Genomic DNA, 47,867 nt, shown 5'->3' with positions numbered 1-47,867 from the left:
AAAGCTGGCCAGAATTGCATTCGCCTTGATGAAGACTCAAGGCGAATACATGAGCAAAGGGGGCAAAAAGCATTGCCCACAACCATAGAATCTCCCACAGGGTACGCGGACCGCTTGCGAATTCAGTTCCCTACGCGACAGCGCAGCCCAAACGACTGGGCGATCTCCCACAGGAAGTTGAGCACCCTGTAGAATGCGTGCATTGCGCCAAGCGCTCCCCGCTATCCGAGGCACCGTTTTTCCATGTCCGCCAGTTCTTCTGCCCCATCCGCGCCGGATGCGCGCACCCAGTTTCTCGACCTGCTGAAAGCCGCCCTGCATGGCAATACCCTGGTCAAACTGGTATTGGCGCGCCATGTCGGTGCCGACCAGACGTTGCAACGGATCATTGCCAAGCCGCTGCAGGTCAAGGGCCAGCCGTGCCTGTCGCTGGTCTACCGCCACCAGACCCGCGATATCACCCGCAACCTGGCGCTGGACCAGGCTCAGGCGCTGGTCGCCGAATTGCTGCCGGAAAGCTTCCGCAATGCGCACCTGTTCGACGCAGACGGTGAAGTGCAGCTGACCTTCAGCAAGAAGGGCAAGCCCATGCTCCAGCGCCACGGCGCACAGGCCCCGCGCGAAGCTGCCAGCAGCAGTGGCCATGACCGCGAGAAGAAGCGCTACCTGGAGCTGTCACGGCCGTTCCTGCGTGACCTCGGCGTGACTGACGCACAAGGCGCGCTGATCCCGTCAATGTCGCGCAAGTGGAAGCAGATCAACAAGTTCATCGAAGTTTTCGACCACGCCCTCGCCAACGCCCCGGTGCCGCCGGAGCAGGCGCTGCGGGTGGCCGACTTCGGCTCTGGCAAGGGCTACCTGACCTTTGCCATGCACGACTACCTGCGCAACAGCCTGGGCCGCGAAGCTCAGGTAACCGGCGTAGAGCTGCGCCAGGACATGGTCGACCTGTGCAACGCTGCCGCCTTGCGCCTCGAGCACCCGGGCCTGGAGTTCCAGTGTGGTGACGTGCGTAGCGTGGTGCCTGAGGCCATCGAAGTGATGATTGCCCTGCATGCCTGCGACATCGCCACCGACTACGCCATCCACACCGGCATCCGCTGCAACGCTGCAATCATCATGTGCTCGCCGTGCTGCCACAAGCAGATCCGCCCGCAACTGCACAGCCCGGGGTTGTTGCAACCGATGCTGCAGTACGGCCTGCACCTGGGCCAGCAGGCCGAGATGCTGACCGACAGCCTGCGCGCGCTGTACCTGGAAGCCTGCGGGTACGAGACCAAGGTGTTCGAGTTCATCTCGCTGGAGCACACCAACAAGAACAAGATGATTCTTGCGGTGAAGCGGCGCCAGGCAGGGAACAACGGCGCGTTGCTGGAGAAGATCGGGCAGCTCAAGGCTTTTTACGGAGTGCAGGAGCATTGCCTGGAGACGCTGTTGCGGGCGGATGGGTTGCTGCCTGACGTGTGATTCCTCAGCGGCTCTTGTGAAGCGCCGCACTTGGTAACACGTTATCCATAAGTGGCGCATTCGTACCTTTCAGGGGCTCGGTTTCGCCGGCCATTGCGGCCGTGCAGGTGACAACGGCATCGGCGCCTTGATGGGCCGCAAAGCGGCCCCTAATTGGTTCATTTCACCTGTGGGTGAGCGGCGCTTCAATAGCCAACGCTGCTTGCCCCAACGGATGCGTACTGGCATCAAAGAAATGCAGCACTGTCCCCGGCATATCCACGAAGCGATCGACGAAATGCTGCTTCTGGTTGATAACCGATGCCTCGCTCAACGGCCTGATGGCAATCGACAGATGCGCCGGCCGGGCCAGCCGGATGGCTTCGAGCAGGTGCTGGTCACTGCTGTCCAGGTGCTGCCCGAACAGGCATAACCCCTGGTTTTCCAGCGCCAGTTGCCCCAGGCACCAGCCCAGGTAATCCGAGTTGCGGATGGCGCGCAGTTTCTCGTCGCTACGGTCTTCGTTGACGAACAGCGGCACTTCGCCCGGGATGTTCACGGCAAAACCATCGAGCAGTTCGGCGCTGTCGGCGCTGCGTTGGCGGGTAGTGCCGTCGGGCAGCTTGAGCAGGTGCAGGCCGCCATGCAGGTGCAGCACCCGCGTGCCTTCGCCGTTGGTGCGGCGCACGTCGAAGAAGCCTTGCTCGTCGAACAGTTCGGCGAAGCCGTGCGGCGCGTGTTGCACGGCCCACGGTAGCAGCAGGTCGTAGTTGCTGGTGTAGACGCTGCGGTAGCCGCGCAGGGCCTGGTTGAGGGTTGCCAGGGTCGTGGCCGGCATGAGTGGCCAAGGCAGGTGCACCGTGCGTACGGCGTGGATCAGCGCTTCCTTGATCGAGTAGTAGCGGTTCAGTGGCGCGGTGGAGTTGATGGCCAGCGCGGCGTTGGTGCGCACGGTGGTGTTGAGGGCACTGAGCACCGGCTCGAACAGCTCCGTCCCCAGCGACTTGAACAGTGCCTGGTCGCTGACGGCCAGGCCTTTCTTGCGCCCGGCACGTTGCGCTTCCTCGAACAGCGAGAAGTAGCCGAACGGCTTCCACAGCACACGGCTGGCGCCGTTGCCCAGCAACAGGGCGTCGCAAGGGTGGCGGGCGGCGAGTTCCGGCCAGGGGGTGAGGGTGGCGTCTAGTGCGGGCATGCTGGGGTCCGTTGGGTGGAGCGGGAACGGGGGCGACTTTAGCATGTCATGCAAGATGTGCGAGGGTTGGTGTCCAGGCAACTGCTTTGTGGAGCCTGTACTGGCTCTATCGCCGGCAAGCCAGCTCCCACAGCTTCACCACAGGTCTTCAGAGCAGCGCAGCACCTGTGGGAGCCGGCTTGCCGGCGATAGGGCCAGTAGCTACGACGCAATTCTTCAACCTTGTTCAACTCGTTGCCCACTGCGACTCCTGTTACGCCAAACCCGATAGGCGCGAATGCCCGCCCGAACCGAGCCGAACAGCAGTTTGTCTTCCATTTCCCGGGCCATCCCCGAGCGCACCAGCATGCGCAGGAAGGTGCCGCGGGCGCGGGCAATGGCGAAGAAAATGCCCTGAGCCGCCAGGGTGTCGCGCACTTCGCGCAGGGCGGCGATACCGCTGACGTCGATGCTGGTTACCGCTTCGGCATCGAACAGCACGGCCTTGGGCTGGTCCTGGCTCTGCACGGCCTCGAGCAGGCGCATCTTGAAGTAGTCGGCGTTGAAGAACAGGATCGCGTCGTCGAAGCGGTACACCACCAGGCCTGGCACGGTGCGGGCATCCTTGTGTTTGCGGATGTCCACTTGGCCTTCGGTGCCCGGCAGCCAGCCCAGCACCGCGTCGGTGGGCTGATAGATGCTGTACAGCAGGCGCAGGATCGCCAGGGTCACGGCAAACACGATACCGGGCAGTACGCCCAGGCTCAGCACCCCGACCGTGGTCAGCAGGCACAGCCAGAACTCGAAGCGGCTCAGGCGGCGAATGTGCCCCAGCGACTTGATGTCGATCAGCCCCCAGCCGGCCATCAGCAGCACGGCGCCTAGCGCTGCCTGCGGGATCCACGCCATGGGTGCGGTGAAGAACAGCAGGATCAGGGCGATGACCAGCGCGGCGATGATGCCCACCAGTTGGCTCTTGCCACCGACCATGTCGTTGACCGCAGTGCGGGAGTCTGCGCCGCTGATGGCAAAGCCCTGGGAAACACCGGCAGCCAGGTTGCTTACGCCCAGGGCGACGAATTCGTGGTTGGCGTTGATCGCGTAGCCGTGCCGGGCGGCAAAGCTGCGTGCGGTAAGCATGGCGCTGCAGAAGCTGACGGTGGCGATACCCAAGGCGTCGCGCAGCAGGCTTTTCATTTCCGTCAGGTTGCTGTGCGGCCAGGCCAGCTGCGGGATGCCGGCAGGTACCGGGCCGAGAACGGCAACGCCGAAGCGGTCAAGGCCGAACAGGCCGACCAGCAGCATGAACAGCGCCACTACCGTCAGCGCCGCAGGCAGGCGGGGGTAGCGCCTTGGCAGCCAGATCAGCAGGCCCAGTGCGGCGAGGCCGATGAGCAGCGTCACCCAGTGGATTTCACCCAGGCGCTGGAAGAAGTTGATCAGGCTGAGGATGAAGCCGTCACCCTCGATCTTGAATCCCACCACCTTGGACAACTGCCCGGCGATCAGGCTCAGGCCGATGCCGTTGAGATAGCCGATCAGGATCGGGCGCGAGAAGAAGCTGGCGATGAACCCGGCCCGGGCCACGCCGGCCGCGATCAGCATTACCCCGACCAGTAACGTGACGATCACCGACAGTTCGGCAATCCGGTGCGGTTCACCCATGGCCAACGGCGCCACGGCGCCGGCGATCATCGCGCACGTGGCGGCGTCGGGGCCGACCATCAGCTGGCGCGAACTGCCGATCAGGGCGTAGACCATCATCGGCAGCACACAGGCGTACAGGCCGTACTGCGGCGGCAGGCCGACGATCTGCGCATAGGCGATGGCAATGGGTATCTGGATCGCCGCCACCGAGAGGCCGGCCTGCAAGTCGGCGTGGAACCACTCGCGGCGGTAATGCAGCAGGTTGGCAAGGCCCGGTAGCCAGCGGGAGAGAAACATGCGTCGTCCTTTCGAAATGCTTCACGAATCCATCCACGCATTGAAGCGGATCGGCAGGCAAATGGCCATGGGGCAGGTCAAAGGGGGGGGAGAAACGAAAAAAGGAGCCTGGGCTCCTTTTGACAGCGATGACGTTGTGAAAACGCCATGCGGGTATACGATGTGGAGCGGGTAGAGGGAATCGAACCCTCAACTAAAGCTTGGGAAGCTTTCGTTTTGCCACTAAACTATACCCGCGTTTACGCAGCACTTTTTACCAGAACCCTCAACGAATTAGAAGCCCAAGTTATAAAAAAGCTTGTCGGCACCCCATAGCCTGCGGGTATCAGCTACAGGGCGCCGATGCGCTCAGATTGCCAATGCATGCTGCCCCTGCTGTACGTGCTGGTAGCGGTGACGAGGCTCGCGCACGGTCGGCTTGAGGAAGCCGAGCAAGACACTACGGGTGTCCTCGCAGGCGGTCTTGTTTTCCATGTCGAGGAAGTGGCCCGCGTCACGGATCACGCTGAACTGGCTCTTGCCCACATGCCTGCTGAACTGCCGGGCATCTTCGACCGTGGTGTACTCGTCGCGCTCGCCGTTTATGAACAGCACTGGAATGTCGATATTGCGCGCGCCGTTCAAAGCCCGTTCCAGGTCGTGCTGCAGCACTTCGTTGATATGGAAGTGCATCTGCGCGTACTCGTGGCTGTCCAGGCTGCTGACGTGCCGGTAGTTGAAGCGCTTGAACAGTGACGGCAGGTGCTTGCCGATGGTGTCGTTGACCAGGTTGCCGACCTGATAGCGGTCACAGGCGGCCAGGTACTGGCAACCACGGTCCAGATAGTCGCGCATCGGTTCGTTGATCACCGGCGAGAAAGAACTCACCACAGCCTTCTTCACGCCACGCGGTTGGTGCGCCAGCGCCAGCAGCGTACTTGCGCCACCCCACGAGAACGACATCACGTGGTCTGCCTGGAAGTGCTCGATCAGCTCGAGGAGGATATGCGCTTCGGTCTCCTTGCTGATAAAGCGTTCCTGGCGATTGTGTGGCTTGGATTTGCCCGCATATGGCTGGTCGAACAGTACCACGTTGAACTGCGGGTGCAGGTTACGTACCGTCTGGGCGAACGAGGCCGTGGTGGCCAGCGAGCCATTGATCAGGATGATCGTATTCTCGGCCGCATCAGCGCGATAGAACTCCGTGTAAACCCGATACTGACCTTGGATATCAAGTACAGCGATTTCTGGCCTCATGTCATCGACTCCTGGCGCAAAAAGGGTATTCGCGTCACCTAGGGTGCACGTTCTTTATGACAGGTAGGCATTTGCCTGAAGAGAAACCGGGGGGCCCTGTGTCGATCCTTGGCACGTGCGTCGACGGTATTGTTTTTGGTGGGGCAATTTGCCGTGCCCCAAGGCATCAAGGCCCTGGGTGGCCGGCAAAAGGTGTCTTCGAATGCGGGCGTGACTTTATAGTCACATGCAGACTGACGATTTGGATTCAAGCAGTGCGTCGGGGATCCCGCAAGTGCCGTTCGGGGGGAAATGTGACTTTTGTCGCTGAGCGGTCGTATGACGCACCCCGTGCGGCCGGAACAGTCTGACTAGACCGTGGCTATTTCATCCGCCGTGAGCTCACGAAACGCCCCTGGCGCCAACCCTGGGTCCAGCCGAATCGCCCCCATGCTCTCCCGATGCAACCCCACCACCTTGTTATCGAAATGGCCGAACATGCGCTTCACCTGGTGATAGCGCCCTTCGACGATCGCCAGCCGCGCCTGGCGCGGCCCGAGGATGTCCAGCTGGGCGGGCAGGGTGGTGAGGTTTTCGAAGGCGAAGTAGAAGCCTTCGAGAAACTTGGCCACATAGTGCTCGCCAATCTCGTCCTCGGTTTCCACCAGATAGTGTTTGGGCAGCTTGGTCGCGGGCTGGGTAAGCCGCCGTGACCATTGGCCATCGTTGGTCAGGATCATCAGGCCGGTGGTATTGAAATCCAGGCGCCCCGCGATGTGCAGGTCCTCACGCAATGCGGCGGGCAGCAGGTCGAGCACGGTGCGGTGTTGCGGGTCCTGTGTGGCGCTGACGCAGCCAGTGGGCTTGTGCAGCATCAGGTAGCGCGCCGGGCGGCCAGCCTGCAGCAGTTGGTCGTCCAGCTCCACGCGGCTGAATTCGCGCACTTCGGCCAGCGGGTCGCTGACTACCTGGCCATTCAACCGAACGCGGCGTTGCGCCAGCATCAGGCGGACTTGCTGACGGTTGTGGCTGGGCAGGTTGGCGAGGAAACGGTCGAGGCGCATGGCAAACGGTCAGTCGGAAGCGGGGGAGCGAAGTTGCTCTTCGACGGCGGCGCAGCGCGGGCACAGGCAGGCTTTGTCGCGCAGCTCGGCGGGCAGTGCCTCGAGCACGGCAGGGTCGATGGTCACGCTGTAACACCAGCAGGCCTGGGTGGCCCGGCGCGGGTCGGCCAGGCTGCACTGGTTGAGGGCGCCACAAGCGGGGCAGTGCTGGTTGTCGGGCATGGCTGCCGCTCACCTGTATCAAATTGTTGCAGAAATGGCACTGCACCTTGGCGGCACTGTCTTATTCAATGTCGATGATCGCATTTCGCATCGATGCTCGCCAGCGCCGCTGTTCGGGCACTCCAGCGGTCCAGGAGGCCGCCATGTCCTATCGAATCCTGTTGATCGCCCTGCTGGGGCTGATGACTTCCGCCTGCGTTCCGTACTACGAGAGCGGGGGCTATTACCGATCGGACCATTACTACTCCGACCGTTATGTGTCACCGGATTATTACCGCTATGACCGCTATTACGTAACGCCGCAGCCGCGTTATTACTATCAGCCTGCGCCGCGCTACTACTACCGCTCGGCGCCCGCGCCTCACTACCGGTCTCATCCACAGCCGGGGGTGAAGCAATGGTATGGCAACCCACGCAACGACTACGGCAACCGCCAGCGGTATGACTATGGGCGCGACCGGGACCGCCATGATTATCGCGGTGGCAGCCAGCGCTACCAGCAGAATGACCGTTGGCACTCCAACGGGCGGGGGGATGGTGACCGGCGCGGGGACGGGCGGCGTGGGCATGGGCAAGGAGGGAACTGGCAGCGGTAGGTAAATTGAAAATCGGGGGCGCGGTGCGCCCCTTTCGCGACGCAAGGCCGCTTCCACAGGTACGGCGCAGCAATGGAAATCATCGCTGTAGCTGTAGGAGCGGCCTTGTGTCGCGATGGGCTGCAAGGCAGCCCCAGCTTCTCGAAGCTACCCAAGATCCGCCAGCGGATGCCGCCCCTCCCACGCCTTGGCAAAATGCGCTTCGACCACCGCCGCCGGCACCTGCGCCACATCGGGCCAGTGCCAGTGCGGCTGGTTGTCCTTGTCCAGCAGGCGCGCACGCACGCCTTCGCTGAATTCCGGGTGGCGGCAGCAGTTCAGGCTCATGCTGTATTCCATCTGGAACACCTGCGCCAACGACAGGTGCCGTGCCCGGCGGATCTGTTCCCACACCAGGTGTGCGGTAAGCGGGCAACCTTGATGCAACCGTTGGCCGGCCTCTGCAAGCAGTGGGTCGTCGTGGTGCTTGAGCCCCTCCAGCGCACGCCAGGCGGCGGCTGCGTCGGCCACGTCGAGCAACTGATCGATCATCTGTCGCCGTGGCAGCCACTGGGCCTCGGGCAACTCGGCGCAGGCGCGGTGCTGTTCGGCCTTTAGCAGGCTGTTCAGTTGCAGGGCGGTCTGTTCCTGCCAGTTCAGTTGCAGCAGTTCCTCGATCAGCGCCTCTTGCTGGTACTCACCCAGAAAGCGGTCGGCCAGGCCCAGGTCCAAGGCGTCGTGGGCATTGATCGGCGCGCCTGTCAGGCCGAGGAACAACCCCAGCTTGCCCGGCAGGCGGGCAAGGAACCAGCTGGCGCCCACGTCCGGGTACAGGCCGATGCTGATTTCCGGCATGGCCAGCCGACTGCTGGGGGTGACGATACGTACATTGGCGCCCTGCAGCAGGCCCATGCCGCCGCCCAGCACATGACCGTGCCCCCAGCACAGCAGCGGCTTGGGGTAGGTGTGCAGGGCAAAGTCCAGGCGGTATTCGGCGGCGAAGAAGGTGGCGGCCAGCGGAGGTACGCTGCCGGGGTGGTCGCGGCAGGCCTGCGCCAGCGCACGTACATCGCCGCCGGCACAGAAGGCCTTGGCACCGTTGCCGCGCAGTAGTACGCAGACGATCCCCGGGTCGCGAGCCCAGGCGTGCAACTGTTCGCCCAATATCTCGATCATCGGCAGGTTCAGGGCATTGAGCGCCTTGGGCGCATCCAGGGTGGCGATGCCGATGCGGGCGCCGTCGGCGCCGGTGAGTACCTCGCAATGAATGGCCATGGACTACCTCGCGCAAGTCATCGGACAAGTATGGCTTGCCTGGCCGAACATGCCGGTCGTCGGTCGGATCGTTTGACAAGCGGGAAGGGCTTACCTAGTGTCGCGCCATTGTTTATGGAAGGCCCCATGACTGACGACGATCGCATCAAACTCGAACCCAGCTGGAAGGCCGCCTTGCGCGCCGAATTCGACCAGCCCTACATGCATCAGTTGCGCGAGTTCCTGCGCAGCGAGTACGCCGCCGGCAAAGAGATCTACCCGCCAGGGCCGTTGATCTTCAATGCGCTGAACTCGACACCGCTGGACCAGGTGAAGGTGGTCATCCTCGGCCAGGACCCGTACCACGGGCCGGGCCAGGCGCACGGCCTGTGCTTCTCGGTGCAGCCGGGGGTGGCCACGCCACCGTCGCTGGTCAACATCTACAAGGAACTGCAGCGCGACCTGAACATCCCGATTGCCAACCATGGCTACCTGCAGAGTTGGGCCGAGCAGGGCGTGCTGTTGCTCAACACGACCATGACCGTGGAGCGCGCCAATGCCGCGTCGCATGCCAAGAAAGGCTGGGAGTTCTTTACCGACCGGATCATCCAGGTGGTCAGCGAGCAGTGCCCGAACGTGGTGTTCCTGCTGTGGGGCTCGCATGCGCAGAGCAAGCAGAAGCTGATCGACGGGACCAAGCACCTGGTGCTGAAGTCGGTGCATCCATCGCCGTTGTCGGCTTACCGTGGGTTCCTGGGGTGCGGGCATTTCAGCCGGGCCAACAGTTTCCTCGAGCAGCGTGGGCTGGCGCCGATCAACTGGGCATTGCCGCCGCTGTGATCACCTGAAAGAACGCGTCGCCTGCTTCGCGGGCTTGCCCGCTCCCACAGGGATAGCGCCTGCCTTGAGGGCGATGCAGTACCTGTGGGAGCGGGCAAGCCCGCGAAGCAGGCGACGCGATTATTCCGAGTTGGTGTTCCACACCCGGAACAACGGCTCTGCCAGAAACAGCACGAACAACAAGCGCATCACCTGCAGCGCCGTCACCAGCGGCACCGACAACTGCAGTGTCTCTGCCGTCAGGCTCATCTCGGCAATTCCGCCCGGCATCATCCCCAACGTCAGTGAACGCAGGTCCAGCGCGCTCATCACGCTCAATACCCAAGCGGCGCTGCCGGCAATCGCCATGCACAATGCCGTGGCCACCAGGGTAAGTCCCAGAAAAGACGGTGCACGGCGAAAGAACTCGCGGTTGAAGTGGCAGGCCAGGCCACTGCCGATCAACCACTGGCCGATCTGGCTGGCGCCATTGGGCAGGGTTATCTGCAGGTTGCCCGCCAGGCTCACGGTGGCTGCCACCAGCAATGGCCCGAACAGCCATGGGTTGGGCTGGCGCAAGCGCTGCCAGAGCAGGGCGACGGCAACGCCCAGCGGCGCAATCAGCGCCAGCCAGCCCCAGCTCACAGTGCCAGTGTGATTCAGCGGCACCCCGTCACCGAGCAGGAACTTGAACAGCGCCGGCACGCACAGTACCACCGCCAGTACGCGCAGGCTCTGCGCCGCCGCCACCTGGCTGAGCGCCGCGCCATTGCGCGCGCCAAGGTTGACCATCTCCCCCGAACCGCCCGGCATGCTGGCGAAGAACGCCGTGGCACGGTCTTCACCGCTGCGTCGCAACAGCCATACGCTGATCACGCTGGACAGGGTGGTGAACAGGGCGCCGAAGAAGATCAGTGCGAAATGGCTGGCCACCTGCTCGATCACCGCCGGGGTGAAGTGCAGGCCGATACCGATGCCGATGATCCACTGCCCGCATTTACGGCCATTGGGGATTTCCGGCAACTGCCAGGGTGTCAGGCAGCGTACCAGGATGATCGCCAGCAGCGAGCCGACCATCCACGGCAAAGGCCAGCCGACCTTGCTGGCGGCAAAACCGCCAGCAAGGCCGACCAGCCCGGTCGCGACAAATAACGGCAACGAGCGATCAGGCATCGGCCATCGCCCGGCGCTGCTGGCTGCGTTTGCGCCAGATGCGCAGCAGCGGCAGGGTCAGCATGCAAATGGTCAGTACCCATACCGACATGCTGATCGGGCTCGACCAGAGGATGCCCAGTTCGCCGTTGGAGATCGACAGCGCCCTGCGCAGGTTCTGTTCCATCAGCCCACCGAGGATGAAGCCGAGCAGGATCGGCGACAGCGGGAAGTCCAGCTTGCGCAGGATATAGCCCATGATGCCGATGCCGACCATCAGGAACAGGTCGAAGGTGGTGGCATGCACGGCGTACACCCCGATCCCCGTGATGATGGCGATCACCGGCACCAGCGCCCAGTTCGGCACGGCGAGGATGCGGGTGAAGATGCGGATCATCGGGATGTTCAGGATTACCAGCATGATGTTGGCGATGAACAGCGAGGCGATCAGGCCCCAGACAATGTCTGGCTGCTGTTCGAACAGCATTGGACCCGGGGTGATGTTGTACAAGGTCAGTGCGCCGATCATCACCGCAGTGGTGCCCGAGCCGGGTACACCCAGGGTCAGCATCGGTACCAGGGCGCCACAGCAGGAGGCGCCGATAGCGGTTTCCGGGGCGGCCAGGCCACGGGCGTCGCCCTTGCCGAACTTGCCCTTGTCACCTGCCAGGCGTTTTTCGGTCATGTAGGCCACGGCGCTGGCCAGTGTTGCACCGGCGCCAGGCAGCACACCCATGATGAAGCCCAGCAGGCCGCAGCGGATGTTGACCACGAATACCGAGGCCGCTTCCTTGAAGTTGAACAGCATGCGCCCGGTGGCCTTGACTGCCTGGTGGCCATGGTGGGTCTTTTCCAGCAGCAGGAGGATTTCGCTGATGGAGAACAGGCCCAGCACCAGCACCACGAACTGGATGCCGTCGGCCAGGTGCACGCTGTCGCCGGTGAAGCGGTACACGCCACTGTTGGCATCGATGCCGACCGCCGACAGGAACAGGCCGATCAGTGCGGCAATGAAGGTTTTCAACGGCTTGTCGCCGGCCATGCCGCCGAGGGCGACGATGGCGAACACCATCAGCACGAAGTACTCCGCCGGGCCGAAGGCGATTGCCCATTTCGCCAGCAGCGGGGCGAACAGCACCATGCCGCAGGTGGCGATCAGCGCACCGATGAACGAACTCCAGGCCGACAGCGACAGCGCTACGCCAGCCAGCCCATTGCGGGCCATCGGGTAGCCATCGAGGGTGGTCATCACGGTCGAGGCTTCGCCGGGGATGTTCAGCAGGATCGAACTGATGCGCCCACCGTACTCGCAGCCCAGGTATACCGCCGCCAGCAGGATCAGCGCCGACTCCGGCGGCAGGCCGAGGGCGAAGGCGATGGGAATCAGCAATGCCACGCCGTTGATCGGGCCCAGGCCCGGCAGCAGGCCGACCACGGTACCGATCAGCGTACCGGTGAGGGCGGTGACCAGGTTGTAGGGGGACAGGGCGACGCCGAAGCCCTGGCCCAGGTAGCTCAAGGTATCCATGTGTCAGTTCTCCAGTACGCTCAGCAGGCCAAGGGGCAGAGGCACGTCCATCACTCGGTCGAACAGCCAGTAGAGGAACAGGCTCATGCCCACTACCACGATGGCACTGTGCAGCCAGCGGCCACCATACAGGCGGGCCATGGGCACGCCGACCAGGATGGCGCTGAGGATGAAGCCCAGGGCTTCGAAGGTGCTGGCGAAAACGATCAGCAGGCCGACGCAGGCGGTGATCTTGATCAGGGTTTCGCGGTCCAGTTCCGGCTCGTCGTCCTTGCGCACGATGGGTGTGGGGCGGAACACCAGGTACAGCAGGCCCAGGCCCAGCAGGCCGAGCATCAGCAGCGGGTAGGCGCGCGGGCCCACCGGTTCATAGGAAAACGCCGCCTGGTAAGGCCAGGCCATCACGGCCAGGGCGGCGCACACCGCCAGCAGGGCCAGGGCGAAGATGCGTTGCAGGATCATCAGAGAGTCCTCATTGAGCACGGACCTTGTGGGAGCGGGCATGCCCGCGAACACCGGCAACGCCGGTGCCAGGCACCGCGGTGTCTTCTTCGCGGGCGCGCCCGCTCCCACAGGGTCGGTGAAAGGGCGGTGGCGGCTTACTGGATCAGGCCAAACTCCCTGGCCAGTGCCTTGTAGTCAGCCACTTGCTTCTTCACATAGCCGTCCAGCTCTGCACCGGTCATGGCGAAGGGGAACAGTTCGCGCTGGTCACGCAGCTTGGCGAAGTCTTCCGAGGCCAGCATCTTGTCGAATGACTGTTTCCACCAGGCGTAGTCCTCGTCGCTCACCTTTGGCCCCAGGTAGAAACCGCGTACCACCGGCCAGACGATGTCGTAGCCCTGTTCCTTGGCGGTGGGGATGTCTTTCATCTCGGGCTCGTCCAGGCGGTTTTCCGAGAACACCGCGAGGATGCGCATGTTGCCGCTCTGAATGTGCGGCATCGAGTCGGAGATGTCGGTCGAGCCTACCTGGATATGCCCGCCCAGCAACGCAGTGGCGATTTCGCCGCCGCCTTCCAGGGCCACGTAGCGCAGGTCACGCGGGTTGATGCCGGCGGCCTTGGCGATCAGGGCGGTCTGCATCCAGTCCTGGCTCCCGACGGTACCGCCGGAGCCGATCACTACCTTGCTCGGGTCTTTCTTCAACGCCGCTACCAGGTCGTCGAGGGTCTTGTACGGCGAGTTGCTTTTCACTGCGATGGCGCCGTAGCTGGTGCCGACGGCTGCCAGCCATTTCACCGCGTTCTCGTCGAAGCGGCCGAACTTGCCCTGGGCCAGGTTCAGCAGCGAGCCGCTGGACCAGGCCACCAGGGTGCCGGCATCGGCCGGGCGCTGGGCGACCACGGCGTTGTAGGCCACCGCACCGACACCGCCGGGCATGTAGGTGACGCGCATCGGCTTGGTGAGGATCTTTTCCTGCACCAGGGCGCTTTGCACAAGCTTGCAGGTCAGGTCGAAGCCGCCGCCGGGCGAGGCGGGGGCAATGCATTCGGGGCGTTTCGGTTCGGCAGCGAGGGCGTTGCCGGCCAACAGCAGGCAGCCGGTAGCGAGGACGAGGCGGCGCAGTGAAAAGGTCATCGTCTATCTCCGTGAGCGTTGTTGTTATCAAGTTATCGCTATGGGGTTACCACAGCGCCACGCTGTAGCTAACCAGCAGCCGCACTTCGTCCGCGTCGCGGGCGAAGTTGGAGCGGAAGGTAGCGTTGCGCAGGCGCACGGCGACGTTCTTCAACGGGCCGCTTTGTACCACGTACTTCAGTTCGGTGTTGCGTTCCCACTCCTTGCCCTCGCCACCGGCCGCGCGGCTGACGTTGTCGCCGCTGATGTAGCGGGTCATGAAGGTCAGGCCGGGCAGGCCGAGTGCGGCGAAGTTGTAGTCGTAGCGCGCCTGCCAGGAGCGCTCGTCGGCGCCGGCGAAGTCGTTGATCTGGACGAAGTTGACCAGGTACGGGTCGGCACCATCGACGTACGGGAAGGCACTGTCGCCGGACAGCTGCTGCCAGGCGGCGCTGACCTTGTGCCCGCCCAGGGCGTAGCTGAGCATGCCGTTGACGGTGGTGTTGTCGATGTTGCCGGCCTTGGCGGCGCCGGCGTCGTCACTCACCACCAGGCGCAGGTCGGCGCCGAAGGTGCCCGGGCCCCATGGCTGGGTGGCGACCATGCCGATGAAGTGCTGGCGGTAGATATCGTCGAGCTGGGCAAAGTGGTAGCTGCCGGTGATGCGATCGGTGAACTGGTAGTCGAGGCCGGCCAGGTCCAGGTTGTCGGCGCTGAACGAGCCACCGAAGCGGCCGTTCTTGTTGTTCAGGGCCAGGTCTTCCCAGTTTGTGTCGTTGCGGTCCTTGGCCTTTTCCAGTCGGCCGCCGGTGAAGGTCAGGCCCTTGACCTCCTTCGAGGTGAGCAGGCCACCTTCGAAGGTTTGCGGCAGGATGCGCCCATCGTTGGGTTGCAGGGTCGGCAGTTCGGGGATCAGCGTGCCGATCTTCAGTTCGGTCTGCGACACCTTCACCTTGCCGGTCAGGCCGAGCTTGGAGTACTCGTCGGCGGCCTTGCCGTCATCGTGGGTCGGCAGCAGGCCGGTGTCGGTGCGGTCAGGGCTGGAGTCGAGCTTGATGCCGAGCATGCCCAGCGCATCCAGGCCGAAGCCCACGGTGCCATCGGTGTAACCAGACTCGAAGTTGAGCATGAAGCCCTGGGCCCACTCGTCGCGCTTGGATTGCTGCGCACTGGTGCCGTCGCGGAAATCGCGGTTGAAGTACATGTTGCGGGTTTCGAAGGTGGCCGTGCTGTCTTCGAAGAAGGCGGCCTGGCTCATCGGGGCGACACCGGCAAGCGCAAGGGCGCTGGCGATGGCGGAGGGGCGTGCGGCAAAGGAACGGGTAGGCGCGAAGGCCTGCGGCTGCGATGACAGCATCACTGATGGCTCCGTTTATTGTTCTTATTCGTTGCACCTTGCTGGTGCTTTTTTCGGCGCGAAGGGCGACCGTGGTGCGATGCTAGGTAACCAACCTTTCGCTAACCTTTCAGCGTGAAAGGTTTGTCGACAGGGCTTCACAGGCCTGCCGACAGCGGTACACTCCGCGCCACCGTCCCACCCGAGCAGGGAGAATCCGATGCGTGTGCTGTTGGTCGAAGACCACCTGCAACTGGCCGAAAGCGTGGCCCAGGCCTTGAAAAGCCATGGCCTGACCGTGGATGTGCTGCATGACGGCGTGGCCGCCGACCTGGCCCTGGCCAGCGAGGAATACGCCGTGGCGGTGCTGGATGTCGGCTTGCCGCGCATGGATGGCTTCGAGGTGCTGGCGCGCCTGCGCAGCCGTGGCAAGACCCTGCCGGTACTGATGCTGACCGCGCGCAGCGACGTCAAGGACCGGGTCCACGGCCTGAACCTGGGCGCCGACGACTACCTGGCCAAGCCGTTCGAGCTGACCGAACTGGAAGCACGGGTCAAGGCCCTGCTGCGGCGCAGCGTGCTCGGTGGCGAGCGTCAGCAACGCTGTGGGCCGCTGGTGTACGACCTGGACATCCGGCGCTTCACCCTGGGTGGCGAAAACCTGACCCTGACCTCGCGCGAACAGAGCGTACTGGAAGCGCTGATCGCCCGCCCGGGCCGGGTGATGAGCAAGGAGCAACTGGCCGCCCAGGTGTTCGGCCTGGACGAAGAAGCCAGCCCCGACGCCATCGAAATCTACATCCACCGCCTGCGCAAGAAGCTCGACGGCCACCCGGTGGCCATCGTCACCTTCCGTGGCCTGGGCTACCTGCTTGAGCACCGCGATGCGTGACAACGGCAGCCTGCGCGGGCGCTTGCTCGGCAACCTGGCCTTGCTGCTGGTGGTGTTGATGCTGGCCAGTGGCCTGAGCGCTTATTGGAACGGCCGCGAGGCCGCCGATACCGCCTACGACCGAACCCTGCTTGCCTCCGCAAGGACCATTGCCGCAGGCCTGTCCCAGCGTGACGGTTCGTTGAGCGCGGATGTGCCCTACGTGGCCCTGGACACCTTCGCCTACGACAGTGCCGGGCGCATCTACTACCAGGTGCTGGACATCCAGCAGCGGCTGATTTCCGGCTACGAGAACCTGCCAGCGCCGCCGCCGGGCACGCCGCGTACCGACGATTACCCGGCGCTGGCGCGGTTCTACAACGCCACCTACCTGGGCCAGGACGTGCGCGTGGTCAGCCTGCTGAAGCCAGTGAGCGAGCCGAACATGAACGGCATGGCGGAAATCCGCGTGGCCGAGACCGAGGAAGCGCGGGTGCGCATGGCCCGAGGCTTGATGGCCGATACCCTGCTGCGCCTGGGGATGCTGGCGCTGGGCGCGCTGGTGATGGTGTGGTTTGCCGTGAGTGCCGCGTTGCGGCCGCTGGAGCGCCTGCGCACGGCGGTGGAAGAGCGCCAACCGGACGACCTGCGGGCCTTGCCGGTGGTCCAGGTGCAGCGTGAGCTGGGCCCGCTGGTGCGGGCTCTGAACCATTTCACCGAGCGTTTGCGCGGCCAGTTCGAGCGCCAGGCGCAGTTCATCGCCGACGCCGCCCACGAGTTGCGCACGCCACTGGCAGCGCTGAAGGCGCGGGTCGAGCTGGGCCTGCGTTCGGCCGAGCCGCAGGAGTGGCGGCAGACGCTGGAGTCGGCGGCCCAGGGCACCGATCGGCTGACCCACCTGGCCAACCAGCTGCTGTCGCTGGCGCGGGTCGAGAACGGTGCGCGGGCGATTGCCGAAGGCGGTGCGCAGCGCCTGGATCTGAGCCAGTTGGCTCGTGAACTGGGCATGGCCATGGCACCGCTGGCGCACAAGCGCGGGGTGGCGCTGGCCCTGGAGGCCGAGGCGCCGGTGTGGCTGAAGGGCGAGCCGACGCTGCTCAACGAGCTGTTGAGCAACCTGGTGGACAATGCCTTGGCGCATACGCCGGCTGGCGGCAACGTGATCTTGCGAGTGTTGGCGCCGGCGGTGCTTGAGGTGGAGGACGACGGGCCGGGGATTCCCGAGGCCGAGCGTGAGCGGGTGTTCGAGCGCTTCTACCGGCGAAGTGCGCAGGGCAGTGGGCTTGGCTTGGCGATTGTCGGCGAGATCTGCCGGGCGCACCTGGCACAGGTGAGTCTGCATGACGGTGCGAAGGGCGGGTTGCGGGTGAGGGTGAGTTTTATCGCGGATTGATGTGTTGCCTGTACCGGCCCTTTCGCGGGTGAACCCGCTCCCACAGGGACCGCGCCGCTGCAGAAGGCTACGCTATACCTGTGGGAGCGGGTTTACCCGCGAAGAGGCCGGCACAGGCTGACACCGGTCAGCGCAACATGCTCCGCGCCTCGATCAGTTCACCCACTTCAAGCTCGGTACCGTACGGCAGGCCCAGATGGCGGTATGCCGGCAAAGCCGCCAGCGGCCGGTGGCGCCCGCGCTGGCTGATGCAGCGGGCGATCTGCACGATGTCGATGTAGTCGATCTTGTCTGTCTGCCGGTCCAGGTCCTGCACCTGGCTCGGCAGGTTGACCAGTTGCTCCGGAAACTCCCAGGCCTTGAGGATCTTGTCACCCAGCACCGGCTGGATCTGCTCGATCACATAGTGCAGGCACACCGGGTCGGACAACAGTTCGTTGTGCTCTTCGGCATAGATCAGCACCGGTAGTGCACCAATCTGGTTGACCAGCCCACCGAGGGTAGCCTGGTCGGGCTTGAGCTGCGTAAAGCGCCGGCAGATTTCGTAGCTGATGCCCGCCACATCCAGGCTGTTGGCCCAGATATCCCGTAATTTCTGTTCCACCGCCGGTGCACGAGCGTGGAAAATCTGCTCGATTACCAGGCCAATGGCCAAGTTGCAGCTGTAGTTGATGCCCAGCCGCGTGATGGCGGTGTGCAAATCGGTGACCTCGACCGCCGCGCGCAGCAGCGGGCTGTTGACGACCTTGATCAGGCGCGCTGAAAGGGCCGCATCGCGACCGATCACCTTGCTCAGGGCCGCCACGCTGATCTCACTGTCTTCCGCCGCCTCGCGGATGCTCAAGGCAACCTCGGGCAGGGTCGGCAGGACCAGGTCATCCTTTTCGATGGCATCGAGCAACTGTGCTTGAACCATCTCGGCCAGCTTGTTCATGGGCGTGTCTACCGCAGTGGTGGTGCGGCCCCGCCATGTGGGCGGGGCAGGCTGGTCAGCGCTGGATTTCCCGGTCGCGGTCCAGTTCGTAGGGCAGGGTCAGCACCTGCAGGCGCGGGCCTTCGAGGCTGCCCAGGTGCAGGTTGCCGTCTTCCACCGCTTCGGCGCTGAGCACGGCCAGCAGTTCGCAGCCTGTGCCGTTGCTGGCAGCAATGACCACTTCACCGACCGACGAAGCATGGGTGGGCGAGAAAATCTCGGCACCCGGGGCCGGAATGGCCTGCTGGTCCAGTGCCAGGCGGTACTGGCGGCGCTTGAGCTTGCCCAGGTACTGCATGCGGGCAACGATTTCCTGACCGGTGTAGCAGCCCTTCTTGAAGCTGACGCCGTCGACGGCCTGCAGGTTGATCATCTGCGGGATGAACAGCTCGCGGGTCGGCCCCATGACCTGGCCGATCCCGGCGCGAATCTGCCCCAGCAGCCAGTCGTCGAGGCTGCCTTCTGGCAGCGCGGCGGCCAGCGCCAGGCGAACGCTGTCGGCGTTGTCCGCAGGTACCCACAGTTCGACGCGGCCGGTGGACACGGCGATGGCAATCAACCCGTCGTGACGCACGGTGCTGCCGGCTGCCGCGGGCACATCAAGGCCCAGGGCCTGCAGCGCCGAGTCGCCGCCTTGCAGGCCGAAGCGTGCCCAGGCAGCGCTTTCATCGGTCAGCGTCGCCTTGGAGAACACGGCGTACTTCTTGAGGTCAGCCAGCTGGGCGTCGAGCAGCTCGCTGGCCATGGCCAGCAGGTAGCCGTTGCCTTCGGGCAGGATGCGGAAACTCGATTGCATGCGCCCCTTGACCATGCAGCGGGCGCCGAGGCTGGCGTGCTCCAGGCTGAGGTAGTTGATATTGCAGGTCAGCTGGCCTTGCAGGAACTTGCCTGCATCGGAGCCGCGGACAGCGAGGATGCCCTCGTGGGACAGGGGGCAGAAGAAAGCGGAATCGGCCATGGGTCATCGCGGTGGCTAAAGACTGGCGGCCATCATAGAACGCTGGTAACAAAATAGGTAGGTGACTAGACCAACGCCCGGTGTCGCTTCGCTCGCCTGGCTGTATACTGGCGGGCCATTCGAGGAGGGCCCCATGGTCGAACAAACTGAACTCAACCGGCTTTTCTGGCACAGCCGCCGCGGCATGCTGGAACTGGACGTACTGCTGGTGCCTTTCACCCAGGAAGTCTACCCCACGCTCAACGAGACCGACCGCGAACTCTACGTGCGTCTGTTGAGCTGCGAGGATCAGGACATGTTCGGCTGGTTCATGGAGCGCACCGAGTCCGAAGACCCGGAGCTGCAGCGCATGGTCCGCATCATCCTGGACCGTGTCCAGCCCAAGTGAATGCTTCGAGTGCCGCTGGCAAGGCTCGCGCCTGCTGCTGGCGGTCTACCTGGTGTGCCAGGTACTGGCGTGGTTCGCCGCATGGGCGAGCCCGCTCCCCTGGTGGTCAGCCTTTGCTGTTGTTGCCGCCTGTATTGCCCACGCTGGCTGGGCCATTCCCCGACGTATTCTGCTGACGCATGAGCATGCCGTTGTCGGCCTGCGCCGTGATGTGCGTGGTTGGCAGGTGTTCAGCCGTGCCCGTGGCTGGCAGCCGGTGCGCTTGTGCCGGGATAGCTTGGCGTTGCCTGGGCTGGTGGTGTTGCGCTTTGTGCGGGCGGGGCGCTGGTTGGGGGAGAGCCAATGCGTGCCACTGGATGCGCTGGGGGCTGATGAGCACCGGCGCTTGCGGGTGCGGTTGAAGTTCAGCCGGCGCAGGTGGGCAGGGGTGAGCCGGGCATAAAACCATACCGAGTTGGCTTCTTCGCGGGCCTGCCCGCTCCCACAGGTACTGCGCAAGCCTGCAAGGCAGTGGGATTCCTGTGGGAGCGGGCGCGCCCGCGAAGGCCGCGACACCGATTTCAGATCGGGCTGAGAATGGTGTCCTTGGCCTCGTCCAGCATCCCCGGGTAATCCAGGGTGTAATGCAGCCCGCGGCTTTCCTTGCGCTGCATGGCCGACAGGATCATCAGCTCGGCCACCTGCGCCAGGTTGCGCAATTCGATCAGGTCGCGGCTGACCTTGTAGTTGCTGTAGAACTCGTCGATTTCATCCAGCAGCAGGCGAATGCGGTGCTGCGCTCGCTGCAGGCGCTTGCTGGTGCGCACGATGCCGACGTAGTCCCACATGAAGCGCCGCAGTTCGTCCCAGTTGTGCGCAATGATCACGTCCTCGTCCGAGTCGGTGACCTGGCTGGCGTCCCAGCCGGGCAGGGTCTTGGGCATGACCACTTCATCCAGGTGCGCCTGGATGTCGGCCGCGGCGGCACGGCCATAGACGAAGCATTCCAGCAGCGAGTTGCTGGCCATGCGGTTGGCGCCATGCAGGCCGGTGAAACTGGTTTCGCCTATGGCGTACAGGCCCGGTACGTCGGTGTGGCCGCGGTCGTCGACCATCACCCCGCCGCAGGTGTAGTGCGCGGCCGGTACCACCGGGATCGGCTGACGGGTGATGTCGATACCGAAGGCCAGGCAGCGCTCGTACACGGTCGGGAAGTGGCTCTTGATGAAGTCGACCGGCTTGTGGGTGATGTCCAGGTACACGCAGTCCACGCCCAGGCGCTTCATCTCGTGGTCGATGGCGCGGGCCACGATGTCGCGCGGGGCCAGTTCTTCGCGGGGGTCGAAGCGTGGCATGAAACGCTCGCCATTGGGCAGGCGCAGCAGGGCACCTTCGCCGCGCAGGGCTTCGGTGATCAGGAAACTCTTGGCCTGCGGGTGGTACAGGCAAGTCGGGTGAAACTGGTTGAACTCCAGGTTCGCCACCCGGCAGCCGGCCCGCCAGGCCATGGCGATGCCGTCGCCGCAGGCACCATCGGGGTTGCTGGTATACAGGTAGACCTTGGCCGCACCGCCAGTGGCCAGCACGGTGAAACGCGCACCGAAGGTGTCAACCTCGCCGGTGTTGCGGTCGAGCACATAGGCACCCAGGCAGCGCTCGCCGGGCAGGCCGAGGCGACGTTCGGTAATCAGGTCGACTGCCACGCGCTGCTCCAGCAACTGGATGTTCGGGCGCAGGCGGGCCTGCTCCAGCAGCGTGGTGAAGATGGCTGCGCCGGTGGCATCGGCAGCATGGATGATACGCCGGTGACTATGGCCGCCTTCGCGGGTCAGGTGGAACTCGAAGCCACCGTCGTCGACGCTGTAGTGCTCGTCACGGGTAAAGGGAACGCCTTGCTCGATAAGCCACTCGATGGCTTCGCGGCTGTGCTCGACGGTGAAGCGCACGGCGTCTTCATGGCACAGGCCGCCGCCGGCATTGAGGGTGTCCTCGACATGCGACTGCACGGTGTCGGTATTGTCCAGTACTGCCGCGACACCGCCCTGGGCCCAGAAGGTCGAGCCGTTGGCCAGGTCGCCCTTGCTGAGCACGGCGACTCGCAGGTGGCTGGGGAGGTTCAGTGCCAGGCTGAGACCGGCGGCACCGCTGCCGATCACCAGGACATCATGTTGGAATTGTTGGCTCATGTCGGGACACTAGTATTCTTTGGAAGGGGCGCGGCACAATAGTCACGCGCCGATGGCATTGTGAAACTATCGTTGAAACCGGCCGGGTTGCCTTTATAGCAGCCCCGGGTGGCCAATTTCCATGCCACTTACCTGGTCGCTGCAACCTTTGTGGGAACTTTCCGACATGGCGGGAAATCCTATGAAGGCTGCCCACGCGCCACAACTGCCGCGGCGACGCAGGGCGGCAGGCCTGTCCGGGCTGTCCCTGCGTACTCGAAACCTGATTATCGACGTAGCCGGCCGTGTCCGTGCCGCGTCTTCCGTGCAAGCCGACCAAGGGCTGCAGGAAACTTGCTTGGAGGGGAGAACTTTTGCGCAAAGCCCGAGTCTATGGTTGCAAGCCTGAACGATGGCTGATGCAACGCTCCTTCGAGTTCACTGAGGAGTGTTCATGCTAACCCAGGAAGAGGATCAGCAGCTTGTCGAGCGCGTTCAGCGCGGTGACAGGCGAGCGTTCGATCTGTTGGTGCTGAAGTATCAGCACAAGATTCTCGGGTTGATCGTGCGGTTCGTTCACGACACCCACGAGGCCCAGGATGTAGCACAGGAAGCCTTCATCAAGGCCTACCGTGCGCTTGGCAATTTCCGCGGAGACAGTGCGTTCTATACGTGGCTGTACCGCATCGCCATCAACACGGCGAAGAACTACCTGGTGTCCCGTGGAAGACGGCCGCCAGACAGTGATGTGAGCTCCGAGGATGCGGAGTTTTACGACGGCGATCATGGTCTCAAGGATCTCGAGTCCCCAGAGCGCTCGTTGTTGCGGGATGAAATCGAAGGCACTGTCCATCGCACCATCCAGCAACTGCCCGAAGACCTGCGCACGGCACTGACCCTGCGCGAGTTCGATGGGCTGAGTTACGAAGACATTGCCAGTGTCATGCAGTGTCCGGTGGGTACCGTGCGCTCTCGAATCTTCCGCGCTCGGGAGGCAATAGACAAAGCCCTGCAACCTTTGTTGCAGGAAACCTGAGACAGCGGCGACAGCCAAGAGAGGAACCGCCATGAGTCGTGAAGCTTTGCAGGAATCGCTGTCCGCGGTGATGGATAACGAAGCGGACGAGCTTGAACTGCGTCGTGTTTTGAACGCCGTAGACGATGCTGAAACCCGTGCCACCTGGTCGCGTTACCAGGTTGCCCGCGCAGCGATGCACAAGGAGCTGCTGCTGCCCAACCTGGATATCGCCTCGGCGGTGTCTGCAGCGCTGGCTGACGAAGCCGTGCCGGCCAAGGCCAAGAAAGGGCCATGGCGCAGCATTGGCCGCCTGGCGGTAGCTGCTTCGGTCACCGTGGCAGTGCTGGCTGGTGTACGCATGTACAACCAGGACGAGATCACTGGCGCCGAGCTTGCTGCCCAGCAACCTGCCCAGCAGGGTCTGAGTGTGCCACAAGCACAAGGCCCGGCCGTTTTGGCAGGCTATAGTGAGAGCAGTGAGCAACCGACCGGGCCGATGGCCAACGGCGTACTGCAGAACCAGGCCGGCTGGGACCAGCGTCTGCCAGGTTACCTGCGCCAGCATGCCCAGGAATCTGCGCTCAAGGGCACTGAAACCGCATTGCCGTATGCCCGCGCCGCCAGCCTGGAAAACCGTTAAGTAAGGAGGATCATGCGCGCGCTACCTCTCCTGTCGCTGCTGATTGGCAGCTGCATGACGGTGCCAGCGTTGGCGGCCAATTCCTCGCCCGAGGCGAGCGAGTGGCTGAGCAAGCTGGCACAGGCCGAGCAAAAGCAGAGCTACCAAGGCTCTTTTGTCTACGAACGCAACGGCAGTTTCTCTTCCCACGAGATCTGGCACAGGGTCGACGACGGCAAAGTCAGCGAGCGGCTGTTGCAACTCGATGGCGCCGCCCAGGAGATCGTGCGCGTGGACGGCAAGGTAGAGTGCGTCAGCGGGGCCTTGGCCAGTGGTGTTGCGACGCCCCCGGACACCGCGCAGCGTGTGCTGGATCCGCTGAAACTCATGGGCTGGTATGACTTGAGCGTTGCGGGCAAGTCGCGGGTCGCCGGGCGCGATGCCGTGATAGTGACGCTCAGCCCGCGCGATCAGCACCGCTATGCCTTCGAATTGCACCTGGACCGTACTACCGGGCTGCCGCTGCGCTCGTTGATGATCAATGACAAGGGGCAGTTGCTGGAGCGCTTCCAGATGACCCGTCTCGATACTGACGCACCCAGCGACGACGACCTGCGCGCCAGCGCTGCGTGCAAGCCGGTGCCGCATGTGGTCGCTGCCGCCAATGACACGGTCGCCGGCTGGCGTTCGGACTGGCTGCCGCCTGGTTTCGAACTGGTCAACAGCTCGGTCCGCCGCGACCCCAAGAACGACAGCACGGTCAGCAGCCTGATGTACGACGATGGCCTGGCGCGCTTCTCGGTGTTTCTCGAGTCGGTAAAGGATGAGGGCGGGACCGACATGCGCACCCAGCTTGGCCCGACTTCGGCTGTTTCGCGTCGGTTGAACACGCCCAAGGGCAAGGTGATGGTCACTGTGGTCGGCGAGATTCCGCTGGGTACCGCAGAGCGTGTGGCGCTGTCGATGCGCCCCCAGGATGGCCAGGCGCGCCAGTGATGGCGCGCATTTGCGGGCCTGGCGTGTGGGTTATGCCAAGGCGTGCGGACATGCCTCTGAAATGAAATTAAAGCATTGTCATTTGCAATCCATCGGCAAATTTTCTATAGGTCAGGCTTCTTGGAGCCTGGCCTTTCCTGCTTTGTGCAGGGGCCTTTCTAAACTACCGCTCGTTGTGACGGGAGCCGTATGTCAATACCACGCTTGAAATCCTACCTATCGATGTTCGCCGCCGTGCTGATGCTCGGCCAGGTGCTCAGCGCACAGGCCGAGGAAGCCCTGCCGGACTTCACTACCCTGGTCGAGCAGGCCTCACCCGCAGTGGTCAACATCAGTACCAAGCAGAAACTGCCTGACCGCCGCATGGCTGCCGGGCAGATGCCCGACCTGGAAGGCCTGCCGCCGATGTTCCGCGAGTTCTTCGAGCGCAACATGCCGCAGCAGCCTCGCTCGCCGCGTGGCGACCGCCAACGCGAGGCCCAGTCGTTGGGTTCGGGCTTCATCATTTCCAGCGATGGCTACGTGCTGACCAACAACCACGTGGTAGCGGATGCCGACGAGATCATCGTCCGCCTGTCGGACCGCAGCGAGCTGCAGGCCAAGCTGGTCGGCACCGACCCGCGCACCGATGTGGCCCTGCTCAAGGTCGAGGGCAAGAACTTGCCGACCGTCAAACTGGGTGATTCCGAGAAGCTCAAGGTGGGCGAGTGGGTGCTGGCTATCGGTTCGCCGTTCGGCTTCGACCATTCGGTGACCAAAGGTATCGTCAGCGCCAAGGGCCGTACCTTGCCCAACGATACCTACGTACCGTTCATCCAGACGGACGTGGCCATCAACCCGGGCAACTCGGGCGGCCCGCTGTTCAACATGAACGGCGAAGTGGTGGGTATCAACTCGCAGATCTTCACCCGTTCCGGCGGTTTCATGGGCCTGTCGTTCGCCATCCCGATCGATGTGGCGATCGATGTCTCCAATCAATTGAAAAAAGACGGCAAGGTCAGCCGCGGCTGGCTGGGCGTGGTGATCCAGGAAGTCAACAAGGACCTGGCTGAATCGTTCGGCCTGGACAAGCCGGCCGGTGCCCTGGTGGCCCAGGTGCTGGAAAACGGCCCGGCAGCCAAGGGCGGCCTGCAGGTGGGTGACGTGATCCTGAGCATGAACGGCCAGCCGATCGTCATGTCGGCCGACCTGCCGCATCTGGTCGGCAGCCTCAAGGACGGCGAAAAGGCCAAGCTGGAGATCATCCGCAACGGCAAGCGCCAGAACCTCGATATCAGTGTTGGTGCACTGCCGGACGACGATGCCGACATCGGTACCGCCGCCGAAGGCAGCGCCGAGCGCAGCAGCAACCGCCTGGGCGTTTCGGTGGCCGACCTGACCGCCGAGCAGAAAAAAGCCCTGGAGCTCAAGGGCGGCGTGGTCATCAAGGAAGTCCAGGATGGCCCGGCCGCGATGATCGGCCTGCGCCCGGGTGACGTGATCAGCCACCTGAACAACCAGGCCATCGGTTCGGCGAAGGAATTCACCGAAATCGCCAAGGAACTGCCGAAGAACCGTTCGGTGTCGATGCGCGTGCTGCGTCAGGGCCGTGCCAGCTTCATTACCTTCAAGCTGGCTGAATAAGCGGTCTGGCAAGGAGAAAAGGGCAGCTTCGGCTGCCCTTTTTCATGAAAGTTCACAATTGCGGGGGTGAATGCTGTGTACAGCCCGATAGAGGAATCTCCCATATCCCGGCAGCTTAAGGTACAATTCCCGGCTATTTTTCGGCGGGCGTCCGGCTCGCAGCCTTTTCGAGTGTTGACCCGTGAGTGATTTGAGTCATATCCGCAATTTCTCCATCATCGCCCACATCGACCATGGCAAGTCGACGCTGGCCGACCGTTTCATCCAGATGTGCGGTGGCCTGTCGGCACGCGAGATGGAAGCCCAGGTGCTCGATTCCATGGACCTGGAGCGTGAGCGCGGTATCACCATCAAGGCCCACAGCGTCACGCTCAATTACAAGGCGCAGGACGGCAAGGTCTACCAGCTGAACTTCATCGATACCCCCGGCCATGTCGACTTCACCTACGAAGTTTCGCGTTCGCTGGCGGCTTGTGAAGGTGCGCTGCTGGTGGTGGATGCCGGCCAGGGCGTCGAGGCCCAGTCCGTTGCCAACTGCTACACCGCCATCGAGCAGGGCCTTGAGGTCATGCCGGTACTGAACAAGATGGACCTGCCCCAGGCCGATCCGGATCGCGTCAAGGACGAGATCGAGAAGATCATCGGCATCGACGCCACCGACGCCGTGGCCTGCAGTGCCAAGAGCGGCATGGGCGTCGACGAGGTTCTCGAGCGCCTGGTACAGACCATCCCCGCGCCGGAAGGCGATATCGAGGCGCCGCTGCAGGCGCTGATCATCGACTCCTGGTTCGACAACTACCTGGGCGTGGTCTCGCTGGTGCGCGTGCGCCACGGCCGCGTCAAGAAAGGCGACAAGATCCTGGTCAAGTCCACCGGCAAGGTGCACCTGGTCGACAGCGTGGGCGTGTTCACCCCAAAACACACCCAGACCGCCGACCTGAAGGCCGGCGAAGTGGGCTTCATCATCGCCAGCATCAAGGACATCCACGGTGCCCCGGTCGGTGACACCCTGACCCTGTCCTCGACCCCTGAGGTCGAAGTGCTGCCAGGCTTCAAGAAAATCCAGCCGCAGGTCTACGCCGGACTGTTCCCGGTCAGCTCCGACGACTTCGAGGACTTCCGCGATGCGCTGCAGAAGCTGACCCTGAACGACTCGTCGCTGCAATACATGCCGGAAAGCTCCGACGCCCTGGGCTTCGGCTTCCGTTGCGGCTTCCTCGGCATGCTGCACATGGAGATCATCCAGGAGCGCCTGGAGCGCGAATACGACCTGGATCTGATCACTACGGCGCCAAGCGTGATCTACGAGCTGGAACTGAAAACCGGCGAGACCATCACCGTCGACAACCCGTCGAAGCTGCCAGATGTCTCGGCGGTCGCCGACTTCCGCGAGCCGATCGTCACCGCCACCATCCTGGTGCCGCAGGAACACCTGGGCAACGTCATCACCCTGTGCATCGAGAAGCGTGGCGTGCAGCGCGACATGCAGTTCCTCGGCAGCCAGGTGCAGGTGCGCTACGACCTGCCGATGAACGAAGTGGTGCTGGACTTCTTCGACCGCCTCAAGTCCACCAGCCGCGGCTATGCTTCGCTGGACTATCATTTCGATCGCTACCAGTCGGCCAACCTGGTCAAGCTGGATGTACTGATCAACGGCGACAAGGTCGATGCCTTGGCATTGATCGTGCACCGCGACAACGCGGCCTACAAAGGCCGTGCGTTGACCGAGAAGATGAAGGAACTGATCCCTCGGCAGATGTTCGACGTGGCGATCCAGGCAGCTATCGGCGGCCAGATCATCGCGCGGACAACCGTCAAGGCGCTCAGAAAGAACGTACTGGCCAAGTGCTACGGTGGTGACGTCAGCCGTAAGAAGAAACTGCTGGAGAAGCAGAAGGCCGGTAAGAAACGCATGAAACAGGTGGGCAACGTGGAGATTCCACAGGAAGCCTTCCTCGCCGTGCTCAGGTTGGATAGCTAGGTCCTATGTCGCTAAATTTCCCGCTGTTGCTAGTCATCGCCGTCTTCGTCTGCGGCCTGCTGGGCTTGATCGACCTGCTGTTCCTGGCCCCGCGCCGGCGTGCGGCAATCGCCAACTACCAGGGCAGCGTCAGCCAGCCCGAGATGGCGGTGGTCGAGCGCCTGGGCAAGGAACCGTTGCTGGTCGAGTATGGCAAGTCGTTCTTCCCGGTGCTGTTCATCGTGCTGGTGCTGCGTTCGTTTCTGGTCGAGCCGTTCCAGATCCCTTCGGGGTCGATGAAGCCGACCCTGGAAGTGGGCGACTTCATCCTTGTGAACAAGTTCTCGTACGGTATTCGCCTGCCGGTGATCGACAAGAAGGTCATCGAGGTGGGTGACCCGCAACGCGGTGATGTGATGGTGTTCCGCTACCCGAGCGACCCGAACGTCAACTACATCAAGCGTGTGGTCGGCCTGCCAGGCGATGTGGTGCGCTACACCAGCGACAAGCGGTTGTTCGTCAACGGCCAGCCGATTGCAGAACAATTGGTGGGCACCGAGCCGGGCACTCTGGGCAGCGCCCAGCTGTACAAGGAAAAGCTCGGCGAAGCCGAACACCTGATCCGCAAGGAAATGAGCCGTTACCGCATGCCGCCGGACCAGCAGTGGACCGTGCCGGCGGGCCATTACTTCATGATGGGCGACAACCGCGACAACTCCAACGACAGCCGTTACTGGGATGACCCTAACATCCCGAAGGAACTGCACGGCATGGTTCCGGACCGGAACATCGTCGGCAAGGCCTTCGCGGTGTGGATGAGCTGGCCTGAGCCCAAGCTCAGCCACCTGCCCAACCTGTCGCGGGTCGGTCTGATCCATTGATACCCATCGGCGCTGGCCAGCAGGCAGCGCCGAATGCATTTCTGACATAGGCTGTGTTCTCAGGGATCGGGAGATTCGCCGCACATCGCGGCGGGCCACAGCCAAACAGTCTTTCAGGATGTTGATTTGAACAACGCGTTGAACAACGAACGGGTGGCTGCATGAGTGCTCCCCTTGCCCGTCTGGAGCGAAAGCTCGGTTATACCTTCAAGAACCAGGACCAGATGCTCCTGGCACTGACCCATCGCAGTTACGCCGGGCGCAACAATGAGCGCCTGGAGTTTCTCGGTGATGCCATTCTCAACTTCGTCGCCGGCGAAGCGCTGTTCGAGCGCTTCCCGCAGGCCCGCGAAGGCCAGCTGTCGCGCTTGCGCGCGCGCCTGGTCAAGGGTGAGACCCTGGCCCGCCTGGCCCGTGGTTTCGATCTGGGCGATCACCTGCGCCTGGGTTCGGGTGAGCTCAAGAGCGGTGGCTTCCGCCGCGAGTCGATCCTGGCCGACGCCCTGGAGGCGCTGATTGGCGCCATCTACCTGGACGCCGACATGGAAACGGCCCGGGAGCGCGTGCTGGCCTGGCTGGCCGATGAGTTCGAAGGCCTGACCCTGGTCGATACCAACAAGGACCCGAAAACCCGCCTGCAGGAGTTCCTGCAGTCGCGCAGCTGTGAGCTGCCGCGTTACGAAGTGGTAGATATCCAGGGCGAACCGCACTGCCGGACCTTCTTCGTCGAATGCGAAGTAGTGCTGCTGAACAACAAGAGCCGTGGCCAGGGCGTTAGCCGGCGTATTGCCGAGCAAGTCGCCGCCGCGTCTGCACTGATCGCCTTGGGCGTGGAGAATGGCAATGACTGATAGCAACCCGACCCGCTGCGGCTACGTGGCCATTGTCGGCCGCCCGAACGTGGGCAAGTCGACCCTGCTCAACCACATCCTCGGCCAGAAGCTGGCGATCACCTCTCGCAAGCCGCAGACCACCCGCCACAACATGCTCGGCATCAAGACCGAGGGTGACGTGCAGGCGATCTACGTTGATACCCCCGGTATGCACAAGGCCAACGACAAGGCCTTGAACCGCTACATGAACCGCAATGCTTCGGCGGCCCTGAAGGACGTCGACGTGGTGATCTTCGTGGTCGACCGCACCAAATGGACCGACGAGGACCAACTGGTGCTGGAGCGCGTGCAGTACGTGACAGGCCCGCTGATCATCGCGGTCAACAAGACCGACCGCATGGAAGAGAAGGCCGAACTGATCCCGCACCTGCAATGGCTGCAGGAACAGTTGCCGAACGCCGAAGTGATGCCTATTTCCGCGCAGCAGGGGCACAACCTGCAGGCGCTGGAAGCACAGATCGCCAAGCACCTGCCCGAGAACGAACACTTCTTTCCCGAAGACCAGATCACCGACCGCAGCAGCCGCTTCCTGGCTGCCGAACTGGTGCGCGAGAAGATCATGCGCCAGCTGGGTGCGGAATTGCCGTACCAGATCACCGTGGAAATCGAAGAATTCAAGCAGCAGGGCCATGTGCTGCACATCCATGCGCTGATCCTGGTCGAGCGCGACGGCCAGAAAAAGATCATCATTGGCGACAAGGGCGAGCGCATCAAGCGCATCGGCTCCGAGGCGCGCAAGGACATGGAGGTGCTGTTCGACTCCAAGGTCATGCTCAATCTGTGGGTCAAGGTGAAAGGCGGCTGGTCCGATGACGAGCGCGCCCTGCGTTCGCTGGGCTACGGCGACCTCTAAGCCTCGCACGGCCGGTCTCTGCAGGAGCGGCCTTGTGTCGCGACAGGGCCGCAAAGCGGCCCCGGATTTTCAGCTTCGCAGCATAAATTGCTGGGGCTGCTGCGCAGCCCTATCGCGACACAAGGCCGCTCCTACAAGGGCCAGTGCAACCCCTGGGGCACGTATTTTCCATGGAACAACCTGTCGGCCAGCCAGCCTACGTGCTGCACAGCCGTGCCTACAAAGAAACCAGTGCGCTGGTGGACTTCTTCACCCCGCAAGGGCGCATGCGCGCCGTGCTGCGCCGTGCGCGTGGCAAGGGTGGCAGCCTGGTGCGGCCGTTCGTGCCGCTGGAGCTGGAACTGCGTGGGCGTGGCGAGCTGAAGAATGTCGGTCGCATGGACAGTGCCGGCATCGCCGGCTGGCTGCATGGCGATGCCCTGTTCAGCGGGTTGTACCTCAACGAACTGCTCATGCGCCTGCTGCCAGCCGAAGCGCCTTTTCCGGCGCTGTTCGAACACTACACCCTGACCTTGCAAGCCTTGGCCGCCGGTCGCCCGCTGGAGCCGCTGCTGCGCTCCTTCGAATGGCGGCTGTTGGACGAGCTCGGTTATGCGTTTTCGTTGCACCACGACGTCAATGACCAGCCGATCGCGGCCGATGGCCTGTACCGCTTGCGAGTGGACGCCGGCCTGGAGCGGGTCGAGCTGGTGCAACCAGGGCTGTTCCGCGGCAGTGAACTGGCGGCCCTGGCCGAAGCCGACTGGGATGCCCCAGGTGCCTTGCTCGCTGCCAAGCGCCTGATGCGCCAGGCACTGGCGGTTCATCTGGGGGCAAAACCGCTGGTCAGCCGGGAACTGTTTCGCAAGCGCTGATCACGACGTATGCTGTGGGGCTCAATCTTCAGGAGAGCCTTTCGTGACTCACAGCAACCGCATGCTTCTCGGCGTAAACATCGACCACGTGGCGACCCTGCGCCAGGCCCGGGGCACGCGTTACCCTGATCCGGTCAAGGCTGCCCTGGATGCCGAGGAAGCAGGCGCCGATGGTATTACCGTGCACCTGCGTGAAGACCGCCGGCACATCCAGGAGCGTGACGTGGTTCTGCTCAAGGATGTACTGCAGACCCGCATGAACTTCGAGATGGGCGTCACCGAAGAGATGATGGCCTTTGCCGAGAAGATCCGCCCGGCGCATATCTGCCTGGTACCCGAAACACGTCAGGAACTGACCACCGAAGGCGGCCTGGACGTGGCGGGCCAGGAAGCACGGATCAAGGCTGCGGTTGAGCGCCTTTCGCGTACCGGTGCTGAAGTGTCGCTGTTCATCGATGCCGACGAGCGGCAGATCGAGGCATCGCGTCGCGTTGGCGCGCCTGCCATCGAGCTGCACACCGGGCGTTACGCCGATGCCGAAACCCCGACCGAAGTGGCCGAGGAACTCAAGCGTATCGTCGATGGCGTGGCGTTTGGCGTGGGGCAGGGGCTGATCGTCAATGCCGGTCACGGGCTGCATTACCACAACGTCGAGGCGGTAGCGGCAATCAAAGGCATCAATGAGCTGAACATCGGCCATGCGCTGGTGGCGCATGCGCTGTTCGTCGGCTTCAAGGCCGCAGTGGCCGAGATGAAGGCGCTGATCGTGGCGGCTTCGCGCTAACCGCTGGTCGCCTGTACCGGCCTCTTCGCGGGTAAACCCGCTCCCACAGGTACCCTACGGGCCTGAGGCGTGTGCGATCCCCTGTGGGAGCGGGTTTACCCGCGAAGAGGCCGGCACAGGCAGCCGATCAATCGGCAGGAAACACCAGGGTAAACCGAGTAGGTCCCAAGGGGCTGCTGCTGACCTCGACCCGCCCACCATGCAACTGCATGATCGATTTCACGATCGCCAGCCCCAACCCGGTCCCTCCCTCGAGCCGCGAGCGCCCCGAGCCCACCCGGTAAAAACGTTCGAACAAGCGCGACTGGTGTTCTTCAGCAATACCAGGCCCCTGGTTTTCCACCGAAAGCCGAACTTCGCTGCCCATGCGCTCGATACGCAGTTCCACAGGATTGTCATCGGGGCAGTGCCGAATAGCATTGCTCAACAGGTTCGACAGTGCCCGCTGAAACATCAGCCGATCTCCCTGCGCCGTCCCCCAGCCATGCACACGTAACTCAACCCCTTTCAGCTCGGCACTGAGCGCAAACAACTCGACAACCCGCGCCGTCTCGTCGGCTAATGCCATGGGCTTGAGCGCGACCTGGGCCTGGGGTTGGCCGACCTGGGCGAGGAACAGCATGTCATTGATGATGCGGTTGAGCCGGGTCAGTTCTTCGACGCTGTCTTCCAGCACTTCCCGGTAATTCGCGTTGTCCCGTTCGCGGGCCAGCGTCACTTGCGCCTTGCCCATCAGATTGCTCAACGGTGTGCGCAGTTCATGGGCCAGATCATCGGAGAACTGCGACAGCTGGCTGACGCCCTGATCGAGGCGGTCGAGCATCACGTTGATGCTGCTGGCCAGCTCTGCCAGTTCCAGCGGCAGGCCGCTAGCGGGCAGGCGATGTTGCAGGTCCTGGGCCGACACTCGCCCGGCAATGCGCCGGAAGTGCCGCAGTGGCTTCAGGCCGCGCTGCATCAGCCACCAGGCTCCGGCCCCGATCAGTAACAGCAGCAGCGGCAGCGCGAGCAAGGTGGAGTGCAGGTAGGCCTGCAGCAGGGCGTTGTCGTCGGCGCGGTTGAGCGACATCATTACCTTGACCGGGGTGTCGTCGCGCAGGCGCATCAGCCGGGTCACGGTGAGTATCTGGTTGCCATTGCTGTCGCGCCACGCATGAAAGGCCAGGCGGGCACCAGTGCGCAGCTCGCCTACCTGCGATTCCAGCGCTGGCCCCAGGCTGAGCAGGTGCGGGTGGCGGCCTTCGAGGGCCAGCACGCTGAGGCTGAGGTTATCGTGCCCCATCACCAGGTCGAGCAAGGGATGGGCGCGGCTGCCCAGATCTTCGCTACGCAGGTCGACGCGCAGGTTGTGCTCGACCTGCAGCATCTTGCGCGCCAGGTCCTTGCGTGCTCGGCTGTCCAGTTCGTGATCGAGGGCGAACACGGCAAGGCAGGCCAGCAGCAGCACCAGTGCGGCGCCCATCAGCGTCACGCTCAAACCCAGGCGCAGTGACAGGCTCGCGTTTTTCAAAAGCGTGCCTCGAGCACGTAGCCGACGCCACGTAGGGTATGGATCAGCTTGTTGTCGAACGGGTCGTCGATCTTTGCCCGCAGGCGCCGGATCGAAACCTCGACCACATTGGTGTCGCAGTCGAAGTTCATGTCCCACACCAGCGAGATGATCTGAGTGCGCGACAGCACCTCGCCGGTCTGGCGCATCAACAGGTGCAGCAGGGCGAATTCCTTGGCGGTGAGGTCGATACGCTGGCCGGCGCGGTAGGCGCGGTGGCGGCCGGGGTCCAGCTCCAGATCGGCGACGCGCAGAGTGCTGGGCTGCAATTGCTGGTCGTTACGGCGCAGCAGGCTGCGGATGCGGGCCAGCAGTTCCGGGAACTCGAAAGGTTTGAGCAGGTAATCGTCGGCACCCAGGTCCAGGCCCTTGACCCGGTCTGCCAGACGGCCGTGGGCGGTAAGCATCATGATGCGCGTGGCCGATTCAGCGCGTAGCCGCTGCAGTACGGTCCAGCCATCGAGTTCGGGCAGGTTGACGTCGAGGATGACCAGGTCGTACGGCTGCTGGCGTGCCAGGTGCAGGCCATCTGTGCCGGTGTGGGAGCAGTCGACCACGTAGCCGTTCTCGCGCAGGCCCTGTTGCAGGTAGTCGGCTGTACGCAGTTCGTCCTCGATGATCAGTAGGCGCATGGGTGGGCTCGGTGTGATGAAAGGGGGCGATTCTCGACCCTGTAGTGGCATCAGGGTCAAGGCGCAGGATGTTACGGCATGAGTAAGGGCGTGCGGCGCAGATAACGGATTTGTAATGCTGCTGTTATCTGGTTGTCTGTTCGCCGGCAAGCCAGCTCCCACAGGTACTGCACAGTTTTCAAGACCTGTGGTGATCCTGTGGGAGCTGGCTTGCCGGCGATAGGGCCCGAACAGGTAAAACAAGGCCACATTGCAAGACTGTAATCCCCGCCTCACCTTGCCGTTAGCCAGCCCTCGCTAGGATGGCGCTGTCTGATCGGTTATCACGAGGCAACCACGATGAACCTGACCAAATACCTGCTGTTGGCCACCATTGCCCTGGGCAGCGCCAGTGTTTACGCCGAGGGTGGCGTGGAACGTTCGAAACGATTCTGGCAAGCGTTCCGCGAAGACCAGCAGCGCCTGCATGGCGACAAGCAACAGGCCGTTGCCGAGCGTGAGCGCAAAGGGCAGGAAAAGGCCCGCGAGTTGGCCAAGGATTGAGTGACAGCACCTGCGCCGTGACAGCTCCTCGGCGCAGGTGTATTCAGGCGCCCATCCGGGCGCCTTTTTTATTTGCGCGCCAGCAGGGTGGCGCGGCGAGGGGCCGGCAGGCCTTCGATGGTCTTGCTGTGGTCGTTCGGGTCAAGGAAGTCGCCCAGTGACTGGTAGCGCATCCACTCGGTGCTGCGCTGTTCCTCGACGCTGGTCACGCTTACGTCGACGCAACGCACCTCACTGAAACCGGCACGGCGCAACCAGCGTTCCAGTGCCGGCACCGACGGCAGGTACCAGACGTTGCGCATCTGTGCATAGCGGTCCTCAGGTACCAGCACCTGGTTTTCGTCACCCTCGATCACCAGGGTTTCCAGCACCAGTTCCCCGCCCTTGACCAGGCAGTCCTTGAGCGCCAGCAGGTGTTCGATGGGCGAGCGACGGTGATAGAACACCCCCATGGAAAACACCGTGTCGAAACCTTCGAGATTGGCCGGCAGGTCTTCCAGGGCGAAGGGCAGGTGCCAGGCGGGCAGCTCTGGCAGGTATTGCTGGACGGCCTGGAACTGGCAAAAGAACAACCAGTTGGGATCGACGCCAATCACCATGTCGGCACCGGCACCGAGCATGCGCCACTGGTAGTAACCGTTGCCGCAGCCCACGTCGAGCACGCGCTTGCCCTTGAGATCCAGGTGCGGGCCGACCCGGGACCATTTCCAGTCCGAACGCCATTCGGTGTCCACATGCACGCCGAACAGGTCGAATGGCCCTTTGCGCCAAGGCGACAGGCCCATCAGTGCCTGGCGCATCTGCGCACGGGTGGCATCGTCGCAATCGCAGTCCAGGCGCAGCCCATTGACCAGGTCGATTTCGCTCGGTTGCAGGGCGGGCAGGGCTTCCAGCGCACCGCGCCAACGGTCGAGGTCACCGTGGCCCTTTTCCAGCTTGGCTTCCAGTTGCGCTTGCAGGCCTTGCGACCAGGAAGCCAGAGGCGTACCCGCCAGGCGGCGGACGAGGGGGGACAGATCGATCATGGGAGGGCAATCAAAGAGGCGAAGTTAAGACATTGGAACCAGGGCACCACCTTCGAGAAGCCGGCTGAGCGCAGGCGCGCCTGGTGGGCTTCGAGGGTGTCGGGCCTCATAACGTTCTCGATGGCGCTGCGCTTCTGGGCAATTTCCAGTTCGCTGTAGCCATTGGCACGTTTGAAGTCCAGGTGCAGCTCATTGAGCAGGTCCTGCTGTTCATGATCGGCGAAGCGCAGTTTTTCCGAGAGGATCAGCGCACCACCGGACAACAGTGCCTGGCGAATACGGCTGAGCAGCTCCAGGCGCTGGTCGGGGGCGATGAATTGCAGGGTGAAGTTCATCGCCACCACCGAGGCGGGCTCAAAGGGCAGGGCCAGGATGTCGGCTTCCAGCACCTGCACCGGCAGCAGTTCCTGGAACATCGAGTCCTGGGCGGTGAGGTACTGGCGGCAACGCTCGACCATCGCCGTGGAGTTGTCCACGGCGATCACCCGGCAGCCGTCACTGCGCACATGGCGGCGCAGAGACTGGGTAACGGCACCCAGCGACGCACCCAGGTCGTACAGCGCGGTGTGCGGCTGGGCAAAGCGCGCGGCCAGCACGCCGAGGTTCTCGACGATGGTCGGGTAGCCCGGTACCGAGCGCTTGATCATGTCCGGGAACACACGCACCACATCCTCGTTGAAGACGAAGTCGGGCACTTGCTCCAGGGGCTGGGCGAAAAGGCGGTCGGGTTGTTTGCTCACGGCGGGCTCGATACAGGGTGAAACGGAGGCGCATTTTAGCCAAAGGCCACGCGTCTTGCCATGGCAATGCTTCAGGAGCGCCGGACGGTTACCCCAGACTAAAGCGAAGTTTCCCACATCGTTACTTTATCAAAGCGACAGTATCGAGACTGGAGAACAAACAAAATTCAAGTGCATGAATTTGCATGCTGTTGTCAATATCTTGAGGTGAGTAATGGCTGTCGCAACTGACCAGGAAAAGTACACCGTAGATGAAATGGATCCACTTAGCAAAGTTAAAGTGCTGCCGAAGCGCTATTTCGAGTTCCTTGGAAGCCGATTGAGCAATGGTCAGCAAGCAGGCAGCTTGTTGACTGCGGAGAATCTGAAAGCAATAAAGAGGTATGCCAATGTGGTGAACCATTTGCCGCGTACCTTGGGTCAGGTCGAAAAGGAAGTTGATTATGCAGCCTTGAGGCTGGACGCTTCACTTGTGTATGAGCTTTATCGTGCGTTACATAGGCATATCGATGTATGGGACGAGCTCGAACGAAGCATCAAGCAGCTGGGCCCGGAAATTGAACTGTTTGCCGAAAGCCTGGTACTGCGTGGCAGCACGCTATTGAACAATCTGGAAAACAGTGATGTGTTTCTAGCGATCAAGAGCTCCAGGGCCGAACAGGGTGACGACGTATATACCACGGCGTTGAGTGAAGATGAGCAGGCACAGCTAAGCAGAGTACTGGCACCTGGTATTACCGAATTGGTAAGGGAGATCGAAGGCACTCGGCGCCGGATCGAAGAAGTCGATACCCGCGCCAATTGGTTCAATGGTGAAATCAAACGCGAGATCAAGCCTCGCCTGGGGCGTTTGATCACGCATTTCGACGAAAAGGCCTCCAGTGAAGTCGTCATGCAAAAGCGGCAGCAACTCGATGAATGGGATGAAAAGATCGATCAGCTGGCGTCCGATTATTCTGCCAACGTGGGCTATGCATTCACCGGGCTTTTGTTCGGACCGATTGGTGTAGCCGTGACCGGAGGCGTTTTCGGTTCCAAAGCCGAAAGCATTCGGGCAGAAAAGAATGCGCTGATCGAGAAGCGTGATGAGCTGGCGAAAGAAATGGCCAAACTCTTGCCGGCCCTTCAGGACTTCGAGCGTATCTCAACCTTGGTCAGGGATCTGCAGTTCAGGTGCAAGGACCTGTCATCCGCAACCCGGCGTCTGGCGGACCTCTGGTTGTTCATGGCCTCATACGCCAATAACTCGGTAAACGAAGCAAAAGAGTTGAAGGACATAATGCAGCTGGAGGCGTTCGTTCATGATTTTTCGGAAGTCATCAGACCTTGGGGGAAAATAGGGAGCATCTGCCACACCTTGTCTGAACTGTTTGATGAACTCGTTGAAGAGTATGAGGATGCCTGACATGGACGTAGTAGATATCAAAGCCGCTGTGCCCGACTTCGTACGCATGCAGCAAGTGCAAGATCAGATATTCAGTCTTGAAGACGCATGGGGCATGAAAGTGCTCCCGCGGGCGCGTGAGCAACTTGGTGAGTTACGAGTGCTGTTGCTGGCAGTCGAGCGTTCTTTCAAGGAGAGCCTGATAGGCGCTATCGTGTTGTTGGAGGATCGGCAGTTTGTTTCAAGCCAACCAGGTGCTGAGACCCACCACAGGTTGGCAACCGTTCTGAACCGTCTGAGTCAGCTTCACTCGGTATTGGTCAGGCAAAATCAGCGTCTGGAACTCTTCTCGTTAGCCGCCTTGATCGAGGCATTGCCAGAACTGGAAAGCCGTGTCGACCTGCATAGGCAGCAAGTAGTGGCGTTCGATGAGCGTTTGGCTCAATTGCGGCAAAAACAGGCAGATATTGTTGCGGCTCTAGAGGTATTGGAAAAGCCTTCTGTTGCCAGTGCCTTGAAGGGGTTGATACCGAACGATGATGAGATTGACCAGATAATCGGCCTGATTACGGATCCGAAAATCGATACGAGTGTGCTCAAGGCGGCAACGAAAAAGCTGCACAAGCATGCTGATGTGCTGGAAGGTGTCAAGACATTCAGTGACTTGAGTAACGCCCGCAGCCGGCTTGATGCAAGAATCGAGGGGGCACTGAATGACCGGCGGCATGTTCAGCATACCTTGGAAAGCGCCCTGGATGAGCGCGATGCTGTCAAGGCATTGGCCGGGGTCGAGCCACTGAAGAATGAGTGGCTGCAAGAGCTTCGCAAGTTGGAGCTGCAGTGGCAGGCTCAAGCTGCAAAGCTCGACCCGACGATGGCTTTGCCGGATGGCACGGCCGCGTTGCAAGATCTCTGCGAGTACCTGAAAGTGGTTCAGATGGCATATGACCGCAGCTGACTGCACTTAACGGACGATAACTTTGCATTCAAAGGTCTGCACCGGGGCGACGTCTTTGGCCCAGGGTTGCTGGTAAATCAGCAGCAACTGGGATGTGCCGACACTGCTGGCCTTGTAGCGCCAGGTAGAGACACCAGCGCTGCCGACCATGTCTTCCTCGGGGGCGTTGTACACCTCCGGGCCGAGGCTTTTCAGCACGTTCGAGGCGGGGTTCTCGACGCGCCAGCGGTAGCCGGTGGATGGATTGCTGGGCAAGCTCAGGGTCAGTACCTGGCCAACCTGCAGGCGTGTCGGGCATTCGCTTTCGGCGTCCAGTTCGACGGGTTGCGTAGGCTGCTGGGCGCAGGCGGAAATCAGGGCGAAGCTCAGGGGAACGAGCAGACGAGGGGCGGTCATGTTGGCTCCGGAGGCTGACGATGGCCTGAGGATAACCGATGATCGAGGAGATTTGTGTTGCCTGTGCCGGCCTCTTCGCGGGCTTGCCCGCTCCCACAGGTATTGCACAGTATTTGAAAACTGTGATTTCCCTGTGGGAGCGGGCAAGCCCGCGAAGGGGCCGGAGCAGCTCAGAACAGGACTTTGGCCACGTCGGCGAAGCGCTTGGCGAAATGCACGGTCAGGCCTTCGCGCAGGTAGTCCGGCAGTTCTTCATAGTCCCCACGGTTGGGCTCCGGCAGGATCAACTCGAAGATCTTCTGCCGCCGCGCCGCAATCACCTTCTCACGCACACCGCCAATCGGCAGTACCTGCCCGGTCAGGGTCAGCTCGCCGGTCATGGCCACGCCCTTCTTCGGCGCCTGGTCTCGGGCCAGCGACAGCAGGGCGCTGGCCATGGTGATGCCGGCACTCGGGCCGTCCTTGGGCGTGGCGCCTTCGGGCACGTGCAGATGAATGAACGCTTCGTTGAAGAAACCTGGGTCACCACCAAACTGCTTGAGGTTGGAACTGACGTAGCTATAAGCGATTTCGGCCGACTCTTTCATCACATCACCCAGCTTGCCGGTCAGCTTGAAGCCGCGGTTGAGGGTGTGGATGCGGGTGGCTTCGATCGGCAGCGTGGCGCCGCCCATGCTGGTCCAGGCCAGGCCGGTGATCACGCCTTTGCCGGTCAGCACCTGCTCGCTGCGGAACACGGGCATGCCTAGCGCGGTTTCAAGGTCCTTGGCGCCTATCTTCAATTTGGCTTCGGGGGTCTCCAGCAGCTTGACCACGGCCTTGCGCACCAGCTTGCCCAGTTGTTTCTCCAGCTGGCGCACTCCGGCTTCGCGCGCGTAGCCTTCGATTACCGCGCGCAGGGCACTGTCGCTGATGCCGAGGCTGGTCTTGGCCACGCCGGCCTTTTCCAGCTGCTTGGGCCACAGGTGGCGCTTGGCGATGGCCAATTTCTCTTCGGTGATGTAGCCGGACAGACGAATCACTTCCATGCGGTCGAGCAATGGCCCGGGGATAGAGTCCAGGGTGTTGGCGGTGCACACGAACAATACCTTGGACAAGTCCAGGCGCAGGTCGAGGTAGTGGTCGAGGAAGTCGACGTTCTGCTCCGGGTCCAGGGTTTCCAGCAGCGCTGAAGCCGGGTCGCCCTGGTAGCTCTGGCCCATCTTGTCGATCTCGTCGAGCATGATCACCGGGTTCATCACTTCGACGTCCTTCAGGGCCTGCACCAGCTTGCCGGGTTGGGCGCCGATGTACGTGCGGCGGTGGCCCTTGATTTCGGCCTCGTCACGCATGCCGCCGACACTGAAGCGGTAGAACGGCCGGCCGAGCGATTCGGCGATGGATTTGCCGATGCTGGTCTTGCCTACCCCGGGCGGGCCCACCAACAGCACGATCGAGCCGCTGATCTCGCCTTTCCAGGCGCCCACGGCGAGAAATTCGAGTATGCGTTCCTTGATGTCGTCGAGGCCGGCGTGGTGCTGGTCGAGGACCTTGCGCGCGTGCTTGAGGTCGAGCTTGTCCTTGCCGTAAACACCCCAGGGCAGGGCGGTGGCCCAGTCCAGGTAGTTGCGGGTGACGGCGTATTCGGGCGAGCCGGTTTCGAGAATGGCCAGCTTGCCCATTTCTTCGTCGATGCGCTTGCGCGCCTGGTCCGGCAGGGTCTTGCCTTCGAGGCGCTGCTCGAACTGCTCGAGGTCGGCGCTGCGGTCGTCCTTGGTCAGGCCCAGCTCCTGCTGGATGACCTTGAGCTGTTCCTTGAGGAAGAACTCGCGCTGGTGCTCGCCGATCTGCCGGTTGACCTCGGCCGAGATCTCGTTCTGCAGGCGCGCGACCTCGACTTCCTTGCGCAGCATCGGCAGGACCTTTTCCATGCGCTTTAGCATGGGGACGCAGTCGAGCACTTCCTGCAACTGGTTGCCGGTGGCCGAGGTGAGTGCGGCGGCGAAGTCGGTGAGTGGCGACGGGTCGTTGGGGCTGAAGCGGTTGAGATAGTTCTTCAGCTCTTCGCTGTACAGCGGGTTGAGTGGCAGCAGTTCCTTGATCGCGTTGATCAGTGCCATGCCGTATGCCTTGACCTCGTCGGTCGGCTCGGCGGGCTGGCGCGGGTACTCGACCTCGACGAGGTACGGCGGGCGGTGGTGCTTGAGCCAGGTACGGATGCGTACCCGGGTAAGACCCTGGGCGACGAACTGCAGTTTGCCGTTTTCGCGGCTGGCGTGGTGCACCTTCACCAGCGTGCCGTACTGCGGCAGCGCAGAGGTATCGAAGTGGCGGTGGTCCTCTGGCGGGGTATCCATGAAGAACAGGGCCAGGCTGTGGTCTGGCGACTTGGCCACCAGGTCGAGGGTTTCTGCCCAAGGTTCTTCATTGACGATGACCGGCAGCACCTGGGCCGGGAAGAATGGACGGTTGTGGATCGGGATCACGTAGACCTTGTCCGGCAGTTGCTGGCCGGGCAGGGCGAGGGCGTGGCCGGTTTCGGCCTGGGGAGTGGTGTGTTCGACTTCGCTGTGTTCGTCGGGATGTTCCGGGAAATCCTGCTGGTCGCTCATGGGGCACCTGCGTGAATGACTATGGTGCTTAGATGGGGCGCGGGGGGATGGGTTTCAATGGTAGATGATGGCAGGAGGGAAGGGGATCTTTGGTGGCCTGTTCCGGCCCTATCGCCGGCAAGCCAGCTCCCACTGGTGACCCACTGCTTTCAAGGCTAGTGAAGTACCTGGGGGAGCTGGCTTGCCGGCGATGAGGCAAGTACAGCGGGTGAGCCCCGCTGGCGGGGCTCGGCAGCTTTACTCAGCCAGTTTGTAGGCGATGATGTAGTCGCCCATCCTGGTGCCCAGCGAGCCATGCCCGCCGGCAGTCACCAGCACGTACTGCTTGCCATCCTTGCCGGTGTAGGTCATCGGCGTGGCCTGGCCACCCGCGGGCAGGCGGGCTTTCCAGAGTTCCTTGCCGTTGTTCACATCATAGGCGCGCAGGTACTGGTCCAGGGTGCCGCTGAGGAAGCCGACGCCACCAGCGGTGACGATCGAACCGCCCATGCTCGGTACGCCAACCGGCAGGCCGATCGGCACTGGGGTGCTGTCGCGGGTGGTGCCATTCTTGTGCTTCCACACCACTTTGTTGGTGAACAGGTCGATGGCGGCGACATAGCCCCAGGCCGGGGCCTGGCACGGGACGCCCAGTGGCGACATGAACGGGTGCATGGTCACCGCGTACGGCGCGCCGGTATTCGGCTGCACGCCGCTGGTCTCGCTTTCGCGCTTGCTGCCCTCGGCCACCTGCTCACGCGGGATCATCTTCGACACGAAGGCCATGTAGTTTGGCGAGGTGAACAGCAATTGGCGCACCGGGTCGACCGACACGCTACCCCAGTTGAACACACCTACGTTGCCGGGGTAGACCAGCGACCCTTGCTCGGACGGCGGAGTGTATTGGCCTTCGTAACGCAGTTCGCGGAACTGGATGCGGCACAGCATCTGGTCGAACGGCGTTGCGCCCCACATGGCCTGTTCGGTCAGCTCGGGGCCGAGCAGGTTCAGGTCGGAGCGGGCCTGGGTCGGCGAGGTGTGGTCGCCCTTCACCGCACCTTGAGGGGTGGGGATCTCACGGATCGGCACGATCGGCGTGCCGTCGCGGCGGTCGAGTACGTACAGGCTGCCTTGCTTGGTCGGCACGATGATAGCCGGCTTCACGCCATCGTCGGTCTTCAGGTGGACCAGGGTCGGCTGGCTGCCGACATCCATGTCCCACAGGTCGTGGTGGGTGAACTGGTAGTTCCAGCGAGCCTTGCCGGTGGCAAGGTCGAGGGCGACCACGCCGGCGCTGTACTTTTCGGCACCCGGTGTGCGGTTTGCGCCCCACTGGTCCGGGGTCTGGTTGCCCAGTGGCAGGTAGATCATGCCGAGGTCTTCATCGACGCTGGCGATCGACCACATGTTGGCCGAGTTGCGGCTGTACATCTTGCCGGGAGCCAGTGGCTTGGTGTCGTCCGGGTTGTTGCTGTCCCAGTTCCACACCAGGTGGCCATCGTGCACATCGTACGCACGGATCACGCCGGATGGCTCGTTGGTCGACTCGTTATCGGTGACATGGCCACCGATGATCACCAGGTCACGGGTGATCGCGGCTGGCGAGGTGGAGTAGTAGCCACCAGCGGTGAACGGGCCGATGCCGGTAGTAAGGTCGATCACGCCCTGGTTGGCGAAGCCTTCGCAGACCTTGCCGTTATCGGCATTGATGGCGATCAGGCGGGCGTCTGCAGTCGGCAGGTAGAGACGACGAGGGCAGGCCTGGGCCACGGCCTGGCCGGCGTCGGTGATTTTCGGAGCCGGGCTGCCGTCGCGGCTGACGTAGCGGTTTTCGTCGTAGTACGAAACGCCGCGGCAAGTCATGTGGGCAAAGCCTTTGAAGGTGCCGACCGGGCTCTTGACCTGCGGGTCGTAGCGCCAGATTTCCGCGCCGGTGTCCGGGTCCAGGGCCAGCAAGCGGCTGTGCGCGGTGCAGGCATAGAGCATGCCGTTGACCTTAAGCGGGGTGTTCTGGTTGGTCAGCTCCACCGGGTCGTTTTCGGTCGGCAGGTCACCGGTACGGATGCGCCATGCCTCTTCCAGGCGGTAGGCGTTCTGCGGGGTGATCTGGCGCAATGGCGAATAGCGGTCGCCGTGCTCGGTGCGGCCGTAGGCTTGCCATTCACCGTCGGGCATGGCCGGGGCAGCGCTGGCCATTTCGCTGCTGTCGCGGCCCAGTTCGCCGAACACTTCACCGGGGTGGGTGAACTGGCTGCCCAGGGCGCAGGCGCCCGAAGCGACCACTGCAACGCCGAGCAGCGCAGTGTTGGCCTTGCTGGCCGGGCCGATCAGTGGACGACGCGCCCAGGGCAGCAGCAGGACCACGCCGATGGCAAACCAGATGGCCAGGCGTGGCACCAGTTGCCACCAATCCAGGCCCACTTCGAGCAGGGCCCACACGGTGCTGCCCAGCAGTACCAGGCCGTACAGGCCCAGGGCGAGGCGGCGCTGAGCCAGCAGCAGGATGCCCGACAGGGCAAAGCCGATACCGGCGATCAGGTAGTACAGCGATCCGCCCAGCTGGCTCAGCTTGATGCCGCCGGCCAGCAGGGCCAGGCCCATCAGCAACAGCAGCGCGCCGATCAGGCGCGGTAGCCAGCGGCTTCCATTGTTGGCACCTTCAGTGCTCATCGTAGGTTCTCCGTCAGGTCAAAAAGGGGTTAGAAACTGCTCTGGATCTTCAAGCCGCCGATCAGGGCGCCATCGACCTGCGACACCCCGCCCGGGTGGCGGATGTACTGCAGGTTGGGGCGGACCGTGAGCCAGTCGGCCAGGTGAATGCCGTAGTACAGCTCGGCGCTGTATTCGGTGTCCTGCACCGGCAGGAAGCCTGGATTGTCATAGTCGTCGGTGCCAATGGCCTGGTTGGCCAGGCGCGCATTCTTGCGATAGGCAGGGTTGACGTGCACACGGGCCAGGGCGAAACCGATGTCGTCCTTGGCGCGGGCGTCGAAGGGCCCTTTGTATACCACTCCTGCCTGCACATAGTTGTCGATGGCATTGGTCTTCTTGTCGTGCATCGTGGCGTTGGCGAACAGGCTCAGGCCACGCGACTGGTCGGACGCCAGCGAAGTCACCTGCTGCTGGGCGCCGAGCCACAAGCCGTGCTTGCTCGAACTGCTGCGGTAGGCGGCGCCGCTGAGCGCTGCGGGCTGGCCGTTGCTGTCCTTGAGAACATCCTGTGCCTTGGCATTACTGTAGTAGTAGCCGGCGCGATATTCCCCTTTCAGACCATTGACCTGTGGGCTCCATACCAGTTCTATCGGCATTACCGCGCCTTGGGTGCCGCTGCCGCTGAGCTTGAAGCCGTTGCCTGACTCCAGGTTGGAGGGGTTCTGCTCGAACACGCCGACCTGGGCGTACAGCGCATTGCTGAGGTTGTAGCGCACGCGCAGGGCCCACTGGCTGACCGGCCAGTTGTACCAGATGCCGCCTACCCAATTGCCTACCTGCGAACCGCAGAAGGCCAGGTTCTGGAAGTCGCAGGGGAAGCTGTTGAAGTCCTCGCCTTCGCCGAAACGGCCGAATTTCACATCCAGTGCGCCATCGAAGTACTTCTGCTTGATCCACATCTGCGTCAGCCGCCAGGTTTCGCCACGGCCCCATACCTCCTGGGCCGAAGTGAAGCCGCCGACACGCGGGTCGTTGATGCGGTCGTTGCTGATGTTGTCGCCGTGACGCTCGGTGATGGTCAGCTGGAATTCGGTGTCGTGCCAGCCAAGGATCTTCTCCAGGTCCAGGTGGCTGCCGAAGGTGAACTGGTCGCTGTAGCGCGCTGTGCGGTCGTGGTCGAAGCCACCATGCAGGTTGCTGCCCATCTCGCCGGTGTAGCCGAGGGTGAAGTCGTAGCCTTTTTCCAGCAGTTCGCTGCGGGTGCCACCCCAGTCGCCGAGCATCCACGGGGATCCTTTGGCGAACATTTCGCTGGCGTCAGTGGGGGCCGCCAGGGCGCTGAGTGCAAGGCCGATGTAACAGGTTTTGGGCAGTTGGAACATGAGATAGCGCTATCTTTTGATTATTGAATAAACGGCAAGCGCATCGAAGGGCGAGCCCTTCAATGGATATGGCAACAAGATGGTTTCGATGAAGCGATTCAGCTTGCGGCGGGGAGGATATAGGGGAAGTTGTAAGAAAAAAAGACAAATTGTCGCAGTGGATTGTTGTTCGACAGGTAACAATTGGCTGCAGAGGGGGCTGCTTTGCAGCCCAATCGTCGGCAAGCCAGCTCCCACAGGATCGCGTTGCAGGTGAGGCAGAAGCAATACCGGTGGGAGCTGGCTTGCCGGCGAAAGGGGCGCGAAGCGCCCCCGCAATTTCAGAAAGTGGTACGCAGCCCCACTTCCACACTGCGTCCCGGCGCTGGGGCGATATCGCGCAGGATCGAACTGGCATAGCGCACGGTTTGGTCAGTCAGGTTCTCGCCGCGCACAAACGCCAGCCATTGGCTCTGGCCAACTTCGAAGCGGTAGCCAACGCTGGCCCCCAGCGTGGTGTAGCCATCGGTACTGGTTTCGTTGGCCGGTTTGCGATGCTGCGACGCAGCATGCTGCACATCGACCCGCGCCTGCCAGCGGTCCAGTTCCCAGACCAGGCCGCTGTTCAGGCGCAGCGGGGCGATGCGTGGCAGCGGCTCGCCACTGTCGAGGTTCTTCGCCCGGGTGTAGTCACCGGAGAGCTCGAGGGCAAAGCTGCCATAACGGTTCTCGGCCAGTTGCCAGCGGTCCTGGGCCTCGATGCCATAGAAGCGCGCACGCACGCCCTGGTACTGGTATTCCGGGAAACCGTCATGGTCGTGATCGTGGTCATGGTCGTCTTCGCCATGGTCGTGGTCATGCCCCTCGCGAATGTTGCCGGTGCCGATCAGGCCGATGTAGTTGCGGAAGTGACTGTAGAACACCCCGACACTGCCCTTGTGGGTGCCGTTGTCGAAACGCAGGGCCAGGTCGGCGGAAATGGCTTTTTCCTTGTTCAGGCTGGCATCGCCAACCTCGAAGGCTCCAGTGGCCACGTGGGCACCATTTGCATACAGCTCGTAGAAGGTCGGGGCGCGCTCGGTGTAGCCGAGGTTGGCGGCCAGCGACCAGATCGGGTCGAGCTGGTACACCGCCCCGGAAGACAGGCTGAAGGCATTGAAGCTGCTGGCGCTGTCAGCGTCGGCGAAGTTTTCGTTGCCTTTGGCATCCGGGTCGACCCGGGTGTGCTCCATGCGTGCGCCCAGGCTCAGGTTCAGGCGCTCGGTGGCTTGCCACTGCTCCAGCATGAACAGCGCCAGGCTGTCGGTGTCGGTGTGCGGGACGAAGGCTTCCTCGCCCAAGGCGGAGAACTCGTTGCGGCTGACCTGAGCGCCGATCACGCCTTCTACCGGTCCGAGCGGTTGGTGGCGGGCTTCGATACGTGCCTCATAGCCCTTGTTCCTGAAGGTGGTGTGGACCTCGCCTTCTTCGATTTCACGGTGCTCGTAGTCGGTGTAACCGGCATCGACCTTGACCGAAGTGAACGGGCCGTCCAGGTCACGCAGCTCAGAGGCGAAGGCGT

General features: G+C 62.8%; 43 protein-coding genes and 1 tRNA gene (1 of these 44 only partly in view). 20 read left to right on the top strand and 24 right to left on the bottom strand.

The genetic code is table 11. From position 1 onward, the window contains the following. Window positions 1-243: 243 nt before the first annotated feature. Window positions 244-1,467: an SAM-dependent methyltransferase gene (locus CAF92_RS18655; protein WP_085601596.1), complete on the top strand. Its 1,224-nt coding sequence runs from the start codon at window positions 244-246 to the stop codon at window positions 1,465-1,467. A gap of 163 nt (window positions 1,468-1,630) precedes the next feature. Here CAF92_RS18655 and CAF92_RS18650 read toward each other — a convergent pair whose 3' ends face one another. The 6 genes from CAF92_RS18650 to CAF92_RS18625 all read right to left on the bottom strand — a co-directional run bounded on the left by CAF92_RS18650 (window position 1,631) and on the right by CAF92_RS18625 (window position 7,065). After that, a complete protein-coding gene (locus CAF92_RS18650; protein WP_085601595.1) occupies window positions 1,631-2,641 on the bottom strand; it encodes a DUF4917 family protein in 1,011 nt (336 codons plus the stop codon). A 216-nt stretch (window positions 2,642-2,857) separates the two neighbouring features. After that, window positions 2,858-4,564 (bottom strand): SulP family inorganic anion transporter, encoded by a 1,707-nt coding sequence (locus CAF92_RS18645; protein WP_085601594.1) that lies wholly within the window; start codon window positions 4,562-4,564, stop codon window positions 2,858-2,860. A gap of 163 nt (window positions 4,565-4,727) precedes the next feature. Continuing rightward, window positions 4,728-4,801, bottom strand: a tRNA-Gly gene (locus CAF92_RS18640). A gap of 111 nt (window positions 4,802-4,912) precedes the next feature. Next, window positions 4,913-5,800, bottom strand: coding sequence for a (R)-3-hydroxydecanoyl-ACP:CoA transacylase (gene phaG / locus CAF92_RS18635; RefSeq protein WP_046614802.1), 888 nt, complete (start codon window positions 5,798-5,800; stop codon window positions 4,913-4,915). A 350-nt stretch (window positions 5,801-6,150) separates the two neighbouring features. After that, window positions 6,151-6,843 carry a pseudouridine synthase gene (locus CAF92_RS18630; protein ID WP_085601593.1) on the bottom strand — a complete coding sequence of 231 codons (693 nt, stop codon included), beginning with the start codon at window positions 6,841-6,843 and terminating at the stop codon, window positions 6,151-6,153. Between the two features lie 9 nt (window positions 6,844-6,852). After that, the gene (locus CAF92_RS18625; protein ID WP_015271611.1) at window positions 6,853-7,065 is read right to left on the bottom strand and encodes a cysteine-rich CWC family protein; all 213 of its coding nucleotides are present in this window, start codon (window positions 7,063-7,065) and stop codon (window positions 6,853-6,855) included. A gap of 143 nt (window positions 7,066-7,208) precedes the next feature. Between CAF92_RS18625 and CAF92_RS18620 the strand changes: the two genes are divergently transcribed. After that, window positions 7,209-7,661: a hypothetical protein gene (locus CAF92_RS18620; RefSeq protein WP_085601592.1), complete on the top strand. Its 453-nt coding sequence runs from the start codon at window positions 7,209-7,211 to the stop codon at window positions 7,659-7,661. Between the two features lie 147 nt (window positions 7,662-7,808). Here the strand turns inward: CAF92_RS18620 and CAF92_RS18615 are convergent, their stop codons facing one another. Further along, the gene (locus tag CAF92_RS18615) at window positions 7,809-8,915 is read right to left on the bottom strand and encodes an enoyl-CoA hydratase/isomerase family protein (protein ID WP_085601591.1); all 1,107 of its coding nucleotides are present in this window, start codon (window positions 8,913-8,915) and stop codon (window positions 7,809-7,811) included. A gap of 126 nt (window positions 8,916-9,041) precedes the next feature. Between CAF92_RS18615 and ung the strand changes: the two genes are divergently transcribed. Then, window positions 9,042-9,734 carry a uracil-DNA glycosylase gene (ung, locus tag CAF92_RS18610; RefSeq protein ID WP_046614798.1) on the top strand — a complete coding sequence of 231 codons (693 nt, stop codon included), beginning with the start codon at window positions 9,042-9,044 and terminating at the stop codon, window positions 9,732-9,734. Window positions 9,735-9,854: 120 nt separating this feature from the next. On the opposite strand, the gene CAF92_RS18605 is transcribed toward ung, so the two are convergent. The 5 genes from CAF92_RS18605 to CAF92_RS18585 form a co-directional block, all read right to left on the bottom strand. Continuing rightward, window positions 9,855-10,886 carry an AbrB family transcriptional regulator gene (locus CAF92_RS18605; protein ID WP_085601590.1) on the bottom strand — a complete coding sequence of 344 codons (1,032 nt, stop codon included), beginning with the start codon at window positions 10,884-10,886 and terminating at the stop codon, window positions 9,855-9,857. Next, window positions 10,879-12,393 (bottom strand): tripartite tricarboxylate transporter permease, encoded by a 1,515-nt coding sequence (locus CAF92_RS18600; RefSeq protein WP_085601589.1) that lies wholly within the window; start codon window positions 12,391-12,393, stop codon window positions 10,879-10,881. The genes CAF92_RS18605 and CAF92_RS18600 overlap by 8 nt, the downstream gene beginning before the upstream one ends. Before the next feature lie 3 nt (window positions 12,394-12,396). Then, window positions 12,397-12,855, bottom strand: coding sequence for a tripartite tricarboxylate transporter TctB family protein (locus CAF92_RS18595; protein WP_046614795.1), 459 nt, complete (start codon window positions 12,853-12,855; stop codon window positions 12,397-12,399). A 137-nt stretch (window positions 12,856-12,992) separates the two neighbouring features. Then, window positions 12,993-13,973 (bottom strand): tripartite tricarboxylate transporter substrate binding protein, encoded by a 981-nt coding sequence (locus CAF92_RS18590; RefSeq protein WP_085601588.1) that lies wholly within the window; start codon window positions 13,971-13,973, stop codon window positions 12,993-12,995. 46 nt (window positions 13,974-14,019) lie between these two features. Then, window positions 14,020-15,309: an OprD family porin gene (locus CAF92_RS18585; RefSeq protein ID WP_085601587.1), complete on the bottom strand. Its 1,290-nt coding sequence runs from the start codon at window positions 15,307-15,309 to the stop codon at window positions 14,020-14,022. A gap of 199 nt (window positions 15,310-15,508) precedes the next feature. Here CAF92_RS18585 and CAF92_RS18580 point away from each other — a divergent pair, with 199 nt between their 5' ends. Continuing rightward, window positions 15,509-16,180: a response regulator gene (locus tag CAF92_RS18580; protein ID WP_046614793.1), complete on the top strand. Its 672-nt coding sequence runs from the start codon at window positions 15,509-15,511 to the stop codon at window positions 16,178-16,180. Continuing rightward, window positions 16,173-17,552 (top strand): sensor histidine kinase, encoded by a 1,380-nt coding sequence (locus tag CAF92_RS18575; RefSeq protein ID WP_025340432.1) that lies wholly within the window; start codon window positions 16,173-16,175, stop codon window positions 17,550-17,552. The genes CAF92_RS18580 and CAF92_RS18575 overlap by 8 nt, the downstream gene beginning before the upstream one ends. A gap of 127 nt (window positions 17,553-17,679) precedes the next feature. Here CAF92_RS18575 and CAF92_RS18570 read toward each other — a convergent pair whose 3' ends face one another. Beyond that, complete coding sequence (locus CAF92_RS18570) at window positions 17,680-18,486, bottom strand: HDOD domain-containing protein (RefSeq protein WP_015271603.1); 807 nt, start codon at window positions 18,484-18,486, stop codon at window positions 17,680-17,682. 55 nt (window positions 18,487-18,541) lie between these two features. Further along, on the bottom strand, window positions 18,542-19,483 hold the full coding sequence (locus CAF92_RS18565) for a folate-binding protein YgfZ (protein ID WP_085601586.1): 942 nt from the start codon (window positions 19,481-19,483) through the stop codon (window positions 18,542-18,544). Window positions 19,484-19,616: 133 nt separating this feature from the next. Here CAF92_RS18565 and CAF92_RS18560 point away from each other — a divergent pair, with 133 nt between their 5' ends. Continuing rightward, window positions 19,617-19,871: a succinate dehydrogenase assembly factor 2 gene (locus tag CAF92_RS18560; RefSeq protein WP_003252043.1), complete on the top strand. Its 255-nt coding sequence runs from the start codon at window positions 19,617-19,619 to the stop codon at window positions 19,869-19,871. Further along, entirely contained in the window at window positions 19,855-20,313 is a 459-nt protein-coding gene (locus tag CAF92_RS18555; protein WP_085601585.1) for a protein YgfX, read from the top strand. The genes CAF92_RS18560 and CAF92_RS18555 overlap by 17 nt, the downstream gene beginning before the upstream one ends. A 118-nt stretch (window positions 20,314-20,431) precedes the next feature. Here the strand turns inward: CAF92_RS18555 and nadB are convergent, their stop codons facing one another. Continuing rightward, a complete protein-coding gene (gene nadB / locus CAF92_RS18550; RefSeq protein WP_085601584.1) occupies window positions 20,432-22,036 on the bottom strand; it encodes an L-aspartate oxidase in 1,605 nt (534 codons plus the stop codon). A gap of 433 nt (window positions 22,037-22,469) precedes the next feature. Between nadB and rpoE the strand changes: the two genes are divergently transcribed. From rpoE to pdxJ, 10 genes are all read left to right on the top strand, one after another. Then, a complete protein-coding gene (rpoE, locus tag CAF92_RS18545; protein WP_003252049.1) occupies window positions 22,470-23,051 on the top strand; it encodes an RNA polymerase sigma factor RpoE in 582 nt (193 codons plus the stop codon). A gap of 31 nt (window positions 23,052-23,082) precedes the next feature. Beyond that, entirely contained in the window at window positions 23,083-23,673 is a 591-nt protein-coding gene (locus CAF92_RS18540) for a sigma-E factor negative regulatory protein (protein ID WP_013973999.1), read from the top strand. Between the two features lie 12 nt (window positions 23,674-23,685). Beyond that, on the top strand, window positions 23,686-24,648 hold the full coding sequence (locus CAF92_RS18535) for a MucB/RseB C-terminal domain-containing protein (protein ID WP_046614789.1): 963 nt from the start codon (window positions 23,686-23,688) through the stop codon (window positions 24,646-24,648). Window positions 24,649-24,870: 222 nt separating this feature from the next. Continuing rightward, the gene (locus tag CAF92_RS18530) at window positions 24,871-26,271 is read left to right on the top strand and encodes a DegQ family serine endoprotease (RefSeq protein WP_371916247.1); all 1,401 of its coding nucleotides are present in this window, start codon (window positions 24,871-24,873) and stop codon (window positions 26,269-26,271) included. A 181-nt stretch (window positions 26,272-26,452) separates the two neighbouring features. Beyond that, window positions 26,453-28,252 (top strand): translation elongation factor 4, encoded by a 1,800-nt coding sequence (gene lepA / locus CAF92_RS18525; RefSeq protein ID WP_025340425.1) that lies wholly within the window; start codon window positions 26,453-26,455, stop codon window positions 28,250-28,252. 5 nt (window positions 28,253-28,257) lie between these two features. After that, entirely contained in the window at window positions 28,258-29,112 is an 855-nt protein-coding gene (gene lepB, locus CAF92_RS18520; protein WP_046614787.1) for a signal peptidase I, read from the top strand. 161 nt (window positions 29,113-29,273) lie between these two features. After that, window positions 29,274-29,963 (top strand): ribonuclease III, encoded by a 690-nt coding sequence (gene rnc / locus CAF92_RS18515; protein WP_003258487.1) that lies wholly within the window; start codon window positions 29,274-29,276, stop codon window positions 29,961-29,963. Then, entirely contained in the window at window positions 29,956-30,858 is a 903-nt protein-coding gene (gene era, locus CAF92_RS18510; protein WP_015271595.1) for a GTPase Era, read from the top strand. Before rnc ends, era begins: the two co-directional genes overlap by 8 nt. Before the next feature lie 170 nt (window positions 30,859-31,028). Beyond that, complete coding sequence (recO, locus tag CAF92_RS18500; protein ID WP_085601583.1) at window positions 31,029-31,712, top strand: DNA repair protein RecO; 684 nt, start codon at window positions 31,029-31,031, stop codon at window positions 31,710-31,712. 61 nt (window positions 31,713-31,773) lie between these two features. Next, window positions 31,774-32,496, top strand: coding sequence for a pyridoxine 5'-phosphate synthase (gene pdxJ, locus CAF92_RS18495; protein ID WP_153670549.1), 723 nt, complete (start codon window positions 31,774-31,776; stop codon window positions 32,494-32,496). A 127-nt stretch (window positions 32,497-32,623) separates the two neighbouring features. On the opposite strand, the gene CAF92_RS18490 is transcribed toward pdxJ, so the two are convergent. Beyond that, window positions 32,624-34,006 (bottom strand): heavy metal sensor histidine kinase, encoded by a 1,383-nt coding sequence (locus CAF92_RS18490; RefSeq protein ID WP_085601582.1) that lies wholly within the window; start codon window positions 34,004-34,006, stop codon window positions 32,624-32,626. Then, the gene (locus tag CAF92_RS18485) at window positions 34,003-34,677 is read right to left on the bottom strand and encodes a heavy metal response regulator transcription factor (RefSeq protein WP_046614840.1); all 675 of its coding nucleotides are present in this window, start codon (window positions 34,675-34,677) and stop codon (window positions 34,003-34,005) included. The genes CAF92_RS18490 and CAF92_RS18485 overlap by 4 nt, the downstream gene beginning before the upstream one ends. 339 nt (window positions 34,678-35,016) lie before the next feature. On the opposite strand from CAF92_RS18485, the gene CAF92_RS18480 reads away from it, so the two are divergent. Further along, window positions 35,017-35,220 carry a hypothetical protein gene (locus CAF92_RS18480; RefSeq protein ID WP_085601581.1) on the top strand — a complete coding sequence of 68 codons (204 nt, stop codon included), beginning with the start codon at window positions 35,017-35,019 and terminating at the stop codon, window positions 35,218-35,220. A 68-nt stretch (window positions 35,221-35,288) separates the two neighbouring features. On the opposite strand, the gene cmoB is transcribed toward CAF92_RS18480, so the two are convergent. Both cmoB and cmoA read right to left on the bottom strand, forming a co-directional pair. Continuing rightward, window positions 35,289-36,245, bottom strand: coding sequence for a tRNA 5-methoxyuridine(34)/uridine 5-oxyacetic acid(34) synthase CmoB (gene cmoB, locus CAF92_RS18475; protein WP_085601580.1), 957 nt, complete (start codon window positions 36,243-36,245; stop codon window positions 35,289-35,291). Beyond that, window positions 36,242-36,985 (bottom strand): carboxy-S-adenosyl-L-methionine synthase CmoA, encoded by a 744-nt coding sequence (cmoA, locus tag CAF92_RS18470; RefSeq protein WP_085601579.1) that lies wholly within the window; start codon window positions 36,983-36,985, stop codon window positions 36,242-36,244. The genes cmoB and cmoA overlap by 4 nt, the downstream gene beginning before the upstream one ends. A 214-nt stretch (window positions 36,986-37,199) precedes the next feature. Between cmoA and CAF92_RS18465 the strand changes: the two genes are divergently transcribed. Both CAF92_RS18465 and CAF92_RS18460 read left to right on the top strand, forming a co-directional pair. After that, a complete protein-coding gene (locus tag CAF92_RS18465; protein WP_085601578.1) occupies window positions 37,200-38,390 on the top strand; it encodes an alpha-xenorhabdolysin family binary toxin subunit A in 1,191 nt (396 codons plus the stop codon). 1 nt (window position 38,391) lies between these two features. Continuing rightward, window positions 38,392-39,327, top strand: coding sequence for an alpha-xenorhabdolysin family binary toxin subunit B (locus CAF92_RS18460; protein WP_085601577.1), 936 nt, complete (start codon window positions 38,392-38,394; stop codon window positions 39,325-39,327). 6 nt (window positions 39,328-39,333) lie between these two features. On the opposite strand, the gene CAF92_RS18455 is transcribed toward CAF92_RS18460, so the two are convergent. The 5 genes from CAF92_RS18455 to CAF92_RS18435 all read right to left on the bottom strand — a co-directional run. Further along, window positions 39,334-39,723, bottom strand: a complete 390-nt coding sequence (locus CAF92_RS18455) for a protease inhibitor I42 family protein (RefSeq protein ID WP_085601576.1) — start codon at window positions 39,721-39,723, stop codon at window positions 39,334-39,336. Window positions 39,724-39,893: 170 nt separating this feature from the next. After that, window positions 39,894-42,314 carry an endopeptidase La gene (gene lon / locus CAF92_RS18450; protein WP_085601575.1) on the bottom strand — a complete coding sequence of 807 codons (2,421 nt, stop codon included), beginning with the start codon at window positions 42,312-42,314 and terminating at the stop codon, window positions 39,894-39,896. Between the two features lie 237 nt (window positions 42,315-42,551). After that, window positions 42,552-44,963 (bottom strand): glucose/quinate/shikimate family membrane-bound PQQ-dependent dehydrogenase, encoded by a 2,412-nt coding sequence (locus tag CAF92_RS18445; RefSeq protein ID WP_085601574.1) that lies wholly within the window; start codon window positions 44,961-44,963, stop codon window positions 42,552-42,554. A gap of 29 nt (window positions 44,964-44,992) precedes the next feature. Next, the gene (locus CAF92_RS18440; RefSeq protein ID WP_085601573.1) at window positions 44,993-46,327 is read right to left on the bottom strand and encodes a carbohydrate porin; all 1,335 of its coding nucleotides are present in this window, start codon (window positions 46,325-46,327) and stop codon (window positions 44,993-44,995) included. 320 nt (window positions 46,328-46,647) lie between these two features. Then, a protein-coding gene (locus CAF92_RS18435; protein ID WP_085601572.1) for a TonB-dependent receptor crosses the window boundary here: on the bottom strand, window positions 46,648-47,867 show its 3' portion. The gene runs 826 nt beyond the window's last position; only the last 1,220 of its 2,046 coding nucleotides appear in the window; its start codon lies beyond the right edge, outside the window; its stop codon occupies window positions 46,648-46,650.

Origin of the sequence: Pseudomonas sp. B10(2017) (assembly GCF_002113295.1) — a bacterium.
In the GTDB taxonomy this organism is placed as follows: Bacteria; Pseudomonadota; Gammaproteobacteria; order Pseudomonadales; family Pseudomonadaceae; genus Aquipseudomonas; species Aquipseudomonas pudica.
The sequence above is the reverse complement of the archived record's forward strand: the minus strand, read 5'-3'. Positions and strand labels throughout refer to the sequence as shown.

Coding starts and splice junctions, on each gene's coding strand:
- CAF92_RS18535 (WP_046614789.1), top strand. CDS start 23,686: ATGCGCGCGCTACCTCTCCTGTCGCTGCTGATTGGCAGCTGCATGACG.
- CAF92_RS18625 (WP_015271611.1), bottom strand. CDS start 7,065: ATGCCCGACAACCAGCACTGCCCCGCTTGTGGCGCCCTCAACCAGTGC.
- recO (WP_085601583.1), top strand. CDS start 31,029: ATGGAACAACCTGTCGGCCAGCCAGCCTACGTGCTGCACAGCCGTGCC.
- lon (WP_085601575.1), bottom strand. CDS start 42,314: ATGAGCGACCAGCAGGATTTCCCGGAACATCCCGACGAACACAGCGAA.
- CAF92_RS18565 (WP_085601586.1), bottom strand. CDS start 19,483: ATGGCCGATTCCGCTTTCTTCTGCCCCCTGTCCCACGAGGGCATCCTC.
- CAF92_RS18590 (WP_085601588.1), bottom strand. CDS start 13,973: ATGACCTTTTCACTGCGCCGCCTCGTCCTCGCTACCGGCTGCCTGCTG.
- CAF92_RS18530 (WP_371916247.1), top strand. CDS start 24,871: ATGTTCGCCGCCGTGCTGATGCTCGGCCAGGTGCTCAGCGCACAGGCC.
- CAF92_RS18650 (WP_085601595.1), bottom strand. CDS start 2,641: ATGCCCGCACTAGACGCCACCCTCACCCCCTGGCCGGAACTCGCCGCC.
- CAF92_RS18480 (WP_085601581.1), top strand. CDS start 35,017: ATGAACCTGACCAAATACCTGCTGTTGGCCACCATTGCCCTGGGCAGC.
- CAF92_RS18570 (WP_015271603.1), bottom strand. CDS start 18,486: ATGAACAAGCTGGCCGAGATGGTTCAAGCACAGTTGCTCGATGCCATC.
- rpoE (WP_003252049.1), top strand. CDS start 22,470: ATGCTAACCCAGGAAGAGGATCAGCAGCTTGTCGAGCGCGTTCAGCGC.
- phaG (WP_046614802.1), bottom strand. CDS start 5,800: ATGAGGCCAGAAATCGCTGTACTTGATATCCAAGGTCAGTATCGGGTT.
- CAF92_RS18600 (WP_085601589.1), bottom strand. CDS start 12,393: ATGGATACCTTGAGCTACCTGGGCCAGGGCTTCGGCGTCGCCCTGTCC.
- CAF92_RS18455 (WP_085601576.1), bottom strand. CDS start 39,723: ATGACCGCCCCTCGTCTGCTCGTTCCCCTGAGCTTCGCCCTGATTTCC.
- CAF92_RS18575 (WP_025340432.1), top strand. CDS start 16,173: ATGCGTGACAACGGCAGCCTGCGCGGGCGCTTGCTCGGCAACCTGGCC.
- CAF92_RS18615 (WP_085601591.1), bottom strand. CDS start 8,915: ATGGCCATTCATTGCGAGGTACTCACCGGCGCCGACGGCGCCCGCATC.
- CAF92_RS18620 (WP_085601592.1), top strand. CDS start 7,209: ATGTCCTATCGAATCCTGTTGATCGCCCTGCTGGGGCTGATGACTTCC.
- era (WP_015271595.1), top strand. CDS start 29,956: ATGACTGATAGCAACCCGACCCGCTGCGGCTACGTGGCCATTGTCGGC.
- lepB (WP_046614787.1), top strand. CDS start 28,258: ATGTCGCTAAATTTCCCGCTGTTGCTAGTCATCGCCGTCTTCGTCTGC.
- cmoB (WP_085601580.1), bottom strand. CDS start 36,245: ATGATCGATCTGTCCCCCCTCGTCCGCCGCCTGGCGGGTACGCCTCTG.
- CAF92_RS18445 (WP_085601574.1), bottom strand. CDS start 44,963: ATGAGCACTGAAGGTGCCAACAATGGAAGCCGCTGGCTACCGCGCCTG.
- pdxJ (WP_153670549.1), top strand. CDS start 31,774: ATGCTTCTCGGCGTAAACATCGACCACGTGGCGACCCTGCGCCAGGCC.
- CAF92_RS18580 (WP_046614793.1), top strand. CDS start 15,509: ATGCGTGTGCTGTTGGTCGAAGACCACCTGCAACTGGCCGAAAGCGTG.
- nadB (WP_085601584.1), bottom strand. CDS start 22,036: ATGAGCCAACAATTCCAACATGATGTCCTGGTGATCGGCAGCGGTGCC.
- CAF92_RS18465 (WP_085601578.1), top strand. CDS start 37,200: ATGGCTGTCGCAACTGACCAGGAAAAGTACACCGTAGATGAAATGGAT.
- CAF92_RS18460 (WP_085601577.1), top strand. CDS start 38,392: ATGGACGTAGTAGATATCAAAGCCGCTGTGCCCGACTTCGTACGCATG.
- CAF92_RS18485 (WP_046614840.1), bottom strand. CDS start 34,677: ATGCGCCTACTGATCATCGAGGACGAACTGCGTACAGCCGACTACCTG.
- CAF92_RS18585 (WP_085601587.1), bottom strand. CDS start 15,309: ATGCTGTCATCGCAGCCGCAGGCCTTCGCGCCTACCCGTTCCTTTGCC.
- CAF92_RS18605 (WP_085601590.1), bottom strand. CDS start 10,886: ATGCCTGATCGCTCGTTGCCGTTATTTGTCGCGACCGGGCTGGTCGGC.
- ung (WP_046614798.1), top strand. CDS start 9,042: ATGACTGACGACGATCGCATCAAACTCGAACCCAGCTGGAAGGCCGCC.
- CAF92_RS18630 (WP_085601593.1), bottom strand. CDS start 6,843: ATGCGCCTCGACCGTTTCCTCGCCAACCTGCCCAGCCACAACCGTCAG.
- CAF92_RS18540 (WP_013973999.1), top strand. CDS start 23,083: ATGAGTCGTGAAGCTTTGCAGGAATCGCTGTCCGCGGTGATGGATAAC.
- CAF92_RS18560 (WP_003252043.1), top strand. CDS start 19,617: ATGGTCGAACAAACTGAACTCAACCGGCTTTTCTGGCACAGCCGCCGC.
- CAF92_RS18440 (WP_085601573.1), bottom strand. CDS start 46,327: ATGTTCCAACTGCCCAAAACCTGTTACATCGGCCTTGCACTCAGCGCC.
- rnc (WP_003258487.1), top strand. CDS start 29,274: ATGAGTGCTCCCCTTGCCCGTCTGGAGCGAAAGCTCGGTTATACCTTC.
- CAF92_RS18595 (WP_046614795.1), bottom strand. CDS start 12,855: ATGATCCTGCAACGCATCTTCGCCCTGGCCCTGCTGGCGGTGTGCGCC.
- CAF92_RS18645 (WP_085601594.1), bottom strand. CDS start 4,564: ATGTTTCTCTCCCGCTGGCTACCGGGCCTTGCCAACCTGCTGCATTAC.
- CAF92_RS18655 (WP_085601596.1), top strand. CDS start 244: ATGTCCGCCAGTTCTTCTGCCCCATCCGCGCCGGATGCGCGCACCCAG.